Annotated in this window: 57 protein-coding genes and 4 tRNA genes (2 of these 61 running past the window's edge); 16 read left to right on the forward strand and 45 right to left on the reverse strand. The window is 61.9% G+C overall.

What is annotated here, in order from left to right:
• From rpsC to secE, 21 genes are all read right to left on the reverse strand, one after another.
• Nucleotides 1-727 carry the 5' portion of a 30S ribosomal protein S3 gene (gene rpsC / locus BGO80_RS01725; RefSeq protein WP_126151781.1) on the reverse strand. Its footprint begins 11 nt before the window's first position, so the window shows 727 of its 738 coding nt (coding positions 1-727); it begins with the start codon at nt 725-727; its stop codon lies off the left edge, out of view.
• Nucleotides 727-1107: a 50S ribosomal protein L22 gene (gene rplV / locus BGO80_RS01730; protein ID WP_126151782.1), complete on the reverse strand. Its 381-nt coding sequence runs from the start codon at nt 1105-1107 to the stop codon at nt 727-729. The genes rpsC and rplV overlap by 1 nt, the downstream gene beginning before the upstream one ends.
• Before the next feature lies 1 nt (nt 1108).
• A complete protein-coding gene (gene rpsS / locus BGO80_RS01735) occupies nt 1109-1387 on the reverse strand; it encodes a 30S ribosomal protein S19 (RefSeq protein WP_126151783.1) in 279 nt (92 codons plus the stop codon).
• Nucleotides 1388-1390: 3 nt separating this feature from the next.
• Nucleotides 1391-2230 carry a 50S ribosomal protein L2 gene (gene rplB / locus BGO80_RS01740; RefSeq protein ID WP_126151784.1) on the reverse strand — a complete coding sequence of 280 codons (840 nt, stop codon included), beginning with the start codon at nt 2228-2230 and terminating at the stop codon, nt 1391-1393.
• 18 nt (nt 2231-2248) lie between these two features.
• Nucleotides 2249-2542, reverse strand: a complete 294-nt coding sequence (locus BGO80_RS01745; protein WP_126151785.1) for a 50S ribosomal protein L23 — start codon at nt 2540-2542, stop codon at nt 2249-2251.
• Nucleotides 2539-3159 carry a 50S ribosomal protein L4 gene (rplD, locus tag BGO80_RS01750; protein ID WP_286718534.1) on the reverse strand — a complete coding sequence of 207 codons (621 nt, stop codon included), beginning with the start codon at nt 3157-3159 and terminating at the stop codon, nt 2539-2541. Before rplD ends, BGO80_RS01745 begins: the two co-directional genes overlap by 4 nt.
• A complete protein-coding gene (gene rplC, locus BGO80_RS01755) occupies nt 3160-3855 on the reverse strand; it encodes a 50S ribosomal protein L3 (RefSeq protein ID WP_126151809.1) in 696 nt (231 codons plus the stop codon). It lies immediately after the preceding gene.
• An 84-nt stretch (nt 3856-3939) separates the two neighbouring features.
• Nucleotides 3940-4248 carry a 30S ribosomal protein S10 gene (gene rpsJ / locus BGO80_RS01760; protein WP_035080820.1) on the reverse strand — a complete coding sequence of 103 codons (309 nt, stop codon included), beginning with the start codon at nt 4246-4248 and terminating at the stop codon, nt 3940-3942.
• 67 nt (nt 4249-4315) lie between these two features.
• Nucleotides 4316-5506, reverse strand: a complete 1191-nt coding sequence (tuf, locus tag BGO80_RS01765; RefSeq protein ID WP_126151787.1) for an elongation factor Tu — start codon at nt 5504-5506, stop codon at nt 4316-4318.
• A 66-nt stretch (nt 5507-5572) separates the two neighbouring features.
• Entirely contained in the window at nt 5573-7663 is a 2091-nt protein-coding gene (fusA, locus tag BGO80_RS01770) for an elongation factor G (protein WP_286718545.1), read from the reverse strand.
• 12 nt (nt 7664-7675) lie between these two features.
• The gene (gene rpsG, locus BGO80_RS01775; protein WP_126151789.1) at nt 7676-8146 is read right to left on the reverse strand and encodes a 30S ribosomal protein S7; all 471 of its coding nucleotides are present in this window, start codon (nt 8144-8146) and stop codon (nt 7676-7678) included.
• A 12-nt stretch (nt 8147-8158) separates the two neighbouring features.
• On the reverse strand, nt 8159-8530 hold the full coding sequence (rpsL, locus tag BGO80_RS01780) for a 30S ribosomal protein S12 (RefSeq protein WP_035080811.1): 372 nt from the start codon (nt 8528-8530) through the stop codon (nt 8159-8161).
• Between the two features lie 455 nt (nt 8531-8985).
• The gene (locus BGO80_RS01785) at nt 8986-9429 is read right to left on the reverse strand and encodes a YdeI/OmpD-associated family protein (RefSeq protein ID WP_126151790.1); all 444 of its coding nucleotides are present in this window, start codon (nt 9427-9429) and stop codon (nt 8986-8988) included.
• 108 nt (nt 9430-9537) lie between these two features.
• A complete protein-coding gene (rpoC, locus tag BGO80_RS01790; protein WP_126151791.1) occupies nt 9538-13722 on the reverse strand; it encodes a DNA-directed RNA polymerase subunit beta' in 4185 nt (1394 codons plus the stop codon).
• 82 nt (nt 13723-13804) lie between these two features.
• On the reverse strand, nt 13805-17944 hold the full coding sequence (gene rpoB, locus BGO80_RS01795) for a DNA-directed RNA polymerase subunit beta (RefSeq protein ID WP_286718561.1): 4140 nt from the start codon (nt 17942-17944) through the stop codon (nt 13805-13807).
• Between the two features lie 427 nt (nt 17945-18371).
• Entirely contained in the window at nt 18372-18743 is a 372-nt protein-coding gene (rplL, locus tag BGO80_RS01800) for a 50S ribosomal protein L7/L12 (RefSeq protein WP_126151793.1), read from the reverse strand.
• 57 nt (nt 18744-18800) lie between these two features.
• The gene (gene rplJ / locus BGO80_RS01805) at nt 18801-19319 is read right to left on the reverse strand and encodes a 50S ribosomal protein L10 (protein WP_126151794.1); all 519 of its coding nucleotides are present in this window, start codon (nt 19317-19319) and stop codon (nt 18801-18803) included.
• A 444-nt stretch (nt 19320-19763) separates the two neighbouring features.
• Nucleotides 19764-20456: a 50S ribosomal protein L1 gene (gene rplA / locus BGO80_RS01810; RefSeq protein WP_126151795.1), complete on the reverse strand. Its 693-nt coding sequence runs from the start codon at nt 20454-20456 to the stop codon at nt 19764-19766.
• Nucleotides 20457-20461: 5 nt separating this feature from the next.
• Nucleotides 20462-20890: a 50S ribosomal protein L11 gene (gene rplK, locus BGO80_RS01815; RefSeq protein WP_126151796.1), complete on the reverse strand. Its 429-nt coding sequence runs from the start codon at nt 20888-20890 to the stop codon at nt 20462-20464.
• 226 nt (nt 20891-21116) lie between these two features.
• Nucleotides 21117-21647 carry a transcription termination/antitermination protein NusG gene (nusG, locus tag BGO80_RS01820; RefSeq protein WP_126151797.1) on the reverse strand — a complete coding sequence of 177 codons (531 nt, stop codon included), beginning with the start codon at nt 21645-21647 and terminating at the stop codon, nt 21117-21119.
• A gap of 40 nt (nt 21648-21687) precedes the next feature.
• Nucleotides 21688-21882, reverse strand: coding sequence for a preprotein translocase subunit SecE (secE, locus tag BGO80_RS01825; RefSeq protein ID WP_126151798.1), 195 nt, complete (start codon nt 21880-21882; stop codon nt 21688-21690).
• 255 nt (nt 21883-22137) lie between these two features.
• On the opposite strand from secE, the gene BGO80_RS01830 reads away from it, so the two are divergent.
• On the forward strand, nt 22138-22404 hold the full coding sequence (locus BGO80_RS01830; RefSeq protein WP_286718571.1) for a hypothetical protein: 267 nt from the start codon (nt 22138-22140) through the stop codon (nt 22402-22404).
• Nucleotides 22405-22718: 314 nt separating this feature from the next.
• Here the strand turns inward: BGO80_RS01830 and BGO80_RS01835 are convergent, their stop codons facing one another.
• Complete coding sequence (locus BGO80_RS01835) at nt 22719-23468, reverse strand: bestrophin-like domain (protein WP_126151800.1); 750 nt, start codon at nt 23466-23468, stop codon at nt 22719-22721.
• Between the two features lie 132 nt (nt 23469-23600).
• Nucleotides 23601-23676: transfer RNA gene (locus BGO80_RS01840), tRNA-Trp, on the reverse strand.
• 198 nt (nt 23677-23874) lie between these two features.
• Between BGO80_RS01840 and BGO80_RS01845 the strand changes: the two genes are divergently transcribed.
• Together BGO80_RS01845 and BGO80_RS01850 are read left to right on the forward strand one after the other, a co-directional pair.
• Nucleotides 23875-24093, forward strand: coding sequence for a DUF6447 family protein (locus tag BGO80_RS01845; protein WP_286718574.1), 219 nt, complete (start codon nt 23875-23877; stop codon nt 24091-24093).
• A 138-nt stretch (nt 24094-24231) separates the two neighbouring features.
• The gene (locus tag BGO80_RS01850) at nt 24232-25179 is read left to right on the forward strand and encodes a hypothetical protein (RefSeq protein ID WP_286718577.1); all 948 of its coding nucleotides are present in this window, start codon (nt 24232-24234) and stop codon (nt 25177-25179) included.
• An 80-nt stretch (nt 25180-25259) separates the two neighbouring features.
• Here BGO80_RS01850 and BGO80_RS01855 read toward each other — a convergent pair whose 3' ends face one another.
• The 3 genes from BGO80_RS01855 to BGO80_RS01865 all read right to left on the reverse strand — a co-directional run bounded on the left by BGO80_RS01855 (nt 25260) and on the right by BGO80_RS01865 (nt 26529).
• Nucleotides 25260-25655, reverse strand: coding sequence for a hypothetical protein (locus BGO80_RS01855; RefSeq protein ID WP_286718580.1), 396 nt, complete (start codon nt 25653-25655; stop codon nt 25260-25262).
• Nucleotides 25652-26407: a 23S rRNA (guanosine(2251)-2'-O)-methyltransferase RlmB gene (gene rlmB, locus BGO80_RS01860; protein ID WP_286718583.1), complete on the reverse strand. Its 756-nt coding sequence runs from the start codon at nt 26405-26407 to the stop codon at nt 25652-25654. The genes BGO80_RS01855 and rlmB overlap by 4 nt, the downstream gene beginning before the upstream one ends.
• 37 nt (nt 26408-26444) lie before the next feature.
• A tRNA-Tyr gene (locus tag BGO80_RS01865) sits at nt 26445-26529 on the reverse strand.
• Between the two features lie 199 nt (nt 26530-26728).
• Between BGO80_RS01865 and BGO80_RS01870 the strand changes: the two genes are divergently transcribed.
• Together BGO80_RS01870 and BGO80_RS01875 are read left to right on the forward strand one after the other, a co-directional pair.
• Nucleotides 26729-26802 (forward strand) — tRNA-Gly (locus tag BGO80_RS01870).
• Nucleotides 26803-26976: 174 nt separating this feature from the next.
• Nucleotides 26977-27420, forward strand: coding sequence for a hypothetical protein (locus tag BGO80_RS01875; protein WP_286718587.1), 444 nt, complete (start codon nt 26977-26979; stop codon nt 27418-27420).
• Nucleotides 27421-27501: 81 nt separating this feature from the next.
• Here BGO80_RS01875 and BGO80_RS01880 read toward each other — a convergent pair whose 3' ends face one another.
• Nucleotides 27502-27717, reverse strand: a complete 216-nt coding sequence (locus tag BGO80_RS01880) for a cold-shock protein (RefSeq protein ID WP_126152192.1) — start codon at nt 27715-27717, stop codon at nt 27502-27504.
• Nucleotides 27718-28088: 371 nt separating this feature from the next.
• On the opposite strand from BGO80_RS01880, the gene BGO80_RS01885 reads away from it, so the two are divergent.
• On the forward strand, nt 28089-28316 hold the full coding sequence (locus tag BGO80_RS01885) for a hypothetical protein (protein WP_286718590.1): 228 nt from the start codon (nt 28089-28091) through the stop codon (nt 28314-28316).
• A 13-nt stretch (nt 28317-28329) separates the two neighbouring features.
• On the opposite strand, the gene BGO80_RS01890 is transcribed toward BGO80_RS01885, so the two are convergent.
• The 8 genes from BGO80_RS01890 to xylF form a co-directional block, all read right to left on the reverse strand.
• A complete protein-coding gene (locus tag BGO80_RS01890; protein WP_286718593.1) occupies nt 28330-29199 on the reverse strand; it encodes a polysaccharide deacetylase family protein in 870 nt (289 codons plus the stop codon).
• 80 nt (nt 29200-29279) lie between these two features.
• A complete protein-coding gene (locus BGO80_RS01895) occupies nt 29280-29774 on the reverse strand; it encodes a YaiI/YqxD family protein (protein ID WP_286718595.1) in 495 nt (164 codons plus the stop codon).
• Nucleotides 29737-29967 carry an HTH domain-containing protein gene (locus BGO80_RS19395; RefSeq protein ID WP_353744176.1) on the reverse strand — a complete coding sequence of 77 codons (231 nt, stop codon included), beginning with the start codon at nt 29965-29967 and terminating at the stop codon, nt 29737-29739. Before BGO80_RS19395 ends, BGO80_RS01895 begins: the two co-directional genes overlap by 38 nt.
• Nucleotides 29967-31094, reverse strand: a complete 1128-nt coding sequence (locus tag BGO80_RS01900; protein ID WP_286718597.1) for an S-(hydroxymethyl)glutathione dehydrogenase/class III alcohol dehydrogenase — start codon at nt 31092-31094, stop codon at nt 29967-29969. Before BGO80_RS01900 ends, BGO80_RS19395 begins: the two co-directional genes overlap by 1 nt.
• A 60-nt stretch (nt 31095-31154) precedes the next feature.
• Nucleotides 31155-31772, reverse strand: coding sequence for a DUF1345 domain-containing protein (locus BGO80_RS01905; RefSeq protein ID WP_286718600.1), 618 nt, complete (start codon nt 31770-31772; stop codon nt 31155-31157).
• Between the two features lie 91 nt (nt 31773-31863).
• Nucleotides 31864-32646, reverse strand: a complete 783-nt coding sequence (locus tag BGO80_RS01910; RefSeq protein WP_286718603.1) for an ATP-binding cassette domain-containing protein — start codon at nt 32644-32646, stop codon at nt 31864-31866.
• A gap of 11 nt (nt 32647-32657) precedes the next feature.
• Nucleotides 32658-33929 carry a sugar ABC transporter permease gene (locus BGO80_RS01915; RefSeq protein WP_502686537.1) on the reverse strand — a complete coding sequence of 424 codons (1272 nt, stop codon included), beginning with the start codon at nt 33927-33929 and terminating at the stop codon, nt 32658-32660.
• A 152-nt stretch (nt 33930-34081) separates the two neighbouring features.
• The gene (gene xylF, locus BGO80_RS01920) at nt 34082-35116 is read right to left on the reverse strand and encodes a D-xylose ABC transporter substrate-binding protein (RefSeq protein WP_286718608.1); all 1035 of its coding nucleotides are present in this window, start codon (nt 35114-35116) and stop codon (nt 34082-34084) included.
• 217 nt (nt 35117-35333) lie between these two features.
• Here xylF and BGO80_RS01925 point away from each other — a divergent pair, with 217 nt between their 5' ends.
• The gene (locus tag BGO80_RS01925; protein WP_286718611.1) at nt 35334-36575 is read left to right on the forward strand and encodes an ROK family transcriptional regulator; all 1242 of its coding nucleotides are present in this window, start codon (nt 35334-35336) and stop codon (nt 36573-36575) included.
• Between the two features lie 12 nt (nt 36576-36587).
• On the opposite strand, the gene cysN is transcribed toward BGO80_RS01925, so the two are convergent.
• Both cysN and cysD read right to left on the reverse strand, forming a co-directional pair.
• On the reverse strand, nt 36588-38474 hold the full coding sequence (gene cysN, locus BGO80_RS01930) for a sulfate adenylyltransferase subunit CysN (protein WP_286718612.1): 1887 nt from the start codon (nt 38472-38474) through the stop codon (nt 36588-36590).
• A gap of 1 nt (nt 38475) precedes the next feature.
• Nucleotides 38476-39384, reverse strand: coding sequence for a sulfate adenylyltransferase subunit CysD (gene cysD, locus BGO80_RS01935; protein ID WP_286718614.1), 909 nt, complete (start codon nt 39382-39384; stop codon nt 38476-38478).
• Between the two features lie 295 nt (nt 39385-39679).
• Here cysD and BGO80_RS01940 point away from each other — a divergent pair.
• A tRNA-Thr gene (locus BGO80_RS01940) sits at nt 39680-39755 on the forward strand.
• A gap of 99 nt (nt 39756-39854) precedes the next feature.
• Here the strand turns inward: BGO80_RS01940 and BGO80_RS01945 are convergent.
• From BGO80_RS01945 to BGO80_RS01955, 3 genes are all read right to left on the reverse strand, one after another.
• A complete protein-coding gene (locus BGO80_RS01945; protein WP_286718617.1) occupies nt 39855-40943 on the reverse strand; it encodes a helix-turn-helix domain-containing protein in 1089 nt (362 codons plus the stop codon).
• Nucleotides 40944-40945: 2 nt separating this feature from the next.
• Nucleotides 40946-41539, reverse strand: a complete 594-nt coding sequence (locus BGO80_RS01950; protein ID WP_286718620.1) for a hypothetical protein — start codon at nt 41537-41539, stop codon at nt 40946-40948.
• A gap of 408 nt (nt 41540-41947) precedes the next feature.
• On the reverse strand, nt 41948-42394 hold the full coding sequence (locus BGO80_RS01955; RefSeq protein ID WP_126150276.1) for an RrF2 family transcriptional regulator: 447 nt from the start codon (nt 42392-42394) through the stop codon (nt 41948-41950).
• Between the two features lie 363 nt (nt 42395-42757).
• On the opposite strand from BGO80_RS01955, the gene BGO80_RS01960 reads away from it, so the two are divergent.
• The 7 genes from BGO80_RS01960 (at nt 42758) to BGO80_RS01990 (ending at nt 50716) form a co-directional block, all read left to right on the forward strand.
• Nucleotides 42758-43768: an MsnO8 family LLM class oxidoreductase gene (locus BGO80_RS01960; protein WP_286718622.1), complete on the forward strand. Its 1011-nt coding sequence runs from the start codon at nt 42758-42760 to the stop codon at nt 43766-43768.
• Nucleotides 43769-43785: 17 nt separating this feature from the next.
• Nucleotides 43786-45123, forward strand: coding sequence for an NtaA/DmoA family FMN-dependent monooxygenase (locus BGO80_RS01965; RefSeq protein WP_286718624.1), 1338 nt, complete (start codon nt 43786-43788; stop codon nt 45121-45123).
• Nucleotides 45124-45190: 67 nt separating this feature from the next.
• Nucleotides 45191-45739 (forward strand): GNAT family N-acetyltransferase, encoded by a 549-nt coding sequence (locus tag BGO80_RS01970; RefSeq protein ID WP_286718627.1) that lies wholly within the window; start codon nt 45191-45193, stop codon nt 45737-45739.
• A 95-nt stretch (nt 45740-45834) separates the two neighbouring features.
• Nucleotides 45835-47607 carry an amino acid ABC transporter permease/ATP-binding protein gene (locus tag BGO80_RS01975; RefSeq protein WP_286718630.1) on the forward strand — a complete coding sequence of 591 codons (1773 nt, stop codon included), beginning with the start codon at nt 45835-45837 and terminating at the stop codon, nt 47605-47607.
• Between the two features lie 88 nt (nt 47608-47695).
• On the forward strand, nt 47696-48628 hold the full coding sequence (locus BGO80_RS01980) for an ABC transporter substrate-binding protein (protein WP_286718633.1): 933 nt from the start codon (nt 47696-47698) through the stop codon (nt 48626-48628).
• A 68-nt stretch (nt 48629-48696) separates the two neighbouring features.
• Complete coding sequence (locus BGO80_RS01985) at nt 48697-49728, forward strand: LLM class flavin-dependent oxidoreductase (protein WP_286718636.1); 1032 nt, start codon at nt 48697-48699, stop codon at nt 49726-49728.
• A 64-nt stretch (nt 49729-49792) separates the two neighbouring features.
• Complete coding sequence (locus BGO80_RS01990; RefSeq protein ID WP_126150141.1) at nt 49793-50716, forward strand: ABC transporter substrate-binding protein; 924 nt, start codon at nt 49793-49795, stop codon at nt 50714-50716.
• 379 nt (nt 50717-51095) lie between these two features.
• On the opposite strand, the gene BGO80_RS01995 is transcribed toward BGO80_RS01990, so the two are convergent.
• Nucleotides 51096-51647: a flavin reductase family protein gene (locus BGO80_RS01995; protein WP_286718641.1), complete on the reverse strand. Its 552-nt coding sequence runs from the start codon at nt 51645-51647 to the stop codon at nt 51096-51098.
• Between the two features lie 204 nt (nt 51648-51851).
• On the opposite strand from BGO80_RS01995, the gene BGO80_RS02000 reads away from it, so the two are divergent.
• Nucleotides 51852-52217: a DUF3088 domain-containing protein gene (locus BGO80_RS02000; RefSeq protein WP_286718644.1), complete on the forward strand. Its 366-nt coding sequence runs from the start codon at nt 51852-51854 to the stop codon at nt 52215-52217.
• A 15-nt stretch (nt 52218-52232) separates the two neighbouring features.
• On the opposite strand, the gene BGO80_RS02005 is transcribed toward BGO80_RS02000, so the two are convergent.
• The 4 genes in view from BGO80_RS02005 to BGO80_RS02020 are tightly spaced (at most 20 nt apart) and all read right to left on the reverse strand, a layout consistent with a single transcriptional unit that may run on beyond the window.
• The gene (locus BGO80_RS02005; protein ID WP_286718647.1) at nt 52233-52913 is read right to left on the reverse strand and encodes an ROK family protein; all 681 of its coding nucleotides are present in this window, start codon (nt 52911-52913) and stop codon (nt 52233-52235) included.
• On the reverse strand, nt 52903-54312 hold the full coding sequence (zwf, locus tag BGO80_RS02010) for a glucose-6-phosphate dehydrogenase (protein ID WP_286718650.1): 1410 nt from the start codon (nt 54310-54312) through the stop codon (nt 52903-52905). The genes BGO80_RS02005 and zwf overlap by 11 nt, the downstream gene beginning before the upstream one ends.
• A gap of 2 nt (nt 54313-54314) precedes the next feature.
• Nucleotides 54315-55313, reverse strand: a complete 999-nt coding sequence (gene gnd, locus BGO80_RS02015) for a phosphogluconate dehydrogenase (NAD(+)-dependent, decarboxylating) (protein ID WP_286718652.1) — start codon at nt 55311-55313, stop codon at nt 54315-54317.
• A gap of 20 nt (nt 55314-55333) precedes the next feature.
• Nucleotides 55334-56126 carry the 3' portion of a glucan 1,4-alpha-glucosidase gene (locus tag BGO80_RS02020; protein ID WP_286718655.1) on the reverse strand. Its footprint extends 1610 nt past the window's final position, so 793 of the gene's 2403 nt are visible here — the last part of the coding sequence; its start codon lies off the right edge, out of view; the stop codon is at nt 55334-55336.

The raw sequence follows: 56126 nt of genomic DNA on the forward strand, positions 1-56126 counted from the left end.
CGCGGTCGCGGTCGCCGCGTTCACGGCGCGGTTCGCGCTCGCTACGCTGACCACCTTCACTACCTTCGGTAGCGCGACGTTCATGGGCCGACGGATCATGCTCGAGGACTTCGCCCTTGAAGATCCAGACCTTGATACCGATGATGCCGTAAGTGGTTTCGGCTTCGGCGGTACCATAGTCGATGTCAGCACGCAGGGTGTGCAGCGGCACGCGGCCTTCGCGGTACCATTCGGTACGAGCGATGTCGGCACCACCGAGACGACCACCGACATTGACGCGGATACCACCGGCGCCCATGCGGATTGCGGTCTGCACGGCGCGCTTCATGGCGCGACGGAATGCCACACGACGTTCCAGCTGCTGGGCAATGCCCTGGGCAACCAGCGTCGCATCGGTTTCCGGCTTGCGCACTTCAACGATGTTGATGTGCACTTCGCTGTCGGTGAACTTCTTCACCTTGGCGCGGATCTTGTCGATGTCAGCGCCCTTCTTGCCGATCACGATGCCCGGACGGGCAGTGTGGATCGACACGCGGCACTTGCGGTGCGGACGCTCGATGACGATCTTGGAAACCGCAGCGGCCTTCAGGTCTTCCATCAGAGCCGTACGGATCTTCAGGTCTTCCTGCAGCAGCGTGCCGTATTCGCCCTTATTGGCGTACCAGCGGCTGTCCCAGGTGCGGTTGATGCCGAGGCGGAAGCCGATCGGATTGATTTTCTGGCCCATTATGCGGCCTCCTCAACTTGCCGGACGACGATCGTCAGATGCGAGAACGGCTTCTCGATACGTGCCGACTTGCCGCGACCGCGGGCGGTGAAACGCTTCATGACAAGCGAATTACCAACGAAGGCTTCGGCAACGACGAGAGCGTCGGTGTCCAGGCCATGGTTGTTCTCGGCGTTGGCGATGGCGCTTTCCAGCACCTTCTTCACCTGGCCGGAGATACGCTTGTGGCTGAATTCGAGATCGGCCAGAGCACGTTCGACCTTCTTGCCACGGATCAACTGCGCGACGAGGTTCAGCTTCTGAGGGCTGATGCGCAGCATGCGCAGCACAGCCTTGGCCTCGTTATCCTTGAGAGCGCGCTCAGTCTTTGGCTTGCCCATCTTACTTCCTCTTGGCCTTCTTGTCGGCCGCGTGCCCGTAATAGGTACGGGTCGGAGCGAACTCACCAAACTTGTGGCCGATCATGTCTTCGGTGACGTTCACCGGAACATGCTTCTGACCATTGTGCACGCCGAACGTGATGCCGACGAACTGCGGCAGGATGGTCGAACGACGGGACCAGATCTTGACCACATCGCTGCGGCCAGAGGACTGGGCCTTCTCGGCCTTCTTGAGCAGATAGCCGTCGACGAACGGCCCCTTCCAAATCGAACGGGTCATGTCTTACCTGCCCTTCTTCACGTGACGGCTGCGAACGATGAACTGGTCCGTTGCCTTGTTGCTGCGGGTACGCTTGCCCTTGGTCGGCTTGCCCCACGGGCTCACCGGGTGACGGCCACCCGAGGTACGGCCTTCACCACCACCATGCGGGTGGTCGACCGGGTTCATGGTCACGCCGCGGTTGACCGGCTTCTTGCCGAGCCAGCGGTTGCGACCGGCCTTGCCGAGCGAGGTGTTGGCATGGTCCTGGTTGGACACGGCACCAACGGTCGCCAGACACGTGCCATGCACGCGGCGCTGCTCACCGGAGTTGAGGCGCAGAATGGCCCAACCATGGTCGCGACCCACATACTGGGCATAGGCACCGGCAGAACGAGCCACCTGGCCACCCTTGCGGGGCTTGAGCTCGATGTTGTGCACGATGGTACCGACCGGCATGCGCTCGAGCGGCATCGCATTGCCCGGCTTCACGTCGACAGTGTTCATCGAGGAGATGACCTTGTCGCCGGCAGTCAGGCGCTGGGGCGCAACGATATAGGCGAGCTCGCCATCTTCGTACTTGATCAGCGCGATCCAGGCGGTGCGGTTCGGATCGTATTCGAGACGTTCTACGGTCCCGACTGCGTCGAACTTCACGCGCTTGAAGTCGATGGTGCGGTAGCTGCGCTTGTGACCACCACCACGGTGATAGGCAGTGATGCGGCCACGGTTGTTACGACCACCGGTCTTGTTGAGGCCTTCGGTCAAAGCCTTGACCGGGGCGCCCTTCCACAGTTCCGAACGGTCGGTCGTGATCAGGGTACGACGGCCTTCGGAGGTGGGATTGTAAGTCTTTAGAGCCATTTTGTTCTGTCTCTTCCCTTAGAGGCCGGTCGAAATATCGATCGACTGGCCGTCGACGAGGGTCACGATCGCCTTCTTGACGTCGTTGCGAACACCGACGCGACCACGGAAGCGCTTCACCTTGCCCTTGCGGACGAGGGTGTTCACCGCCTTGACCTTGACCGAAAACAGCTGCTCGACGGCGGCCTTGATGTCGGTCTTGTTGGCGTCGATGGCAACGTCGAAGACAACCTGGTTGGCTTCAGAAGCCATGGTCGACTTTTCCGTCACGACGGGGTTACGAATGATGTCGTATGCGTCAAGCTTGTTCATGCGAACCTCGCTTCGAGCGCTTCGAGCGCTGCCTTGGTGAGGACGAGCTTGTCGCGCTTCAGGATCGACACAACGTTGATCCCCTGGATCGGCAGCACGTCGATATTCGGGATGTTGCGGGCGGCCAGAGCAAAGTTCTGGTCGACATCAGCGCCGTCGATGATCAGCACGTTTGCCCAGTCGAGCTTGCCGAATGTCGTCCGCAGAGCTGCAGTCTTGGCTTCCTTCTGGGCGACGCTGTCGATGACGATCAGCGAGCCAGCCTGGGCCTTGGACGACAGAGCATGCTTCAGAGCCAGGACGCGAACCTTCTTGGGAAGGTCGATGGCGTGGCTGCGCGGGGTCGGACCGAATGCACGGCCACCACCACGGAACTGCGGAGCCTTGCGATCGCCGTGACGAGCGCCGCCAGAACCCTTCTGCTTCACGAACTTCTTGCCCGTGCGCACGCCTTCCGACCGGTTCTTCACGTCATGCGTGCCGGCCATGGCCTTGAGCTGCTGGTAGCGAACCATGCGGTGGAGGATATCCGGGCGGACTTCAAGGCCGAACACATCGTCCTTGAGATCGACCGTACCGGCGGCCTTGCCGTCGAGAGTGGTTACCTTGAGTTCCATTTACTTCGCTTCTCCCGCAGCTGCGGCCTCGAACGAACCCGGCAGGGCAGCGTTCGCGGGAGCCGGCTTCTTGACGGCGTCCTTGACCATAATCCACGCGCCCTTGGCGCCCGGAACCGAACCCTGGATCAGGATCAGGCCGCGCTCGACGTCGGTCTTGACGACCTTGACGTTCTGCGTGGTGATGCGACGATCGCCCATGTGGCCCGGCATCTTCTTGTTCTTGAAGGTCTTGCCCGGATCCTGACGCTGACCGGTCGAACCGATCGAGCGGTGGGAGACGGACACACCGTGCGAGGCGCGCAGACCACCGAAGTTCCAACGCTTCATACCGCCGGCAAAACCCTTACCGATGGATGTTCCGGTCACGTCGACCAGCTGACCTTCGGAGAAGTGGTCGGCCTTCAGAGTGGCGCCAACTTCGATCAGGTTCTCGGCATCGACGCGGAATTCTGCGACGTGACGCTTGGGTTCGACCTTGGCGACGGCATACTGCCCACGCTCGGCCTTGGAAACATTCTTGGCCTTTGCCTGGCCAGCGCCGAGCTGCAGCGCTGTATAACCGTCCTTGTCAACGGTCCGCTGGCCCACCACCTGGCAATTCTGCAGGCTAAGCACCGTCACGGGGACGTGCGAGCCGTCCTCGGCGAAGATGCGGGTCATACCCAGCTTCTGTGCGATCAATCCAGAACGCATCGGTTTTACCTTCTCTTTGGCGCTCTGCCGGGTCATGATTTCAGAGGACCCTTTTTGCGGCAGGCGCGGAAACTTTTGTTCGTCTTACAGCTTGATTTCGACGTCGACGCCGGCGGCGAGATCGAGCTTCATCAGCGCATCGACCGTTTGGGGAGTCGGGTCCACAATGTCAAGCAAACGCTTGTGGGTCCGAATCTCGAACTGCTCACGTGCCTTCTTATCGATATGCGGCGAGCGGTTCACGGTGAATTTGTCGATGCGGGTCGGCAGCGGGATAGGACCGCGAACCTGTGCACCCGTACGCTTGGCGGTATTGACGATCTCGCGGGTCGAGGTGTCGAGTACGCGATGGTCAAACGCCTTGAGGCGGATGCGGATATTCTGACCGTTCATCTTCACAATCCTGACATAAAAGGTTCGCGGCGCGCTCAATCGCGCGCCGCGAATATCTTTAGATTGATTACTTCAGGATCTTGGCGACGACGCCCGAACCCACGGTACGGCCGCCTTCACGGATAGCGAAGCGGAGCTTTTCTTCCATAGCGATCGGCACGATCAGCTGAACATTGATGTTCAGGTTGTCGCCCGGCATCACCATTTCGGTGCCTTCCGGCAGCGTCACGATACCGGTCACGTCGGTGGTGCGGAAGTAGAACTGCGGACGGTAGTTCGCAAAGAACGGGGTGTGACGGCCGCCTTCTTCCTTGGTGAGGATGTAAACCTCAGCCGTGAAGTCGGTGTGCGGGGTCACTGAACCGGGCTTGCAGAGAACCTGGCCGCGCTCCACCTGGGTACGGTCGATACCACGGATCAGAGCGCCGATGTTGTCGCCAGCCTCACCCGAGTCGAGCAGCTTGCGGAACATTTCCACGCCGGTGACGGTGGTCTTCTGGGTGGCCTTGATGCCGACGATTTCGACTTCTTCGCCGACCTTGACGATGCCGCGCTCAACGCGACCGGTCACCACGGTACCACGACCCGAGATCGAGAACACGTCTTCGATCGGCAGCAGGAAGGGCTGGTCGACCGGACGTTCCGGCTGCGGGATGTATTCATCGACATTGCGCATCAGCTCGAGAACGGCGTCGTGGCCGATCTTCGGATCGCGATCTTCGAGGGCGGCGAGAGCCGAACCCTTGACGACCGGGATGTCATCGCCAGGGAAGTCGTACGAGGACAGCAGTTCGCGAACTTCGAGTTCGACGAGCTCGAGCAGTTCCGGATCGTCGACCAGGTCGACCTTGTTCAGGAACACGACCAGAGCCGGCACGCCGACCTGACGGGCGAGCAGGATGTGCTCACGGGTCTGGGGCATCGGGCCGTCAGCAGCGGACACCACGAGGATACCGCCGTCCATCTGGGCAGCGCCGGTGATCATGTTCTTCACATAGTCGGCGTGGCCGGGGCAGTCCACGTGAGCGTAGTGACGGTTGGCCGTCTCGTACTCGACGTGGGCAGTGTTGATGGTGATGCCGCGGGCCTTCTCTTCCGGAGCAGCGTCGATCTGGTCATACGCCTTGAAGGTGGCGCCGCCGGTCTCAGCCAGAACCTTGGTGATCGCTGCGGTCAGCGAGGTCTTGCCATGGTCAACGTGACCGATGGTGCCGATGTTAACGTGCGGCTTGCTGCGGGAAAACTTTTCCTTCGCCATCGCTTTTCTCCAAATTCGTCAGCGCAATCGCCGACATTCAGTTGAGTTTAGTAGCTTGCGCTGTTGTTAGGCGTATTTGGCCTGGACTTCGTCGGCGACAGCCTGCGGAACCTGCTCGTAATGGTCGAACGTCATCGTGTACTGAGCACGACCCTGGCTCATGGAGCGCAGCGAGTTCACATAACCGAACATGTTTGCAAGCGGCACGAACGCATTAACGACCTGGACAACACCACGGCTTTCAGTGCCCTGGATCTGCCCACGACGCGAGTTGAGGTCGCCGATGACATCGCCCATGTAATCGTCTGGCGTGACAACTTCAACCTTCATGATCGGCTCGAGGATCTTCGGGCCAGCTTCACGAAGGGCTTCACGGAAACCTGCACGGCCCGCGATTTCGAAGGCGAGGACCGAGGAGTCGACGTCGTGGTAGGCGCCATCGATGAGCGTGACCTTAACGTCCACCACCGGGAAGCCGATCAGCGGGCCTGCGCCCATGACCGACTCGATGCCCTTGCTGACACCCGGCACGTATTCCTTCGGCACAGCGCCACCAACGATGGCGTTGACGAATTCCAGGCCCTTGCCGACTTCACCCGGCTCGACAACAATCTTGATACGGGCGAACTGACCGGAACCACCAGACTGCTTCTTGTGGGTGTAGTCTTTTTCGGTCTTGCGCGTGATGGTCTCGCGATAGGCAACCTGCGGCTGACCGATATTGGCTTCGACCTTGAACTCGCGACGCATGCGGTCGACGAGAATGTCGAGATGGAGTTCACCCATGCCCGAGATGATGGTCTGGCCGGATTCTTCGTCGGTCTTGACGCGGAAGGACGGATCTTCGGCAGCCAGGCGGTTGAGGGCAAGACCCATCTTTTCCTGATCGGCCTTGGACTTCGGCTCGACGGAGATGTCGATAACCGGATCCGGGAAAATCATGCGCTCAAGGATCACCTGCGAATTGGTCGGCGCCAGGGTGTCACCAGTGGTGGTGTCCTTGAGACCAACGATAGCCACGATGTCGCCAGCAAAGGCTTCCGTGATCTGCTCGCGGCTGTTCGAATGCATCTGGAACATGCGGCCAACGCGCTCGCGCTTGCCCTTCACGGTATTTTCCAGCTGGATACCCGCCTCGAGGTGACCCGAATAGATGCGGCAGAAGGTCAGCGTACCCATGTGCGGGTCGTTGGCAATCTTGAAGGCCAGCATCGAGAGCGGCTCGTTGTCGTCAGCGTGACGCTCGATCGGCTCTTCCGTCTTGGCATCAATACCCTTGATGGCGGGGATATCGATCGGCGACGGCAGGAAGTCGATAACGCCGTCCAGCAGAGGCTGCACGCCCTTGTTCTTGAAGGCCGAGCCGGCAAACATCAGGAAGAACTTGGTCTCGATGACGCCCTTGCGGAGCAGACGACGAATGGTGTCGTTGTTCGGCACTTCCCCGTTGAGGTAGGCCTCCATCGCATCGTCATCCATTTCCACGGCGGCTTCAATCATGCGCTCGCGGAACTGTTCGGCTTTTTCCTTGAGATCGGCCGGAACTTCGACGATGTCCCACTGTGCGCCGAGCTCTTCGTTGCGCCAGACAAGGCCCTTCATCTCGATCAGGTCGACGACGCCCTTGAACTCGGTCTCGGCGCCGATCGGCAGCTGAACCGGAACGCCCTTGGCGCCAAGACGCGAACCAACCATCTCCACGCAGCGGTAGAAGTCGGCACCGATCTTGTCCATCTTGTTGACAAAGATCAGACGTGGAACGTGGTACTTGTCAGCCTGGCGCCAGACAGTCTCCGTCTGCGGCTCTACGCCGGCATTGGCGTCGAGCAGAGCGACAGCACCGTCGAGCACACGAAGCGAACGTTCAACTTCAATAGTGAAGTCCACGTGGCCGGGCGTGTCGATGATGTTGAAGCGGTGCTGCACGCCATCACGAGACTTCCACGACGTGGTCGTCGCAGCCGAAGTGATGGTGATGCCGCGTTCCTGCTCCTGCTCCATCCAGTCCATGGTCGAAGCACCATCATGGGTTTCGCCCATTTTATGGTTCTTGCCTGTGTAATACAGGATGCGCTCGGTCGTGGTCGTCTTGCCAGCATCGATGTGCGCCATGATGCCGAAGTTACGATAGAGATTAATGGCGGTTTCGCGTGCCATGAGGTGCTCCTACTACCAGCGGTAGTGCGAGAAGGCACGGTTGGCGTCAGCCATACGGTGCGTGTCTTCGCGTTTCTTGACGGCCTGACCGCGACCATTCATCGCATCCATGAGCTCGCCGGAGAGGCGTTCACGCATGGTGTTCTCGCCGCGCTTGCGGGCGGAATCGATGAGCCAACGGATGGCAAGGGCCTGCTGACGGTCAGCACGGACTTCGACCGGAACCTGGTAGGTTGCACCACCAACGCGGCGCGAACGCACTTCGACGGCCGGACGGATATTGTCCAGGGCGCCGTGGAACACGGTGATCGGGTCCTGCTTGGTCTTGGCTTCGACGATGTCGAAAGCGCCATAGACGATACCTTCAGCGGCCGACTTCTTGCCGTCCTTCATCAGGGAATTCATGAACTTGGTGACAACCAGATCGCCGAACTTGGGATCAGGAATAACGTCGCGTTTTTCTGCGCGGTGACGACGGGACATATCTCGATCTCCTTACTTCGGACGCTTCGCGCCGTACTTCGAACGACGCTGCTTGCGATCCTTCACGCTCTGCGTGTCGAGGACGCCGCGGAGCACGTGATAGCGAACACCCGGCAGGTCGCGAACGCGGCCGCCGCGGATGAGCACAACGGAGTGCTCCTGAAGGTTGTGACCTTCGCCCGGGATGTACGAAATCACTTCGCGCTGGTTGGTCAGGCGAACCTTGGCCACCTTGCGCAGAGCCGAGTTCGGCTTCTTCGGGGTCGTCGTGTACACACGGGAGCAAACGCCGCGCTTCTGCGGATTGGCTTCCATGGCCGGAACTTTGTTCCGCTTTGGCTTGCTGGCGCGTGGCTTGCGGATCAGCTGATTAATGGTGGGCATTGCGCTCTTTCCATTGTCCAAAATTCGGAGCCGCTCGCTGGCGAGAAGCCCCAGTACTTCAATCTCACGCCCCAGGGAGCGCTACGGTGGTCTACACAAGCAAACCAAAGCGGCGCTCGCCCGCACCCGACAAGGATACGGCGGCGCCTCAGTTGCAGCGGACCACCCGCCTTTCGGCAGCAGTCATGCGCACAAGGATTTGCGTCGTCTAGTTACCCGACAGTGTGTTTGATCGTCCTGGATTCCCGCTCAAGATGGCAGGGACCCGGTGTGACAATCACGACCGACCGCTTAGGTAGGCGCTGTTTAGAACCGATGACTCGTTCCGTCAAGGATTCTTTCGTGGAAAAACCGAGGCACAGCCATGCGTTTTGGACGCTAAGGCCATTTTAGCGCCCCCGGCTGCAACTGGACGGAGTTTTGCAAATCCGTTCGGAAGCCCCCTGCCCTCGCAGCTACTTCTGCCGTGCCTTCATAGCATCCACCACCTTGGCGATGCGCCTGGCGCGGGTCTCCTCCGATTTCGCATCGGTCACCGAAAGCACATGCCTGTTTTGGTTGCTATAGGAGAGACTTTGGAAGAAGGCCAGCGCGCCCTCATCCATTGCCAGCTCGCGGGCAAGGTCTTCAGGCACCTGCACCTCGCGCGGCGCTGTATCGAGCGCGATCTCGACTTCGATGGTTTCACCACCGACGAGCCCAGCCTCGACTCGACGCGCCGCACTCAAAGGGATCAGAGCCCGACCACCCATTGACCCGACCGTCGACCGATAGGTGAGCGCACCCGCCGTCAGCACCACCGCCGGACGCTTGCCGCCCCCAAGCGCGTCAAGCACCTCGGATGGAACTTCGATGCCGGTATTATTGCCGTCCAGAACCACCATTGTTGTGAACTTCATGCTCCGCCTCCCACTGTTGTCGCCAGAGCGATGAATGAGTGAACGCAGAATCGACGCCAAAGAAAAGGGGCCCGGAGGCCCCTTTTCCAATCTCGATCAGTAGATCGCTTACTCGGCGGCCGGCGCCGGGATAGCGGCGGTCTCGGCCTGACGACGGCGCTCTTCCAGGATCAGGTCATCGCGCTTGGACGCGATCTGCTTGGCCTTGGTCTGGCCGGCACCGGTACCCGCCGGGATCAGGCGGCCGACGATGACGTTTTCCTTGAGGCCTTCGAGCAGGTCGGCCTTGCCGGAAACGGCAGCTTCGGTGAGCACGCGGGTGGTTTCCTGGAACGACGCGGCGGACACGAACGAGCGGGTCTGCAGCGACGCCTTGGTGATGCCGAGCAGCACCGGGTTGGCAGTCGCCGGCTTCTTGCCTTCGGCCACCAGAGCATCGTTGAGCTCGTCGAAGTCCAGCTTGTCGAGCTGCTCGTCCTTGAGCAGGCCAGACTCACCTGGATCCACGATCTCGACCTTCTGCAGCATCTGGCGAACGATCACCTCGATGTGCTTGTCGTTAATCAACACGCCCTGCAGGCGATAGACTTCCTGGATCTCGTTGACGAGGTAGCGCGCCAGTTCCTCAACGCCCTTGATGGCAAGGATGTCATGCGGAGCGGGATTGCCGTCCAGGATGTATTCGCCCTTCTCGATGGTGTCGCCTTCCTGGAGGTGGAACGGCTTGCCCTTCGGGATCAAGTACTCGACCGGATCGGCACCCTCTTCGGTCGGCTCGATGATGACACGGCGCTTGTTCTTGTAGTCGCGACCGAAGCGGATGGTGCCATCGATCTCGGCGATGATGGCGTGATCCTTCGGACGACGGGCTTCGAACAGCTCGGCCACACGCGGCAGACCGCCGGTGATGTCCTTGGTCTTGGCGCTTTCGAGCGGGATACGAGCGAGAATATCACCCGGAGCGACCTTCTCGCCCGGCTCGACGTTGATAACCGCGTCGACGGAGAGCAGGTAACGGGCATCGCCACCACGTTCGACCTTGGCAACCGCACCGCCGCGGGCAATGGCGAGTGCGGGCTTGAGGCCCTCACCACGCTGGTTGCCGCGCCAGTCGATGACCACGCGCTTTGTGAAGCCAGTGGCCTCGTCGGTGTTTTCCGCAACCGAAGCACCGTCGACCAGATCCTCGAACAGGACCTCGCCTTCGACTTCGGCCAGGATCGGACGGGTGTACGGATCCCATTCAGCCAGACGCTGGCCGCGACGAACGGTGTCGCCAGCCTTGACGAGGAGCTTGGAGCCGTAGGTCACCTTGTGGGTCGCACGTTCCTTGCCTTCGCCATCCAGGATGACGAGAGCAACGTTACGGGCCATGACGACCTGCTTGCCACCTTCGACATTGGCGAGGTTCGGGTTGCGAACTTCGATCGTGCCTTCAGCGCCAGCTTCGAGGAACGAGGAGTCGACCACCTGAGCGGTACCACCGATATGGAAGGTACGCATGGTGAGCTGGGTGCCGGGTTCACCGATGGACTGCGCGGCGATAACGCCGACAGCTTCACCGATATTGACCGGGGTACCACGAGCCAGGTCGCGACCATAGCAAGCCGCGCAGCAGCCCTGGCGGAGATCGCAGGTCAGCGGCGAGCGAATGCGGATCGACTGGATGCGAGCCTCTTCGATGACGTCGACATGCTTTTCTTCGAGCAGAGTGCCCTTCGGCGCGATCAGGTCACCCGTCAAGGGGTGGAACACGTCGTCGGCAGTCGTACGGCCGAGAACGCGCTGACCGAGCGAGGCCACGATCTGGCCTGCGTCCACGATCGGCTCCATGGTGAGGCCGCGTTCGGTACCGCAATCCACCTCGATGATGATGGCGTCCTGCGCCACGTCAACGAGACGGCGGGTCAGGTAACCCGAGTTTGCGGTCTTCAGAGCGGTATCGGCCAGACCCTTGCGGGCACCGTGGGTCGAGTTGAAGTACTCGAGAACGTTGAGGCCTTCCTTGAAGTTCGCGGTGATCGGCGTTTCGATGATCGAGCCGTCCGGCTTGGCCATGAGACCGCGCATGCCGGCGAGCTGCTTCATCTGTGCCGGTGAACCACGAGCACCGGAATGGCTCATCATATAGACCGAGTTGATCGGCTTCTGACGACCCGTTTCCTTGTCGAACTGAACGGCAGCGATGCCCTTCATCATTTCTTCGGCGATCTTGTCACCGCACTTGGCCCAGGCGTCGACGACCTTGTTGTACTTTTCGCCCTGGGTGATCAGGCCGTCATTGTACTGCTGCTCGAATTCCTCGACCAGCTTACGGGTGTCTTCGACAATGGTGTACTTGGACGCCGGGATAACCATGTCGTCCTTGCCGAACGAAATGCCGGCATCACAAGCATTCTTGAAACCGAGCTGCATGACGCGGTCGCAGAAGATCACGGTCTCCTTCTGACCGCAGCCACGGTAAACCGTGTCGATCATCTTGGAGATCATCTTCTTGGTCATCAGCTGGTTCGCCGTTGCGAACGGCACCGTCGGGCTCTTGGGCAGGATCTGCCCGATGAGCATACGGCCCGGGGTCGTTTCCACGATCTCGGTGATCTCGTTGCCGTCCTTGTCCCAGGCCGGCACGCGTGCCTTGATCTTGGTGTGCAGGGTCACGACCTTGTTGTCGAGCGCGTGCTCGAGCTCGGCATAGGACGCGAACGCCATGCCTTCACCCGGCTCACCTTCGCTCATCAACGACAGGTAGTAGAGACCCAGAACGATGTCCTGGCTGGGGACGATGATCGGCTGGCCGTTGGCCGGGTGCAGGATGTTGTTGGTCGACATCATCAGCACGCGGGCTTCCAGCTGCGCCTCGAGCGACAGCGGGACGTGGACAGCCATCTGATCACCGTCGAAGTCGGCATTGAAGGCCGAGCAGACGAGCGGGTGCAGGCGGATGGCCTTGCCTTCGATCAGGATCGGCTCGAACGCCTGGATGCCCAGACGGTGCAGCGTCGGGGCGCGGTTCAGCAGCACCGGGTGCTCGCGGATGACCTCGTCCAGGATATCCCAGACTTCCGGCTTTTCCTTTTCCACCAGCTTCTTGGCCTGCTTCACCGTTGAGGAGAAGCCCTTGGCCTCGAGGCGCGAGTAGATGAACGGCTTGAACAGCTCGAGCGCCATCTTCTTGGGCAGGCCGCACTGGTGCAGCTTGAGGTAGGGACCCACGGTGATGACCGAACGACCGGAATAGTCGACGCGCTTACCGAGCAGGTTCTGGCGGAAGCGGCCCTGCTTGCCCTTGAGCATGTCGGAGAGCGACTTCAGCGGACGCTTGTTGGCACCGGTGATGGTGCGGCCACGGCGGCCGTTGTCGAACAGAGCGTCAACGGCTTCCTGCAGCATGCGCTTTTCGTTGCGGATGATGATGTCCGGGGCGCGGAGCTCGATCAGGCGCTTCAGGCGGTTGTTGCGGTTGATGACGCGACGATAGAGGTCGTTGAGATCGGACGTGGCAAAGCGGCCACCATCCAGCGGCACCAGCGGGCGCAGCTCGGGCGGAATGACCGGAATGACGGTCATGATCATCCATTCGGGCTTGTTGCCCGATACGATGAACTGTTCGACGATCTTCAGGCGCTTGGCGAGCTTCTTGGGCTTAAGTTCAGTCGTGGCCTCGGCAATTTCGACGCGCAGATCGGCGGCGATCTTTTCGAGGTCGAGCCCGAGCAGGATGTCGCGAATGGCTTCAGCGCCGATCTTGGCGGTGAAGGTGTCGGCACCGTATTCGTCCTGGGCGTCCAGGAACTGCTCTTCGGTCAGGAGCTCGTTCTGTGTGAACGGGGTAAGACCTGGGTCAAGAACGACATAGTTTTCGAAGTAAAGGATACGCTCGATATCCTTGAGCGTCATGTCGAGCAGCAGGGCAATGCGGCTCGGCAAAGACTTCAGGAACCAGATGTGAGCAACCGGAGCGGCGAGCTCAATATGGCCCATGCGCTCACGACGAACGCGGCTCAGAGTGACTTCGACGCCGCACTTTTCGCAGATGACGCCCTTGAACTTCATGCGCTTGTACTTGCCGCACAAGCATTCGTAGTCCTTCACGGGGCCAAAGATGCGCGCGCAGAACAGACCATCGCGCTCAGGCTTGAACGTACGATAGTTGATGGTCTCGGGCTTCTTGATCTCGCCATAGGACCAGGAAAGGATCTTTTCCGGGCTGGCGATCGAGATCTTCATCTGATCGAAGGTCTGGACGGGGACGGCCGGGTTGAACGGGTCCATGACGTGGGAATGATGATTCATCAGTTCTCTCCTCTATCCGCCCAGAATGCGAGTGTGACCGCATTCTGAACGGAAGGTGAATGGGGTTGGAAGTGCCGGATTATTACGCCGCTTCCTGAGGAGGAGCGAGTTCGCCTTCGGCCTCGCTCTGCGGAGCATCGAGCTCCCGATTGTCCAGCTCGACATTGAGACCCAGCGAGCGGATTTCCTTGACGAGAACGTTGAAGCTCTCGGGGATACCCGCCTCGAAGGTGTCGTCGCCACGCACGATGGCTTCGTAGACCTTGGTACGGCCGGCCACGTCGTCTGACTTGATGGTGAGCATTTCCTGCAGCGTATAGGCGGCGCCATATGCTTCGAGGGCCCACACCTCCATCTCGCCGAAGCGCTGGCCACCGAACTGCGCCTTGCCGCCCAGCGGCTGCTGGGTAACGAGCGAGTAGGGACCGATGGAACGGGCGTGGATCTTGTTGTCCACCAGGTGGTCGAGCTTGAGCATGTAGATGTAGCCCACCGTCACCTGACGGTCGAACTGCTCACCGGTGCGGCCGTCGAAGACGGTCGACTGACCCGACGGCTTCAGCCCTGCCCGCTCGAGCATGACCACGATGTCAGCTTCCTTGGCACCATCGAACACCGGCGTCGCGATCGGCACACCCTTGGAGAGGTGCTCGCCCAGGCGCAGCATGCCGTCATCGTCGAGGTCGGTAATGGCCTCGTCATTGGCGAACAGCTCCTTGATCTCGGCGCGCAGCGGCTTGAGATCGCCCTTGGCGTGATAAGCGCGAACCATCTGGTCGATCTTCTTGCCCATGCCGGCGCAAGCCCAGCCCAGATGGGTCTCGAGAATCTGACCGACGTTCATGCGCGACGGCACGCCCAGCGGGTTGAGCACGATGTCAACCGACGTACCATCTTCCAGGTACGGCATGTCTTCCACCGGCACGATACGCGAAACCACGCCCTTGTTGCCGTGGCGGCCGGCCATCTTGTCGCCCGGCTGGATCTTGCGCTTGGTGGCGATGAAGACCTTGACCATCTTCATCACGCCCGGCGGAAGTTCGTCACCGCGCTGCAGCTTGTCGACCTTGTCGATGAAACGCTGTTCGAGCAGACGACGGCTCTCTTCATACTGAGCATGAAGGGCTTCCATCTCGGTCATGACCTTGTCGTCATCGACCGCGAACTGCCACCACTTCGACCGCGGCTGCGCTTCGAAGATGGAGTCATTGAGCTTGGTGCCGACGACATAGCCCTTCGGACCTGCGGTCGCGGCCTTGCCGAACAGCATTTCCTTGAGACGGGCATAGACGTTACGGTCGAGGATCGACTGTTCGTCGTCACGGTCCTTGGCGAGGCGTTCGATTTCCTCGCGCTCGATGGCCATGGCGCGCTCGTCCTTGTCGATGCCGTGGCGATTGAACACGCGCACTTCAACGACAGTACCAGCATCGCCCGGCGGCACGCGGAGCGAGGTGTCGCGAACGTCGGAAGCCTTTTCGCCGAAGATGGCGCGGAGGAGCTTTTCTTCCGGCGTCATCGGCGATTCACCCTTGGGGGTGATCTTGCCCACCAGGATATCGCCAGGCATGACCTCGGCACCGATATGGACGATACCGGCTTCGTCGAGGTTCTTCAGCGCTTCTTCCGAGACGTTCGGAATGTCGCGCGTGATTTCTTCCGGACCAAGCTTGGTGTCGCGGGCCATGACTTCATATTCCTCGATATGGATCGAGGTGAAGACGTCCTGCATGGCGATCTTCTCGGAAAGCAGGATGGAGTCTTCGAAGTTGTAGCCGTTCCAGGGCATGAAGGCGACGAGCACGTTGCGGCCCAGAGCGAGATCGCCCAGTTCCGTCGACGGGCCGTCGGCGATGATGTCGCCGGCATTGATGTGGTCACCCACCACAACCAGCGGACGCTGGTTGATACAGGTCGACTGGTTCGAACGCTGGAACTTCATCAGGTTGTAGATGTCGACGCCCGACTTCGATGCATCGGTTTCTTCCGTTGCACGAATAACGATACGGGTCGCGTCCACCTGGTCCACGATACCGGTACGCTTGGCCACGATCGCAGCGCCGGAGTCACGGGCCACGACGGGCTCCATGCCGGTGCCCACGAACGGAGCTTCGGCGCGCAGCAGCGGCACGGCCTGACGCTGCATGTTCGAGCCCATCAGAGCGCGGTTGGCGTCGTCGTTTTCAAGGAACGGGATCAGCGAGGCGGCAACCGACACCATCTGCTTGGGGGAAACGTCCATCAGGTCGACGTTTTCCTTGGGCGTCAGGCCGTTGTCGCCAGCATGGCGCGCCACGACCAGGTCGTCCTTCAGCGTGCCGTCAGCGTTGAACTGCACGTTGGCCTGGGCGACGTAGTGCTTGGCCTCTTCCATGGCGGAGAGATAGACCACGTCCTCGGTCAGCTTGCCGTCCACGATCTTGCGGTACGGAGTCTCGATGAAACCGTACTTGTTGACGCGGGCGAAGGTCGAGAGCGAGTTGATCAGGCCGATATTCGGGCCTTCCGGCGTCTCGATCGGGCAGATACGGCCGTAATGGGTCGGATGCACGTCGCGGACTTCAAAGCCCGCACGCTCACGGGTGAGACCACCAGGTCCAAGCGCCGAAAGACGACGCTTATGGGTGATTTCCGAAAGCGGATTGGTCTGGTCCATGAACTGCGACAGCTGCGAGGAGCCGAAGAACTCGCGCACGGCGGCAGCAGCCGGCTTGGCGTTGATCAGGTCCTGCGGCATCACCGTGTCGATTTCGACCGAGCTCATGCGCTCCTTGATGGCGCGCTCCATGCGGAGCAGACCAAGCCGATAGGAGTTTTCCATGAGTTCGCCGACCGAGCGAACGCGGCGGTTGCCGAGATTGTCAATGTCGTCGATTTCGCCACGGCCATCGCGCAGGTCGACCAGGGTACGGACGACTTCGACGATGTCTTCCTTGCGCAGCGTGCGCATGGTGTCCGGAGCGTCGAGCTCAAGGCGCATGTTCATCTTGACGCGGCCGACCGCAGACAGGTCATAGCGCTCGCTGTCGAAGAACAGCGACTGGAACATGGCTTCGGCAGTTTCGACGGTCGGCGGCTCACCCGGACGCATGACGCGGTAGATGTCGAACAGAGCGTCTTCGCGGCTCTCATTCTTGTCCACGGCCAGCGTGTTGCGGATATAGGCGCCAATGGTGATGTGGTCGATGTCGAGCAGCGGCAGCTCGTCAAAGCCCATATCGACCAGCTTGGTAAGCAGCTTCTCGTCGATCTCGTCGCCGGCTTCGGCGTAGATCTCACCGGTCTTGAGGTTGACCAGGTCTTCGGCCAGATACATGCCGAAGAGGTCGGCATCGACGGCCAAGAGGTGGGTCAGGCCGTTCTCGGCCAGCTTCTTGGCCTGGCGAGCGGAGAGCTTCTTGCCACCCTCATGCACAACGTCGCCAGTGGTGGCGTCGATCAGGTCGTGGGTCGGCTTAGCGCCCTTCCACTTCTCGGCGTCGTAGGGAACGCGCCAGCCCTTCTCGGTCTTTTCGTACTGCAGGGTGTTGTAATAGGTCGCGAGGATTTCCTCGGCGTCCATGCCAAGCGCCTTGAGCAGCGAGGTGACCGGAATCTTGCGGCGACGGTCGATACGCGCATAGACGATGTCCTTGGCGTCGAATTCGATATCGAGCCAGGAACCGCGATAGGGAATGATGCGGCCAGCGAACAGCAGCTTGCCCGAGGAATGGGTCTTGCCCTTGTCGTGGTCAAAGAACACGCCAGGCGAACGGTGCATCTGCGAAACGATGACGCGCTCGGTGCCGTTGACGATGAAGGTGCCATTCGACGTCATGAAGGGCATGTCGCCCATATAGACGTCCTGCTCCTTGATGTCCTTGACCGAACGGGCGCCGGTTTCCTCGTCCACTTCGAACACGATCAGCCGCAGCGTCACCTTGAGCGGGGCAGCAAACGTGATGTCGCGCGCACGGCACTCTTCGATGTCATATTTAGGCTGTTCGAATTCGTAACGCACGAATTCGAGGCTGGCAGTGTTCGAGAAGTCGGTGATGGGGAACACCGAGCGGAACACGGACTGCAGTCCCTCATCGGAACGACCGCCCTTGGGCTCGTTGACCATCAGAAACTGATCATAGGAAGCCTTTTGGACTTCGATCAGGTTGGGCATGTCCGTGACTTCGCGGATGGACCCGAAGGACTTGCGAACCTTGCGTCGGCCGTTGAACGTGGTAGCCATGAAAGCTCCTGCTTGAAATTGCTCGAACCACCCCTGCCCCGAACCTCACGGCTCGCAGCACAAGGATGGCCCAATACGCTTGTCTCGGAGGCAGATAACCAAAGACCCGACAATCAGCCGTCGGATATCGGGTTATATGCCCGGTCTATTCGTCGTCGGGCTCAATCCGATGGCACAAAAAAATCCCACCCCGAGCCCGGGGAGTGAGATCACAACGACGTGATCAGCAGCTAACTCCCCGCAGCAGGACAGTCCCACAGCGAGGCATCAGAGGCTTGCACGTGCCCGTGACATCAAAAATCGTCATATATTTCCGCAAATTGGCGTCAGACCCATCCAATCGGCCCGACGAATCGCTTCCGTAGAAACGAAGAAGCGAAATGGCACATAAAGCGCCATTTCGCATTTTTCAAGGCAAAAGACGAACTTACTTGAGTTCGACCTTGGCGCCAGCGTCTTCCAGCTTCTTCTTGATGTCTTCGGCTTCAGCCTTGGTGACACCTTCCTTGACAGCCTTCGGAGCGCCTTCAACCAGGGCCTTGGCTTCGCCGAGACCCAGGCCGGTGATGGCGCGGACTTCCTTGATGACGTTGATCTTGTTGTCGCCGAAGGAGGCGAGGATCACGTCAAATTCGGTCTTTTCTTCAGCGGCGGCAGCAGCCGGACCAGCAGCGGCAGCAACAGCAACCGGAGCAGCGGCGGAAACGCCCCACTTTTCTTCGAGCATCTTGGACAGTTCGGAAGCTTCCAGAACGGTCAGGGCAGAGAGGTCATCAACGAGCTTGGCGAGATCGGCCATTTTATACTCTTTTCAGATTTGAGTTCAGTTCGAACAGGGTTGTTTGGTCGGAACGGCTTATGCCGCTTCGCTCTTTTCGGCGTGAGCCTTGAGAACGCGAGCAATGCCCGCGCCCGGCTGCACGAGAATGGAAGCGATGTTGGTTGCCGGCTGCTTGACCAGACCTGCGAGCTTGGCGCGCAGTTCGTCGAGCGAGGGCAGAGTGGCCAGGGTCTTGACGCCAGCAGCGTCGAGAACCGTCGGACCCATTGCACCGCCGAGGATAACGAACTTTTGGTTCTTATCGGCGAATGCCGCTGCGATTTTCGGCGCAACGATCGGATCTTCTGCGTAGGCAATCACGGTCGGGCCGGTGAACAGGCCCGAGATGTCCGCGACATCGACTTCCTTAAGAGCGAGCTTGGCAAGGCGGTTCTTGGCGACTTTGACCTTGCCGCCTGCCTTCTTGACCTGCACGCGCAGATCAGTGAACGCAGCAACGGAAAGACCAACGTTCTGCGCGACGACGATCGATCCAGCGCCCGCGAGGGCTTCCTGGAGCGACGCTACGACTTCGCGCTTTTCCGCTTTTTCCATGCTAGTCTCCACTAGACTAGGCCCAGAATGCCCGAGAGCATGCAGGGACCATTGCCAATTGCTGCCCCCTGCCCTCATCGGACCGGGGAACAACGGTTAGGTGCCTGCCAACCGAGTGCCCCAGGGGGCAACTGGCTTAGGTTCGAACCGAAAGGGCCTTGCGGCCTGAGATCGGTGCTCACCCCGTCTATTGCTGGCTCCATCTGGAATTAACGGCATGACGCCGACCGGCAGTCTCGGACAGGACTTTTCAACTCTGGGCCGAAGCCCGCGGCTGAAACACCGGACGGCGAACCGCCCGGAATTTTGTGGTGCGTGAGATGATGTCACCCACCATGCGGCCCCGGATTGCATCCAAGGGCAAGTCTGAGCGCGGCACTTAGCCATGAATTGCCCCCGGGTCAAGCCCGAGGGCGGCTCATGCTGCGTTCAGAGCAATGCGGCTTAGATGGCCGTGCCGGGTTCGACATGGACGCCGGGGCCCATGGTCGAGGAAACGGCGACCTTCTTGACATAGGTGCCCTTGGCGCCAGCCGGCTTGGACTTCACGACGGCGTCGGTGAAGGCCTTGATGTTTTCCAGCAGTGCGTCTTCGGAGAACGAGACCTTGCCGATACCGGCATGGATGATACCAGCCTTCTCGACGCGGTACTCGACAGCGCCACCCTTGGCAGCACCGACAGCACCCTTGACGTCCATGGTCACGGTGCCGACCTTGGGGTTCGGCATCAGGTTGCGCGGGCCCAGGATCTTACCGAGACGGCCGACCAGCGGCATCATGTCCGGCGTGGCAATGCAGCGATCGAAATCGAGCTTGCCGCCCTGGATGGTCTCGAGCAGGTCTTCGGCGCCGACGATGTCAGCACCAGCGGCCTTGGCTTCGTCAGCCTTGGCGCCACGGGCGAACACGGCGACGCGGACGGTCTTGCCAGTGCCGTTGGGCAGGTTGACGACGCCACGGACCATCTGGTCGGCGTGACGCGGGTCGACACCCAGATTCATCGCGATCTCGACGGTCTCGTCGAACTTGGCGGAAGCCTTGGACTTCACCAGCTTGACGGCGTCCTGAAGCGAATAGAGCTTGGTGCGGTCGATGCCTTCACGGCCGGCGGCGACCTTCTTTGCGATCTTTGCCATTGTTATCAGCCCTCGACCTGGATGCCCATGGAACGGGCGGAACCGGCAATCATCGACACGGCGGCGTCGATATTGTCGGCATTGAGATCCTTCATCTTCTTCTCGGCAATGTCACGCAGCTGAGCCGTCGTGATGGTGCCGGCCGATTCCTTGCCCGGGTTCTTCGAACCGGACTTGAGGTTGACGGCCTTCTTGATGAAGTAGGTGACGGGCGGCTGCTTCATCTCGAACGTGAAGCTCTTGTCCGCATAGGCGGTGATCACCACCGGAATGGGCGAACCCTTTTCCATTTCCTGCGTAGCCGCGTTGAAGGCCTTGCAGAATTCCATGATGTTCAGACCGCGCTGACCCAGCGCGGGGCCGATCGGCGGGGACGGTGTGGCCGAACCGGCCGGCACCTGCAGCTTGACATAGCCAGTGATTTTCTTTGCCATTTTATCCTCTCAGTGGTCACAAGCGACCGATAAGGCCGTGGTTCGGAGTGCATAGACGGCTTGGCGACCGCCATCCCCTTCCACGGGTTTTGCCGGGCGAACCCGACAGTCTCCGGCTCACGCCGGAATTCTGTTGCGATTTCTGGCTAACGCCAAAAACGCTGGACCATTTTGGCTTGCACCAAAAGGCCGGGTGCGATTTTTGGCTGACGCCAAAACGCTGGGATCAGATCTTTTCGACCTGACCGTATTCGAGCTCCACCGGAGTGGGGCGACCGAAGATCGACACCTCGACCTTGAGGCGCGAACGCTCCTCGTCCACCTCTTCGACGACGCCGTTGAAGCTGGCGAAGGGGCCATCCGACACGCGGACATTCTCGCCGACCTCGAAGCTGACGGACGGCTTGGGGTGATCCACGCCTTCCTGCACCTGCTGCAGGATCGACATCGCCTCACGCTCGGAAATCGGCATGGGCTTGTTGTCGGCACCGAGGAAGCCGGTGACCTTGGGCGTGTTCTTGATCAGATGGAACGCCTCGTCGGTCATGTCCATCTTCACCAGCACATAGCCGGGAAAGAACTTGCGCTCCGTGTCGACCTTGCGGCCGCGACGGATCTCGACGACCTTTTCGGTCGGCACGATCACATCTTCAAACAGGTGGTCGAGCTTCTTCTGCGCAACCTTCTGACGGATGTCTTCCGCCACCTTGCGCTCGAAGTTCGAATACGCCTGAACGATATACCAGCGCTTGGCCATGAAAGGGTCGCCGCTCCCAAAAAACCTGAAAAAGACCCGACTAGCGGATCGACAGCATCAAAGACACAAGCCAGGAGATGATCTGGTCAGCCGCCAGGAAGAACAGGCTGGCAAAGGCAACCAGAACGAGAACCATGATCGTCGAGATCACGACTTCGCTGCGGCCCGGCCAGGTGACCTTGCTGACTTCCGAGCGAACCTGTTGAAGAAACTGGACTGGGTTCGGACGGGCCATGGGCAAATCAACTCTTGGGTGTTTTGGTGCAAAACCAAAGGCCGCGCAGGAATCCCGCACGGCTGGAGATTGGGGCGTATCTAGAGACTTTGACCGCACAATGCAACAGCCCTCGCCCAGATTCTGCGCGCCGCGCCGCGTGAGGCTTTTCCACCGCCCTTAACGATAAGTGCAAAAGTATGTGGAAAGTCCTTGCGTGTCGGACCGCGTTGCATTTGGATTGAAATGCGACGAAATCGTGGCACGGAGGACGCCATGTCGTTTGAGGTCATCGGCTGCCAGCTCATGCACTACGGCCCGGATGCGGCATTGCCGAACCGGGTGCGCGGCCTGGTTCGCGTGCGAATCCGCGAAACCTTCATGGGCAATCGCATGGAATACGCGCTCGATCTCAAGGTCAAGGCCGATTGCGGCCGTGTCACCTCCGACCAGGTGCGCACCGCCCTGCTCTCCCACGCCGCCCACCAGCTCAACAAGCTCAAGGCCCGCCACCAGGACAAGGTCCCGGTCGCAGCCGAATAGGCGGCTTCAACAGGCGCTGACTTAGGGAACCCTGCTCGATCATGAGCGGAGCGGCGCCCTGCCACGCCCGATATCGGCTCGATCAGTTCACGCTGTGGTTGATGCGGCTCCGTCGCGCCTCACCTTTGGTCCAGCGCGCGTGTGGGGGCCGCCAGTCAGCACACTGCCTCCCCCGCACCGTGCCGCCCTCGGGCTAGCCCCGAGGGCCATGCTCCATGCGCGCGAATACAGCGGTGGCTCGCCGACGGGCCCTCGGGTTGAGCCCGAGGGCGGAATGGGGATCGTGGCGCCTGTCGCGCCAAAACCTGAAAACCCTAGATCGGCGTCTCCCCGATGATGGAGGAGCTCAGCTGCAATTTGACCCCCAGGAACGGGTCGGAATGCAGACCCAATATGGCGAGGCTCACGAACACCACCACCGAGAACAGCATCAGCGCATTGCGCCCGGCCTTGGGCACTGCCGCATGAGTGAGCGCGATATTGATGGTCGCGAGGATGGTGAGGCTGATGACCAGATACCACTTGGTCTCGTCAACGACGCTTTGCCCGATGGCCAAGCGCTCATTGCGGGCGTCCTGCAATTCGTCGAAGTCCCGCACGATCTTGGCGATCAAGGCACTGTTGGCGCCGTCCCGCGTCATCTGGATGATGGCCAGGCGGATGGACTGCACTGCCTTGTCCACGGTTGGATTGGCGGCGCGGTTATGCCCATCGATCCATTCCAACTGCATCGCCGCGTGCGCATAGTCCTTCGCGGACTGATAAATCTCCGGCAGGTCCAGCGCCCCGGGTTCCGACACACCCATCAGCCTGGTGATCGCCGAGCGCTCTGACAGGGCCACATGGTCGGCGCGGGCATTGAGGGCCCAGATATCGGAGGCTGCAAAACCCAGCGATAGTGCCCATGCGGTGGAGACCATGCCCAGAAAGGCGGCGATAGGCACCTGCTCTGTGACGTTGGGCGAATAGGTGCGGATGCCGCGGATCACCAGCAGGCCAAGGCCTAGGCATATCAGCGCGAATGCAAACAAGACGGCCAGATAAGCCACGAATGGCAAAGACAATATGGCCTGCACCGGCGCCCTCCCCCTGATTCGACCCAGGGCATAAAGCTGGCAAGTTCAGCAGCGACTGTCCACGCCAAGTTCTGCGCAGATAGACGTCACATCAAGACCACAGATGTCTGGAAAATTGCCTGGCAGGGGCTGGGGGACTCGAACCCACGACCCTCGGTTTTGGAGACCGATGCTCTACCAACTGAGCTAAACCCCTTCAGGCGAGGCCGTGTCTACTGGCAAAGCCGGATTGATGCAAGAGGCTCCGTCAACCGATCTGCGCAAAACCGGTTGAAGATGAGCGGCCGCCGGCACGCGCGCCGTGTTTTCCTCAGCTTTCACCGGGCTTTGCATGGCCAAGGACCCAGCATCCCCCTAAGTTCGGCCCCAAAGCCCCAGCGAAAAGAAGAGGACCATGACTGAAACAATCACTATCGACGGCCGTAGCTACGCGCTTGCCGATCTGCCGGCTGCCGCACGCGAACAGATCAACAATGTGCAGGTGACCGACCAGGAAATCGCCCGACTGCAGATGCGCCTGGCCATTGCACAGACGGCGCGCGCCGCCTATGCCCGGGCCCTGCAGGACGCCATGGCACAAGAGACACCGACACAGGGCGACGTGACCAACTAAATGCTCTCTCCAGCACGTTCGGGCGCCGCGGCGGTCATGGATCGTCCAGCGCCGCGCCGTCCGCTTTATCCCAGCGAACCAAGACCGGTAACCTCACCCTTACAGATCGAGTTGTCGCAGCGCTTCCTGGAGCCGGCCTTGCCTGCCCTCGTAGCCTATTTCCTGGCTGTTCGCCTGTCTCTGGACCCGATCATGGAGGCGCGGCAACCGAGTAAGCTCGGCAAGCCCTACCCGCTCGGCCAATGCCTTGAAATCGCCCGCGCTGCCGAACACGCAGTGCGCGACAGAAGCCAGCCGCATTTCGACGGCCTGGCCGGCGAGGGCCGCCGCGCCTATGTGAACTATATGGCCGCCGGCGGCGTGTTCCGGCGTGTCTGGGGGGATCTGCGCGGCAAGTTCTTCCAGAACGCCTTTCAGCTCGGCACGCTCTATGTCGACGTTTCCAACGACACGGTGACCCCGACCAAGCCCAAGGTGGAAATCCTGCCCTTTGCGGAGGCCGGCCTCAACGCCATCCGCGATTTCGGCCATTTCCGGGAAATCGTGCAGCTCTATTGGGGTGGGAGGACCTATCCCAACCATCTGCTGCCCGAGCTCGCCCCCTATTGCCCGGTGATTCACATCAACGAGTTCGGCATAGCCTCGGTCCGCGAGCCCACCGACTACATGGTGGCCATGACCCGCGGCGACCGCTTCGCCTCGGCCCAAGCGATCCTGGCGGAGCCGGCCATGCCCGAACCGCTGTTCCGCTTGCTCGCCGCCGGGCTGGCGGCGCAGAACTGCGCGCCGGCGGCCAGCATCGAGGCCGGACGACGCGCGGGCATCGAGAAATGCCGCAAATACCGCGCCAAGCGCTGGTATGCCAACGAGACCATATCTCTCAAATGGATTGCCGAGGCCACGCGGCTGAAGCCGATCCAGACGGGAGCTCCGAAAGCGCAACCGCACGATGCCAGGGTCATGGAGCTCAAGGCATCGCTGCAGGCAACGGACCAGGAAATCGCCGAACTCGAGGCGCGGCTGGCTATCGCCCGGACGGCGCGGGCTGCCTATGCGCGGTCGGCTCTGGACCTGCTGGCCTCATAAAACTCAGGGCGCCAACGCGCCCTGACCAATACCATATTCGAGATGAGTCTCGGCAGCGGGCGAAACGGCCCGCGGCACGCTCAGGCGTCGTCTTCGTCGTCCTCGACATCGACCAGATAGACCGAGAACTCGATATCGACGCCGAGCGTGGCGATGGCGGCAGCAGCATGCGCCGGGAGGCGGGCAGACATGGATTCGCCTTCGCTGGGATAGTCGAAGGCGATATCGAGCACGGCGCGGCCGATGCGGCGATCCTCGAGCATGGCGGCCAGCGCCGGGCCGGAGCGATCGGCGAGCTCGAGAATGGCGCGGACAGGATTGTTCACCGGCACGTCGACCTGGGCATAGAAGCTGTTGTCGGCATCCTCGGGCTCATAGCGCACGCTCAATTGCTTGAGGGCGGTATCGAGCGCATGCTGGTCGACGGTAACGCCGGATAGGCGCAGGGCAATGGCGAAGGGCTCGAACTGGCTCATGAGACGCGTCCCGCTGTGGCGGCGAAGAGCGCAATGGCAGCCGCATTGGAAACATTGAGCGACTTGATCGGGCCCGGCATGTCGAGCCGCACCATTTCGTCGCACAGCTCACGCGTGCGCTGGCGCAGGCCTTTGCCCTCGGCACCCATCACCACCACCATCGGCCGGTCATCGGTGCGCGGACGCAACTGCTCGCTGGCCTCGGAATCAAAGCCCAGCACGGTCATGCCACGGGCCTTGAGGGTTTCGATCGCATTGCCCAGATTGCGCACCTCAATCATCGGCACGAGATCGAGAGCGCCGGAGGCGGCCTTGGCCATGACGCCGGTTTCGCGCGGCGAATGCCGGGCAGTGGTGATCACCGCATCGGCGCCGAAGGCACAGGCGGTGCGCAGGATGGCGCCGACATTGTGCGGATCGGTGAGCTGGTCGAGCACCACCACGAGCTTGGGCTGGGCGATATCGTCGAGGCCGAAGCGGCTGACCGGATCGACCTCCAGCGCCACGCCCTGATGCACGGCTTCGCCGCCGAGCAGGCGATCGAGCTCCTTGGGGGTGGTTTCGGTGACCTTGACCTTGCCGATCTCGCCGCCTTCCTTGAGGCGATTGAGCCCGTTGGGCGTGGCCAGCAGCGCCTTCTTGATGCGCAATGGATTATCCAGCGCGGCGCGCACCGTGTGCAGGCCATAGAGATAGACCGGCCCGGTATCGGGATCGTATTTCGGCTTTGGGGGGAACTTGTTGCGGCTCATGCCTTGGCGCCTTGTTTGACGCATGCCCCGGGGCGGGTGGTGGAGGGGACTGGATTCGAACCAGTGTAGCCTAAGGCGTCAGATTTACAGTCTGATGGATTTAACCACTCTCCCACCCCTCCACATTTCCGGGCAGGAAACGAAGCGCTGTGCGTTTCGTCGGGCGGTTTATGGTGGGCTGTCGCAAGAGTGTCAACACCCAAGAGCATGAACCCCAAAAGAAATTGTCATCTCCCCCAATTTGTCGCCTCGCCCCTGCCCCGCCCCTTGCCTTCGTCCCCCCGCCGCGCTAATCGGTGCGCACGGCATCGCGCCACCGGCGCGGGTATAGCTCAATGGTAGAGCAGCAGCCTTCCAAGCTGAATACGCGGGTTCGATTCCCGCTACCCGCTCCAAAAATTCCTGAAAATCCTAGTCAGAACAAGGCCTTGACTTAGGCTCTCACGCAGCCATGCTGTGTCCTGGCCATGGCCGGGACACCCGCAATCGCCTTACTGTGCGGGCGCGGCGGCGCTTTTGGGCCGTATTGGCGGTCCGAAAGCCGACATTTTTAAACGATCGAGGATTTCATGCAGACACACATCATCGTCGCCGCCTGCGTTTTGAGCGTCCTGGCCTCCACGCCGTCTGTTGGCAAAACCAAGGATGCAGATGCCGTCTTCGAACGCGAGGAGCCAGCAGCGGCGACGCTGGCCCTCACCCGCGAGGGCGATGAATGGCGGATTGCCTTGCGCGCCGGCGGCCTGCCCAATGGCGACGCGACGGCCGCGGACTGCGAACTCGAGGCGGTTGGACCGCAGGACGCCGATGACGTGATCGCGGCACGGATCGTGCCATTCGTGGGTGAATTGAACGAACTGACCGAAGCTGACATCGGCGCTGATGCGCCTGTCATCGAAGTGCGCGTCGGGCCGGAGGGGGCGTTCGTGAGCGACAGCAACGCGGCGGCGCGCTATTGCGGCCTGGGATCGGATATCGACGGCTTTTACCGGCGCACCGACACCGCTGGGTGAGACCGAGGAATCGCCTGGTGCCGCAGGAAACAAAAAAGGCCGCCCTTGGGCGGCCTTCAACACGTGGTCTCGGGAGAAAGATTACTTCTCGAGAACCAGATTGACAGCGGACTCGCGACCGTCACGGCCGGTTTCGACTTCGTACGAGATCTTGTCGTTCTCGTAGAGACCGTCGATGCCCGAACGCTGAACGGCAGAGATGTGGACGAAGTGGTCCTTGCCGCCATTGTCAGGGGTGACGAAACCGAAACCCTTGGTGGTGTTGAAGAACTTTACGGTGCCCTTGTGAGTGGCCATTTTCATATTCCTTGAAGCTCGGAGCCAGAGGCAGAACGAGCGGTGACCCTCCGCAACATGCAAGAGGGCATAACACGTTCGCAAGACAGACGAGTGAGCTAAGGACCGGGGGTACCGGCAACAGCGAGCCGACTTAGGCTGAAAACGTATGCCCCCTATATGGACTGTAACGGTGTCCGCAACAAGGCATTATCTGCGAACTCTTGCGCCGCTTGTAAAAAAATCTTGCCCATCCCGCCGGCGAGGCACTCTAAACAGGCCCGTTCACGGGCGTTTTTCGCCGCTTTTGCGCGCGTAAACCATTTGTTCACTCTAGCTTGGACGCGGCGGATACGAACGATTAAGGTTTCGCTAACCATAGCGAGGCCGGAATGCGCGTACCCTCTGTCGGAATGCCCCTGTTCGAACGCCGCATCGTGCGCGAGGCGCGGATGATGGCCGAGCGCATGCTGGCAGGCCATAGCGTCAACCGGCAGGGACTTTTGGTGCGCGATGGCGGGAACCGCGGATTGGACCGGTCGTTGCGGGCGCAGGTCGCAGCACTGGCCGCCGCAGGGCGCGCGGCGATCCAGGGCAATTTCGGCAACGGCTCGCGCTGAACCGCAGTCCGACTTACTGCATCATCTCGGCCGTAATGACGCTGCGACCGAAGACGCCACTGTTCTTGGGGACGAGGCGAACCACCGAATAGCCGCGCGCGTCCAGCTCCGCCAGGAAGGCCGGCAGCATATCGACGGTGCGCTGGTGAATGTCGTGAAACAGAATCACGCCGCTGCCACGAGCATCGAGCCGGGCAAGAGTGCGGGCCGCAACGGCCTCGGGCGTATCGCGAAAATAGTCCTTGCTGTCGATATCGACGTCCAGCACCACCATGTCGCCCTGCAGCAGGCTGGTGCGCAGGAAACCGGTCTGGGCCAGATAGGGGAAGCGGAAGAAGGGCGAAAGGCCCTTGCCGGCCCCACCGAGGGCTTCAGCAATTGCGGCTTCGCCCCGCACAATCTCGTCCAGCGCCGCCTGGCGGCTGAGCTTTGAGAGATCGACATGGCCATAGGTGTGGCTGCCCACGGTGTGGCCGCGCATCGCAACCTGGCGGGCGAGTTCCGGATGCGCCTTGGCGGAGGAGCCCAGCATCAGGAAGGTGGCCTTGACGCCCTTGGCATCGAGCGCGTCGAGAATGGCATTGGTTTTTCCCGGGCGCGGACCATCGTCGAAAGTCAGAACCACTTCGCCGGGACGCAGGATGATGTCTGCAGTGGTGCCGACCTCCAGCGTCCGCCCGGACAGCTTGCCGGTGGTAAAAATGCGCTCCGGCATAGGTTGCTCGACACGGGTCACGGCGGCCTTGAACGTGCTGTTGGTGACCAGCCGTTCCTGCGTCGCGACCGGACCGCCGGACAGCTCCTTCTGGCTCACCGGCTTGGCGCAAGCGCCCAGGGACGCGCCGAGCAGACCAATGACGAACAGCGCACGCAACACCCGCACAGCGACACCCACACAAGCAAATCAAGTGCGGACGACAATTTGCGATTATGGTTAATAATCCCCTCGCAAAAACTTAAGAACTACTTACCGGACAAGGATTTAGCCTTGCGGCCCAGAGTATCGAGAGCGCTGAGAAAGGCCGAGCGGTCGGCCGGACGGAAGCCTGGATTGTAGCCCTGGATTTCGCCAGTCTCGCGCAGATGCTGCTTGAGATCGCGCATGGCCAAAGCCATGCCGATCGAGGCCGGCGTGAAGGGTTTGCCAGTAAATCCCAGCACGTGACAGCCGCCATCGATGGCGCGGCTTGCGAGCGGGATATCGGCGGTGAGCACAATGTCGTTGGGCTTTGCGTGGTCGACGATCCAGTCATCGGCAGCATCGGCGCCGGCGGGCACCACGACCACCTGAACCATGGGGTCGCGGGAAGGACGAATGCCGCCATTGCTGACAAAGGTAATGACGAGACCCAGCCGCTCGGCGACCTTCTTCGCCTCGTCCTTGACGGGGCAGGCATCGGCGTCGACGAAAATGGTGGGGTTAGAGGCTAGCGACAAAATCGCGCTTCCATTGCTCATGGGCAATTCCCGACGGGCGCAGATCATCTGCCCACCAAAAACCACGCTGCCTATCGAGCCAAATAGGTTCACCTTGCCTGCGCAAGCGATCTATCGCACTTCGCGCCGCCTTGACGTCGAGAGCAAGGGCTTCAGCCAATTGTGCAGCTGAAATCGGCCCTCTCGACTTTATGATCTCAAGGGCCGACGTCATTAGTACACCACCACAGAGCGGATGCTTTCGCCCGAATGCATCATGTCAAAACCCTTGTTGATGTCGTCGAGGCGCAGGGTGTGGGTGATCATGGGGTCGATTTCGATCTTGCCGTCGAGATACCAGTCCACGATCTTCGGCACGTCGGTGCGGCCCTTGGCGCCGCCGAACGCGGTGCCCATCCAGGTGCGGCCAGTGACCAGCTGGAACGGGCGCGTAGAGATCTCCTGCCCTGCCCCGGCCACGCCGATGACAACCGATTTGCCCCAGCCACGATGGGCGCTCTCGAGCGCCTGACGCATAACCTTGGTGTTACCGGTGCAGTCGAATGTGTAATCGGCACCGCCGATGAGATCGCCACGACGCTTGGTGAGATTGACGAGGTACGGGACGACATCGCCGTCGATTTCGCTGGGATTGACGAAATGGGTCATGCCGAAGCGCTCGCCCCATTCCTTCTTGGCATTGTTGAGATCGACGCCGATGATCATGTCGGCGCCCGCCAGGCGCAGGCCCTGGATGACATTGAGGCCGATGCCGCCCAGGCCGAAGACCACGGCGGTAGAGCCGATCTCGACCTTGGCCGTGTTGATCACTGCGCCAATACCGGTGGTGACGCCGCAGCCCACATAGCAGACCTTGTCGAAGGCAGCGGCCGCGTCGATCTTGGCCACGGCGATTTCGGGCATGACAGTGTGGTTGGCGAAGGTCGAGCAGCCCATATAGTGGAAGATCGGCTTGCCCTCGAAGGAGAACCGTGAGGTGCCATCAGGCATCAGCCCCTGCCCCTGCGTCGCGCGGATGGCGGTGCAGAGATTGGTCTTGCCGGAGCGGCAGGAATAGCACTCGCGGCATTCGGGCGTGTAGAGCGGAATAACGTGATCGCCCCTCTTGAGGCTGGTCACCCCGGGGCCGACATCGACCACGACACCAGCGCCCTCATGGCCAAGGATCGATGGAAACAGGCCCTCGGGATCAGCGCCCGAAAGCGTAAAATCGTCGGTGTGGCAAATGCCGGTGGCCTTGATCTCAATGAGAACTTCGCCAGCCTTAGGGCCCTCCAGATCCACTTCGACGATTTCGAGCGGCTTACCGGCAGCAAAGGCGACGGCGGCGCGGGTCTTCATGGGATTCGGCTCCTTGTTCGTTTTGCCCAAGGTTTGCCATGGTGCGCGCCGAGCGGCAACTCACATGCCGCCCACCGATACCGCCACATTGACCGTCGCGGCCACGATCACCGTGTTGAAGAAGAAGGCGAAGACGGAGTGGATCAGCACCACCTTGCGCATTTCATTCTTGGTGATCGCCACATCGGCCACTTGCGCGGTCATGCCGATGACATAGGCGAAATAGAGAAAGGCCAGCCCATCCGGCTCAGCCTTGCCCGGGAAATCGAGCCCGCCGCCCTCAGCCTCGTAGAACTCATAGGCATAGTGATAGGTAGCCAGCATGTGGACGACGAACCAGCCCAAAACCACCGCAACAATGCTGAGTGCAAGCTGCAAAGCGCCGGCCTTGCCGCCCGAATTGATGACCTGAAACAGCGAGACGACGCAGACCCCGACGATCAGTGCGGTGATGAGGAAGATCGCGACGACAGGCGCATCTTCCTGATCGGCATGCTGCCGCAGGAAGCTCGCCGACATCTTGGGGAGGCGCCGAAAGGCCTGGACAAGGTAGGAGGCAAAGAAGGCGATCGCCGAAATCGTCACCGCCCAGCCAGGCACCAGCACCAGGCTGGCCACGGCGACCACGAGGCCTATGGCGATCGAGACATAGAAGGCGTGAAAGCGGCGGCGGACCATATCGGCATCCCGGAAGCACTGGGCGCAAGAGAGCAGGACCATAGGCCGCCTGTCCAGCCCCGGCGGCATCGGGGTGTGCAGCACCCCAAGCCTAGATGGCGATGGCGCCAGGGCCGGGTTTGGCGCCGGGCGGCACCTTGCCCATGATGATCATGCCCAAAACCTCGTCCTTGGTGACATCGGAGGTTTTCGCTTCGCCCACGACCTTGCCGTTCTTCATCACCACGACGCGATCGGCCAGGTCGAAGACGTCGTGGATGTCGTGGCTGATGAGGAAGATGCCGATGCCATCGAATTTGAGCTGCTTGATCAGCTCGCCCACTTGCGCGGTTTCCTGCGGACCGAGAGACGCGGTGGGTTCGTCCATGATCAGAATACGGGCATCGAACAGGATGGCGCGGGCGATGGCGACGGACTGACGCTGGCCGCCGGAAAGCGCCTTTACCGGTTCCTTGAAGCGGCGGAAATTGGGATTGAGCCGCCCCATGACCTCGCGGGCCCGCGATTCCATGGCCGCGTCGTCGAGCGTGCCGAGCGGGGTGATCATCTCGCGCCCGAGGAACAGATTGGCGGCGGCATCGACATTGTCGGCCACGGCCAGCTGCTGATAGACGGTCTCGATGCCATAGGCCTTGGCGTCGCGGGGATTGTTGATCGCGGCGGCCTCGCCATTGATGCGGATATCGCCGCTGTCGCGCTTATAGGCGCCCGAGAGAATCTTGATCAGCGTCGACTTGCCGGCGCCATTGTGGCCGAGCAGGCCGACGACCTCGCCGCGATGCAGCGAGATGGAGGCATGATCGACCGCCCGAATGCCCCCGAAGGAGATCGAGATGTCGGTCATTTCGACGAGGGGCGTAGTGGTGTCCAGCATGGTTCGGACTCCTAATGCTTATTCCGGCGGTAGAGCGTGTCGAGCCACACCGCGAAGACCAGAACGATACCGACAACAATCGACTGCAGCGGGCTGTCCATGCCCATCAGCACCATCCCCGATTGCAGCGATTGCATGACCAACGCGCCAAGAAGCGCCCCGGCAATGGTGCCGACACCGCCGGCCAGCGAGGTGCCGCCGATGACGGCCGCGGCGATGACATAGAGTTCGTCGAGCGTGCCCAAGGCATTGGTCGCGGCGTTGAGACGGGCGGTGGAAATGGCAGCGGCAATGGCGCACAGACCGCCCATCAGCATGAAAATCTTGACCGTGACCCAGCGGGTATTGATGCCGGCCAGCTCCGCCGCTTCGGGATTGCCGCCCATGGCATAGACATAGCGGCCGAAGCGGGTGCGGGTGGCGAGGAAGGTCATGGCGACGCCGACGCCCAACGCGATCAGCACCGGCACGGCAATGCCGTGGGCGATGAACAATCCGGAATCGGGAATGGCGAGATTGTTCGCCCGGGCATAAGTTTCGGCGATGCGCACCGGCCAGGGATAGGCATTGGCCACCCAGACCGCGGCGATGGTGATGCCGCAGCCGATGACGGCCAGCACGGCCTCGGCCCAGACCGGACGCTGCGGGAAGTTAAAGCGTTCGCGCTGGCGGCGGCCGAAATAGAGGCCGGCGACAATGGCGGCGCAGGCGATGACTGCGACGACCCAGCTCCAGAAGGCCCCGATCGAACCGGCCGGGCCACCACCCATCAGCTGGAAGGTGGAATCCATCGGCGCCACGGTGCGGCCGGCGGTGAACCACCAAGCGACACCGCGCCAGACGAGATAACCGCCCAGTGTCACGATGAAGGAGGGGATGCGCAGAAAGGCGATGATGCTGCCCTGCAGCGCGCCGATGCCCACGCCCACCACCAGACCCGCGGCTAGCGAGAGCACCCAGATCAGCGGGTGGCCGAGGCCAAGGCCCAGGTGAACGGGCAGTATCTCGGTTTGCATGATCCCCATAACCATGCCCACCAGCCCCAGGATCGAACCGACGGAAAGGTCGATATTGCGGGTGACGATAATCAGCACCATGCCGGTGACGAGCACGGCGACGGACGCGGTCTGGACCGACAGGTTCCACAGATTGCGCGGGGTGAGGAAAAGCCCGTCCGAGAAAATGTTGAAGGCGATCCAGATGATGGCGAGCGCCCCGATCATGCCGAGCTGACGGGTATCCAGCTCCGTCGAGCCGAGAAAGCGCTGCAACGGATTGCGCATGAGGGCGCTGGGATGCGCCGGGCTGGTTTGGGCTGAATGTTCTGCCATGACTTTACCCCGGGGGATGACACTCCGGAGACCCGGGGCCCGTAGCCCTTACACCGGTCCGACGGCGCAGGCTACGTGTTGCCGCGATCACCTGGTCGAAACGATCAGTTGCAGGCGGCAACGGTTCCGGCCGGCACGCCAAGACAGACGACCTCCTTCGAGACCCAGCCGGCATCGATAACCAGGTTGAGATTGTCGCGCGTAATGGCGACCGGCTCGATGAAGAAGGCGTTCATTTCCACCCCCTTGGGGCCATCGGCAAAGGGCACAGTCCCTTCGATTTCGTCCATGCGCTTGCCGCCTGCAAGCTCGATGGCGACGAGCGCGGCCTTCTTGCCCAGTTCGCGCGCATCCTTCCACACCGACACGGTCTGCGTGCCGAGGGCGATGCGGTTGAGGGCGGCGTGATCGCCATCCTGTCCGGAAACCGGCACCGCACCAGCCAGACCCTGCGCCGCCAGCGCGGCGATGGCGCCACCGGCAGTGCCGTCATTGGAGGCAACGACGGCATCGACCTCGTTATTGTTGGCGGTCAGGAACTGCTCCATGGTCGACTGGGCGACTTCGGGGTTCCAGTTGTCGGTATAGGCCTCGCCCACATTGTGGATTCGCCCATCGGCAATGGCGCCCTCAAGCACCTCCATCTGCCCCTGGAACAGGAAGTCGGCATTGGGGTCGCCGGAATTGCCCTTGATGAAGACGTAATTGCCCTCGGGCTGCAGCGCCATGACGCCAGCCGCCTGCAGACGCCCCACTTCGCGGTTGTCGAAGGAGAGATAGAAGGCGTCGGGATTTTCGATCAGGCGATCATAGCCGATGACGGGAATGCCTTCGGCAACAGCGGCCGCAACCGCGGGTCCGACGGCATCATTATCCTGAGCCAGGACAATGATCACGTCCGCCCCTTGGCTGATGAGGCTTTCGATATCGGTAAGCTGCTTGGCGGCGGAGGACTGCGCGTCGGACGATATGTAGCGGGCGCCGTTGGCTTCGAGCATGCCTTTTATCGCGGCTTCATCGGTCTTCCAGCGTTCTTCCTGGAAATTGTTCCAGCTGATCCCCACAATCACCTGGTCCTGCGCGATCACAGTACCGGACAAGACCGGCGCCGCCAGAAGGGCCGCAGCAAACTTGTTCATACCTCTTCTCCCCATTGGCAAATCCCTACCCGAATTGCCGCGAGGTGAGAACCTCCCACTGCCCTTTGCCTTAAAAACCACGGTCAATTTCCGCTGCGTTTAAGGCGCCGTCACCGCCAGGCAGTGTCAACACCATTTGCGGGGCGCAATGCACTAAGTCATTGCTTTGCTTTCGGCCCTTGGCCAAGGTGGCACGTTCAATCAAGGAGTGACCTGCTTGACGCGCACGGTCAGCGACAGCGACAGCGTCCGGCGGCAAAACCGAGGACTGGTTCTGGGCGCCCTCAGGGTGAACGGCACCCAGTCGCGCACCGCGCTCGCCAGCCTCACTGGCCTCAGCCACGCCAGCATCACCGCCATTACCCAGGACCTGATGGCCCAGGGCCTGATGCGCGAACTGCCGGCGGAAAAGCCTGACGGGCGCAGCCGTGGCCGACCCGCCGTGCTCGTCGATTTCGTGCGCACGGCCGCCTATGCGGCGCTGTTCGAAATTGACGTCAATCGCCTGCGCCTGTCGCTGGTGGATTATGGCGGCGTGCTGGTGGACCGGGTGGAATCCGATATCGGACCCACGACATTCGCGGCCACCTCCCCGACGCAATTGCTGACCGAGAGGCTGGCGGTGCTGGCTAGCCGCAATCCCGCCAGTGCGCCACGGCTGCGCCGCATCGCCATTTCGGTGCAGGGCATTCTCGATCGCGAGGGATGCCGGCTCAAGTGGTCGCCCATTGCAAGGCTGGCCGACACGCCTTTCGCAGCCGAGCTGGCGGAAGAAACCGGCATCCCGGTGACCCTGCACAAGCGCGGGCGGCTTCTGGCGGAGGGCGTGCGCTGGCTTGATCCGGACCTGCACGAGGCCAGCGTCGCCACGGTATTCGTGGGCTCGACCGTGGGCATGGGGGTGACGTTCAAAGGGCAAATCCTGGGCCGCGACGATGGCGGTGCCACCGAGTTCGGTCACATGAACCACGCGCCCAATGGGGCGCTCTGCCGCTGCGGCATGCGGGGGTGCATCGAAGCCTATGCCGCCGATTATGGCGTGCTGCGCACGGCTTATTCCGTGCCCGAAAGTGCGGCCCCTGCCCCGGCGGTGCCGGCCGAGCAATATCGCGCGCTGATGCAGAGGGCCGAGGCCGGCGACCGGGCCGCGGCGCATGCCTTCAATCTGGCCGGGCGCGCCATCGGCTATGGGCTGAGCCGCATGCTGGCCATCTACGACCCTTCGCACATCCTGATCGTCGGTCCCGGCGCACAGGCGCTGGAGCTGATGCGCAGCGAAATCAACCAGGCGCTGGGCAATTCGCTGGTCGGCAAGATCAATGGCAATCCCAGCATCGTCGCGCATCGCGACGAGCGCGAACCCGTCTTTCGCGGCCTGATGATGAAGACGCTCGACAATATCGACCAGTCCGAATTTGCGCGCCTGGCCAGCGGCGAACGCGCCGGCAAGGCAGCGTGACTGGATCTTGCGCTAGTATTTCAGCCAGGCGTGCAGCTCATCGGCCAGCTCCGCCGGTTCGTGATCGGCGCCGTGCAGGACCAGTTCGGGATTGTCCGGCGCCTCGAAGGGTGAGTCGATGCCGGTGAAATTCTTGATCTCGCCGGCGCGGGCGCGCTTGTAGAGCCCCTTGGGATCGCGAGCCTCACAGACCGCCAGCGGGGTATCGACATAGACCTCGACGAAGTCGATATCGCCGGCGATCTCGCGCGCCAGCCGGCGCTCGTTCTCGAATGGGGAGATAAAGGAAACCAGCACGATCAGCCCGGCATCGGCCATCAGCTTGGCCACTTCGGCGACACGACGAATGTTTTCGACGCGCGCCGCCTCGGTAAAGCCGAGATCGCGGTTGAGGCCATGGCGAACATTGTCGCCATCGAGAATATAGGCGTGTTTGCCTTCGGCGGTGAGCCGTTTTTCGAGCAGATTGGCGATGGACGACTTACCGGACCCCGACAGACCGGTGAACCAGACGATGCGTGGCGTCTGGCCTTTCATCTGGGCGCGCACCTGCCGGTTCACGTCGAAGGACTGATAGGTGAGATTCTGCGCCCGGCGCAGGCCGAACTCGATGGTCCCTGCCCCCAGCGTCGCATTCGACAGCCGATCGATCAGGATAAAGCCACCAGTCCCTGCATTCTCGCCATAGGGATCGAAAGCAATGGGCCGATCCGTGGCAATGGTCACCGTGCCGACCTCGTTGAGATCGAGCTTGTTGGCAGCCGCCTGCTCCAAAGTGTTGACATTGGTGCGGAATTTGATGTCGGTGATCGAGGCCGGAACGGTCTGAGTGCCGAGCTTGAGGAGGTAGGAGCGGCCCTGAAAGGCCGGCTCGTCATGCATCCAGACCAGGCGGGCCTGAAACTGGTTGGAAAATTCCGGCGTCTGGCCGGGATGGGCCAGCACATCGCCGCGCGACACGTCCACTTCCCGATCCAGCACCAGCGTCACCGCCTCGCCGGCAATGGCGCGATCCAGGTCGCCGTCCAGGGTGACGATGCGCGCGATCTGCGCTGGTTTGCGCGAGGCGGCAATCAGCACCTCATCGCCGACGCGCACGCTGCCCGAAGCGACGGTGCCAGAAAAACCCCGAAAATCGAGATCGGGGCGATTGACCCATTGCACCGGGAAACGGAACGGTTTGGCAACGCGATCCTCGCCCACGGCGATGGTTTCGAGATAGGGCACCAGCGCAGAGCCGGTGAACCAGGGCGTACGGGCGCTGGGCTTGAGGATATTGTCGCCGCGCAGGGCCGACACCGGAATGGCGGCGAGTGTCTTGAATCCCAGCGGCGCGGCAAAAGCCTGGTATTCGGCGACGATGCGATCGAACACCGCCTGATCGTAATCGACGAGATCGATCTTGTTGACCACCAGCACCACATGCTTCACCCCGATCAGCGACAGGATGAAGGAGTGCCGCCGCGTCTGCGTCAGCACGCCCTTGCGCGCGTCGATCAGCACCAGTGCCAGATCGGCATTGGAAGCGCCGGTGGCCATATTGCGGGTATATTGCTCGTGACCGGGCGTATCGGCGACGATGAACTTGCGCTTGTCGGTGGAGAAGAAGCGATAGGCCACGTCGATGGTGATGCCCTGCTCCCGCTCGGCTGAAAGTCCATCGACCAGCAGCGAGAAATCGATGCCTTCGTCGCCGACGATACGGTTGTGGCTTTCCTTCTTCAGGCTGGCCAGCTGGTCATCGAGCACCATTTGGCTGTCATAGAGCAGCCGGCCGATGAGGGTGGACTTGCCGTCATCGACGCTGCCGCAGGTGAGAAAGCGCAGCAGCGACTTTTCGGTCTGCTGCGCCAGCCAGAGATCGAGATCGGTATCGGGGGTGGCCATGGCGAGGGACATCTCAGAAATAGCCTTCCTGTTTCTTCTTTTCCATCGAGCCGACGGAATCGCTGTCGATCAGACGCCCTTCGCGTTCGGAGGTGCGGCTGGCCTGCATTTCCATGATGATCGAGGGCAGATCGGCGGCACTAGAGCGGATGGCGCCGGTCAGCGGATAACAGCCCAGCGTCCGGAAGCGCACCATTTCCTGGCGCGGGGTCTCGCCCGGCTGCAGCGGCAGCCGATCATCGTCGACCATGATCAGGGTGCCGGACCGTTCCACCACCGGCCGGGACTGGGCGAAGTAGAGCGGCACGATGGGGATGTTCTGCGAATAGATATAGGTCCAGACGTCGAGCTCGGTCCAATTGGAGATCGGGAAGACGCGCATGCTCTCGCCCGGATTGAGCCGCGTGTTGAAGGTGCGCCAGAGTTCGGGCCGCTGGTTCTTCGGGTCCCAGGCATGGCTGGCATTGCGGTGGGAAAAGATGCGCTCCTTGGCGCGGGACTTTTCCTCGTCGCGACGGGCGCCACCAATGGCCGCATCATAGCGGCCGGCATTGAGGGCCTGGCGCAGGGCCGCCGTCTTCATGATGTCGGTATAGCGCGAGGAGCCGTGATCGAACGGGTTGATGCCGTCGCGCCGGCCCTCCTCATTGGTATGCCTGATAAGCTCGAAGCCGTATTCCTCGGCCATGCGATCGCGGAAGGCGATCATTTCCCGGAACTTCCAGGTCGTGTCGACATGCAGCAGCGGGAACGGAATCTTGCTGGGAAAGAACGCCTTGCGCGCCAGATGCAGCAGCACGCTCGAATCCTTGCCGACCGAATACATCATCACCGGGCGCTCGAAACTGGCCGCCACCTCGCGGAAGATTTCGATGCTTTCGGCCTCGAGGGCCTCTAAATGGGTCAGCCGGTTCTTGTCCAAGATTTCCACATCCCATAAGGCGCCAAAGTCTGGCGAAACAGGCCTGTTGGGTACGGCGAAGCGCTGGCGGCTTCAAGCCGAAAAGTGCCGGAAACGCTGGGGTTACAAGGGCTTGAAGCAAAATTGTGCGGCAGCCTCGCCCTTCGCACCAAAGGGCTCCACAGCCCGAGGGAAGCAGGCACCGGGCGATGCGCGAAGCGGCACAATGGCGCAAAAAAAGTTCCGCGCCGGTTCCCGAACTTCCCTGCACCTGCCCATTGCCCCCACCGCCACACAATGATAAACGCCCCCTGCTGCCGGTATAGCTCAGTTGGTAGAGCACCTGATTTGTAATCAGGGGGTCGCGGGTTCGAACCCTGCTGCCGGCACCACGGAACACCTCGGGAAACCGGGGGTGCTTTTCAGGGACTGCGGCGACCTCGCGCTCGCTCCTTTTCCCGAATCGTGGACAAACCCAACGTTCTTTTGAATTATTTGACGATGCGGAGACCAGCCGGCCGGCTTGGCTTCGGACCAAGGATGCTGGTCAGGTCGTAAAAATCTGGAAGCTCGTCAACGCTCATCGCTAGTACGCTCGCCAAATCAGCAATGCCATATCCAAGGTTCTCTATGTGGAGCTTCAACAGGCTCGAGATAACTGTCGGCTGCTCGCGTGGGAAGTCCAGCTCGGGCGGCTCGCTTGTCCTGATCTTTGCGATGGAGAACTGCTGCCAGATGTAGTTCTTCTGCGCCGTCGTCAGTTTTCCCACTCGATCCGCTGCGAACACCAGGCTCGCCATCGACATCTTCCAGACTGGCTTAAGCGCAGCGAGCTTCCTGAGATCGACCCGACCTGTGCCGAAATGAGGACGGATGTCTGCGGCCGGCGCCAAGAAGCAGCCAGCGAAATGATCCGCCTCCTTTTCCATGTTCGGCGACGGGAACTGGTGCATAACGATATGCCCGAGCTCGTGACAAAGTGTATGCCGCATGCGATCGCCCGGTTGATCGCTGTTCACTACGATTAGCGGCGGCATGCCTGGTACGCGGAAGGTCACACCGCTAATAGATGAGCCGCCCATGTTCGAGTGCGCGACGACAATGCCGGCCTCTTCCAATATCTGAGTCACGTTCGGCACTGGCCCTCGCGGCATCATCCAGTGAGCACGTAGCAACGCAGCGATCCGCTCTGGGTCACCGTATTCCTCGATGTCAAATTTCGGAATGGTACGGACGGGGTTCAGGTCCGTGGCCTGCAGCAAGCGACGTAGATGCATGACACGGATGTTGAGCTCGGCGATGACAGCATCGAGTTCGGCACCGCTGACGTCGGCCTTCTTACGCCACATCGGGTGCACGGACACAGGCGCCCCGTAAATCCGGTCGGCGAGATCGAAAAAATTCGCAGGCACGTTGAAGACCTTCGATGCTGCCTCGAGCAGCGCTAAGCTTGGCTCCTTGGCGTCATTCTCGATACGCGACAGATCGCTCGGCGAAACGCCGAGCTTCACTGCTGCTTCGTTCTGACGGATGCCTCGGCGCTGTCGCGCCAACTTCAGCATTGCTCCTGCAGATGCCATGTCTACTTATCGTCCTTATTCTCGCCAGTCTTGTCGACTGGCTTGAGCGTCACCAATGGCACAGCAGGTGTGACCGGCTGGATCGGAAACGGTGTGGGCAGCATGCCGATATCTGGTTCTTCGCCCAATGCGTAGCCCCAGAGACGCGATTTACCATCACGGGCGGCCACTTCAACCTTGTCGATTTTGGTCATGAGCTTGTTCGGGTACCAAAGCACCTCGACCTTCATGATATCCGGGAGATTGAGAAGGTCGACGTCAGCGTCGATAAAATCGTAGTTCGCTTTCGTGTCGATATTGCTGCCGAGCCCGTCTCGATTCCCCTTTTTGAACCGGAATAGGACTCGGTCATCCACCAGATATCGCACGCTTTTATCGTGGCTAATCTTATGAACCCCCGACATACCGTCGAGCACTAACGCCGCTTCCTGCACGACGAAATCGTGCATCATCTTCGAACCCGTGCTGACAAATGCCAGTGTTGGCCACTCGGGATTTGAGACCAGTCGCCCCCACGCATTGAGGTGAACGTCTATCAGAACGTCATCAAGCGGCTTCAGGACGTCACGAACAAGGTCTTCATCGGGATAGCTCACGGAGGTCGACTCGCACTGGTTTCATTAGCGAGACTGTGCTCTGGCATTTTCGTAAAATCAACATTTTTATTTCAGAGTTATTGCAATGGATAGTCCTGATCGGGCACCTTGCCGAACTGCTAAAGCACTTCAGATTCTCCGAACTTCCTCTCTTCAGGCCGTGCCCGTCGCTTCCATGCGATCACCCCGCATAGCTCGTGCTCGTCAGCTTTGCCCTAGCCACGACCGCGTGCTCTGAGGCATCTGCTGCGCCTAGAACGCCGGCCGCAGTTCGCCCTCTTCGTTCCGCCCGAACGCGGCGAAGACCAACAACGTCGTGCTTTGCCCAACTTCCCCGCCGGGAACAGAGGTCCGGTTTTGATGGCCGCCGCTGCCAGCCCGCCTTCAGGGCCTTTCGCCAATCACCCTTCAGGCGGTTGTGGCGGCGTCGAGGGCGAGGACGCCGGCGGCGGATTGCATGGCGCTGAGGCTGGTATTGTCGAGCACTTCGGCAATGGCATTGCGCACATCCAGCATCAGGTGGCGCACCCGGCAGGTTTCGATGTCGCAATCATCGCAGGGCTGATAGCGGGTCTTGCTGGCGCACTGGATCGGAGCCAGCGGACCATCGAGCACGCGCACCACATGGCCGATCATGATCTCGTGCGGCGGCCGGGCCAGATAATAGCCGCCATACTTGCCCTTGCGGGAATAGACGAAGCCGGCATTGCGCAGCTCGGCAAGGATGGCGTCGAGAAACTTCTTGGGGATGTTGTTGGTGGTGGCGATATCGCCAACCATGGCGAGCTCGCCCGGCTGCAGGGACGACAGATGCCCCAGCGCCTTCAAGCCATATTTCCCCTTGTTCGTCAGCATCGGCAGTAACCCCGTGGGCGCGGCAATGATGCCGAGCGCGTACATAATGTCCATGAAATCGCTTAACAAGAGACTGTTTTGCTCCCCTGCCCGGCTTGGCCATGCGGGTTTTTCGCGTGAACGGGCTATCGGAGAATAAGCACAACAGCGCAGTGGCGTCAGAATGACCGTCGGGGGCGATGCTCATTAACGGCGCGGCAGAGGCACAATCTTTCCCCGGCCCGGCGCGCGACAAAATCGGACCAATGCTCGCTGGCAGCGATGGGAAAAAGCCTTGCCAATTGCAGGGCAGACTAGCCTAGACCCATTTATCTATAAAAATAGTAGACTTAATGTGAGGCCCTGTTTTGACGGGAGCTTTCCATGCCGTTCGACCTCAGCCTGCTCGACAAGAGCCCCATCGCCAAGGGCGAAACCGCCAGCGTCGCGCTGCGCCGCACCATTGCCTATGCACAGCGCGCCGAAGCGCTTGGCTACAAGCGGTTCTGGGTCGCCGAGCACCACAATACCCACGAGCTGGCCAGCGCGTCGCCGGAGATTCTCATCGCCAGCCTGGCGGCATCGACGCGGTCCATTCGGGTGGGTTCCGGCGGGGTGATGCTGCAGCATTACAGCCCATACAAGGTGGCCGAAAACTTCAACCTGCTCGAAAGCCTGGCGCCCGGACGGATCGATATCGGCATTGGCAAGGCGCCCGGCGGCCTGCCGCTCTCGACCCGCGCCTTGCAGTCCGGTTATGACCAGGCCAGGCGTGGCGATTTCGCCAGCCAATTGCGTGAATTCGATGCCTATCTCGGCGCCAGCAACGATCAGCGCCAGGAGGGGCTGGCGGCAACGCCGACACCGACGACATCGAGCGAAAAATTCCTGCTGGGGGCCAGTGTCGAAAGCGCGGCGCTGGCGGCAGAGCTTGGTTGGCAGTTCGTTTTCGCCCGCCACCTCAATGGCGACGATGTCGCCCTGGCTTCGGCGGTGTCCACCTATCGCGATCTCGCACAGAAGACGCCGATCGTGGCCCTCGCCGTCATCGCGGACCGCGACGGCAACAAGGCGCGGGAAACCGCTGCCGGCTTTACCCCGATCCGCGTCACCATCGCCAATGGCCAGAGCGTGACGGTCGGCAGCGAGGAACAGGCGGCCGAATTTGCCCGCCAGGCCGGCGTCGCCGACTACACCACCGAAAAACGCCAGGCCAATGTGCTGGCCGGCAATGGCGGCGACATCGTCGCCGAGATCGAGGTGCTGGCCGATCGCTTCGGCATCGACGAGTTCATTCTTGACCTCTTCAACCAGGGCGACAGCCGCCTCGACGCCATCGCGCTGATCGCCGATGCCCGCGACGCCGCCCACACCCCGCGTGCCCTTTCAGCCTGATTTTCCGGAGACCCCAGATGAGCAAGAATCGCATTCCCTTCGGCCTGATGCTGCATGGTCCGGGCGGCCATATGAACGCCTGGAAGCATCCCGCGGGCCCCGCAGATGCATCGGTCAATTTCCAGTTCCTGCTGGAGCAGACCCTGAAAGCGGAGGCCGCCGGCATCGCCGCCTTCGCCTTCGTGGCCGATGGGCTCTATATCAACGAGCAGTCCATTCCCCATTTCCTCAACCGCTTCGAGCCGATTGCCCTGCTGTCGGCGTTGGCGGCGACGACGAGCACAATTGGTCTCGTCGGCACGCTTTCGACCTCCTATAGCGACCCCTTCACCGTCGCGCGCCAGTTCGGCTCCATCGACCTGATCAGCAATGGCCGTGCCGGCTGGAATGCTGTGACCTCGCCCCTCGAAGGCTCGGCCCGCAACTATGGCCGGGTGCAGCATCCCGATCACGCCCTGCGCTACGAGATCGCCGGCGAGCATATCGAGATCGTCAAGGGCCTCTGGGACAGCTGGGACGACGATGCCTTCCTGCGCGATCGCAATACCGGGCGCTTCGCCGACTTCGCCAAGCTGCATCGCCTCAATTTCAAGGGCAAGTTCCACTCGGCCGAAGGGCCGCTCAACATCCAACGCTCGCCACAGGGGCAGACCGTGCTGTTCCAGGCCGGTGGCTCGGTGGCAGGCATTGATCTGGCGGGCCTGCACGCCGACGCCGTGTTTGCCGCCTCCGGCTCCATCGAGGAAAACCGGGTGCTGACGCAAAAGCTCAAGCAGAGCGCGGTGGCCCATGGTCGTGGTGCCGATGCGCTCAAGGTCTTCCCGGGTATCGGCGTTATCGTGGGCTCGACCGAGGAAGAGGCGGAGCGAAAGTATCAGGAGATCGCCGGCCTCGTGAATATCAACGAGGCGCTGGCCTATCTCGGGCGCTATTTCGACCACCACGATTTCAGCCAGTACGAGCTGGACGCCCCCTTCCCCGAACTCGGCACTATCGGCCGCGAGAATTTCCAGTCCGGCACCGACAAGATCAAGGCGCGGGCCAAGGAGCTGGGCCAGAGCCTGCGCGACGTTGCGCTGGAACAGACCACGCCGCGCAGCGAGTTCCACGGCACACCCCAACATATCGCCGACCGGATCGAGGCCTGGGTGGATAGCGGCGCGGCCGATGGCTTCGTGCTGGGCTTCCCGGTCTCGGCGGCGGGCTGGGCGGATTTCGAGGAGCACGTCCTGCCGGTCCTCGAACAGCGCGGTCGTCATGTCCGCGAACAGGTCGGCACCACGCTGCGGGACCATCTCGGCCTGCCCTTCCGCGAAAGCCGCTACGCCCTGCCTGCCGAAAAGGCGGCAGGCTGACCACCGCAGCGGCGGCGGCCCGAGGGTCTGCCGCCGCGTCTCCCTGACCCGATGCCGAGGCTCCGCCATGACCGAGCGCTTTATCCATACCAGTCCCGCCGACCCCATCGCACTGCCCCTCGTCGAGCAGCTCACCCACGAATATCAGAGCCGCTATGGCGATTATTTCGAGGAAGGCGGGGCGGCGGTGGAGATGAACCGCTATCCGCCCGAGCGCTTCGGCGCGCCTGACGGGGCTTTCGTGCTGTTGCTGCGCAACGACACCCCGATCGCCGGCGGGGCGTTCATGCGCTATGACGACACCACCGCCGAGCTCAAGCGCGTCTGGACCGATCGCGACCACCGCCGCCAGGGCCTGGCGCGAAAAGTGCTGGTGGAGCTCGAAGAACAGGCGATCCGGCTCGGCTATACCCGCCTTTATCTCACCACCGGCTTCCGCCAGCCCGAAGCCCGCGCCCTCTATCTGCGCAGCGGTTACCGGGCGCTGTTCGATCTCGAGGCCGAGCCGGAAACCATCCAGATCCTGGCATTTGAAAAGCAGCTGCTGCCCGTGACGGCCGGGCTTCTTCCCGGTGGAAATGGCAATGCGCTTCAGCCTCTTGCGGCGGGCAATTAGTTTCCGCCAACCCTAAAACTCAGAATGGCGTCACTTCCCGACGGCGCCGGTGACGACATAATATCTACTAAATCTGTAGACTAAAGGTGCAAATCATGGCCTCCATCACCGACACTGGCATTGAAGCGCATGAGCGGTCGGCGCCGCGCGACCTGCAACGGCTCAAGATCGTGCCCGCCCGTCATCCCTGGCGCGTCGCCGGCACGATCTTTGCGGCTGTGGTCATCGCCATCACGCTGCATTCCATCTTCACCAATGAGCGCTGGGGCTGGGCGGTCTTCGCCCAGTATTTCTTCTCCGAACCGGTGCTCGCTGGGCTCGGCCGCACGCTGCTGCTCACCGGCATCTCGGCAGTGATCGGCTTCCTGCTCGGTGGCTTGCTGGCCTTCGCGCGGGTATCGAAATCGCCGCTGCTGTCCGGGCTGTCATGGGGCTATATCTGGCTGCTGCGTTCGGTGCCGCTGATCGTGCTGCTGCTGGTGCTCAACAATCTGGGCTACCTCTATGCCAGCATCAATATCGGCGTGCCGTTTACCGATATTCTCTGGGCGCAGTTCGACACGGTGCAGACACTGAGCCCGTTCTGGGTCGCCATTATAGGCCTCAGCCTCAACCAGGCGGCGTTTTCGTCGGAGATCATCCGTGGCGGCATTCTCTCGGTCGACCAGGGCCAGCATGAGGCGGCTGCAGCTCTGGGACTCAGCCGCTGGCGCCAGGCGAGCCACATCGTGCTGCCCCAGGCCATGCGCGCCATCCTGCCCTCGGGTTTCAACGAAATCATCGGCCTGGCCAAGGCCACCTCCATTGTCTACGTCCTGGCCCTGCCCGAACTGTTCTACACCGTGCAGGTGATCTACCGGCGCAATCTCGAAGTCATCCCGCTGCTGATGGTCGCCACTGTCTGGTATCTGGTCATCATGGTGGTGCTGTCGGGCTTCCAGTATCTGATCGAGCAGTATTATTCGCGCGGCGCCAATCGCGAGTCCCTGCCCCCGCTGGTGGACCGACTGTTCCGCGCCATTGCCCGCAGAGATCGAGACGTCGCGCCCGTCGCCGCCCCCCTCTCCGCCAATGCACAACGCCAGTCCGGCTTTGCCACCGATCGGGTCGGCGGCGAGATTGCCATCCACGCAGTCAACAAGTTCTTCGGCACCAATAAGGTGCTGGACGGCGTCGATCTCACGGTTGGCTCGGGTGAAGTGGTCGCCATTATCGGCCCCTCCGGCGCCGGCAAGTCGACGCTGTTGCGCACGATCAATCACCTGGAGCGCGTCGATACCGGTATCGTCGCCATCGACGGGGAACTGATCGGTTACGAGCGCCGCGGCGATGCGCTGCACGAACTCAAGGAGCCGGCGATCCGCCGCCGCCGCGCCGGTGTCGGCATGGTGTTCCAGAATTTCAATCTCTTCCCGCATCTGACCGCCCTTGAAAACGTCATCGAAGCGCCGGTTTCGGTGGCAGGCGTGCCGCGCGACGAGGCGATTGCCCAGGCGCGCGACCTGCTGGCCCGCGTCGGCTTGGCCGACAAGGCAGATGCCTATCCGCGCCATCTCTCGGGTGGCCAGCAACAGCGTGTCGCCATCGCCCGGGCGCTGGCCCTCCGCCCCAAGGTGCTGCTGTTCGATGAGCCGACCTCCGCGCTCGATCCCGAACTGGTGGGCGAAGTACTCGACGTGATCAAGGAACTGGCCAAGTCCGGCACCACCCTTGTCATCGTCACCCACGAAATCGGCTTTGCCCGCGAAGTCGCCGACCGCATCGTCTTCATGGAAGGCGGGCGGGTGATCGAAATCGCGCCACCCGAACGGCTGTTCAACGCGCCGACCCAAACACGCACGCGCGAGTTCCTGGCCAAGGTCCTCTAGCAAAACCGCAATCCCCGCCATCCCCAACCTAGTGCCGGTGAGCGGCAGGATGGCGCACGTCCCCAAAACCCCATCAAAGGTATAGAAAATGCTTCCCAGACGATCCTTCCTTGCGCTCGCCAGCGCCGCCCTGTTGCTCACCGCCGCCCCTGTCGCGGTCTTCGCCCAGGCCTTCGACCTCAGCCCGGATCCTGCCAACCGCCTGCACGCCGAAAAGGTCGATGCGATCGCCGCGCAGCTGCCGGCGGATTTCAAATATGCCAAGGACGGCGTGCTCAGCATCGCCATCGCCGCCGGTGCGCCGCCGATCTCCACCTATGCCACCGATGGCGCCACCGTAGTCGGCTTCGACCCGGATCTGGGCCGGCTGGTGGGCGAAGTTTTGGGCCTGCCGGTCGAAATCGTACCGATTGCCTGGATCGACTGGCCGCTGGGCCTCACCGCCGGCAAATATGACGCCGTCATTTCCAATGTCGGGGTGACCGAGGAGCGCAAGGAGAAGTACGACTTCTCCACCTATCGCAAGGGCGTACACGGCTTCTACGTCAAGGCCGACAGCCCGATCACCGCAATCGCCGAGCCCAAGGACATTGCCGGGCTGCGCGTGATTACTGCCTCTGGCACCAACCAGGAGCGCATCACGCTCGAATGGGATCGGCTGAACCGGGAAGCCGGCCTGGCCCCCGTGGAAATCCAGTACTACGACGATGACGCCGCCGCCTCGCTGGCTATCGCGTCGGGGCGCGCCGATGTCGAGCTCAACCCCAACGCGCCACAAGCCTACAAGGCCGCGATTACCGGTGAGACCAAACTGGTCGGCACCATCAGCTCCGGCTGGCCCAACCCGGCCGAGGTCGGCGTCACCACACGCAAGGATAGCGGGCTGGCTGAGCCGGTAACGGCCGCCATCAACCATCTGATCGATACCGGCCTCTACGCCCAATTGCTGGAGCAGTGGAACCTCACGCCCGAAGGCGTCGAGCAGTCGCAGACCAATCCGCCGGGGCTGCCAAAGCCCTGAGCGTATGGCGCGAGCGGTTCTCTTCCCTGGCCGCTCGCGCCCCACTCCTTCCAGCATTGCGAGGAAAAATGACCCAGGCCATCACCAGGATCGGGTTTCTGACACCCGGCAATTTCGACAATGCCAACCCCTATCCCGGCATCGAGGGCACGCTGGAGCTGATTGGTTTCGGCGAGCGGCTGGGCTTTGACAGCGCCTGGGTGCGCCAGCGCCATCTCGAACCCGGCATCGGCTCGGCCGCAGTATTTCTCGCCGCCGCCAGCCAGCGTACCAGCCGCATCGAACTGGGTTCAGCAGTGATCCAGATCGGCTATGAAAGTCCGTTCCGGCTGGCCGAAGACCTATCCATGGTCGATGTGCTGTCGCGCGGCCGGCTCAATGTCGGCCTCAGCGCCGGCGTGCCGCCGCACAGCCAGCTCATCGGCCATCTCGTCCATGACGGCGACTGGACCCAGCACGATCTCAGTCACCAGCGCATCGCTCGTTTCCGCAACCATCTCGATGGCGCCTATCTCGGCGACGACGACACTTTCGTGCAGACGCCATTCGGCCCGCAGCGGCCGCGACTGCAGCCGCATGCTGCGGGGCTGGCGGATCGGCTCTGGTATGGCGCGGGCTCGCAGCGTTCGGCACGCTGGGCCGGCGAAAACGGCTTCAACCTGTTGACCGGAAACGTCATCTCGGGCGAAGGCACCGACGATTTCCATGCGGCCCAGATCAACCTCATCTCCACCTGGCGTGCGGCGCTTGGCGACAAGGCTGGGCGCGTGGCGCTGGGCCGGGTAATCGTCCCCACCGATTCAGCGCCCGCTTCCCGCATTGCGAAATACCAGGCCTATGCGGCCGGCCGCCTCGAGCGGACGCTCAAGCCACAGGGCGAACGCCGAACGCTGTTCCCGCGCGATCTCGTCGGGCCGGCCGAACAGATCGTTGAATGGCTGCGCGATGACCCGGTCCTGCCGCTGGTGGACGAATTGCGGCTCGAGCTGCCGTATGAATTCGCGCTCTCGGAATATGAGCAGATCCTTACCGACACGATCACCCGCATTGCGCCTGCTCTCGGCTGGTCCGCGCAAGCGTCCGCCATCGCCGCCGAATAATTCCGGCCCGGTGCGGGCGCGGCACCGGGTTCGTTCCCTCCCTCACGCGCAAGGACATGACAGAATGAAACACCACGTCAGAGGCTTGCTCACTGGTATCGCCCTCCTCACCTTGACGAGCGCCGGGCATGCCGCCGAATTCGATATCAGCCCGGAACAGCCCGGACGTCTCAAGGCCGAGCCGAATGCCGAAGCCATCGCGGCCATCCCGGCCGACTTCAAGTTTGCCGCAGACGGCAAGTTCACCGTCGCGGTGTCGCCCTGGGATCCGCCGATCGCCACCTATGCCACCGACGGCGCCACTGTCGTCGGTGTCGATCCGGACCTGGCTTCGCTGATCGCGGATTCGCTGGGGCTCGAGCTCAACCTCGTCGCCACCGCCTGGGCCGATTGGCCGCTGGGCGTCACCTCCGGCAAGTATGACGCCGTGATTTCCAACGTCACCGTCACCGAGGAACGCAAGGAGAAGTTCGATTTCTCCAGCTATCGCCAGGACGTGCTGGGCTTTTACGTCCGCACCGACAGCCCGATCCAGGAGATCAAGGAGCCCAAGGACATTGCCGGCCTCAAGGTGATCACGGGCGCGGGCACAAATCAGGAGAAGATCATCCTGGAATGGGATCGCCAGAACGTCGCAGCCGGTCTGGCGCCCATCGAGGTGCAGTATTACGACGATAGCGCTGCCAGCACCCTGGCGCTGCAGTCGGGCCGCGCCGATGTCGAATTCAACCCCAATCCGACATTGTCCTATTCCTCTGCCGTCTCCGGCGACACCCGCCTTGTCGGCGTGCAGAGCGGCGGCTGGCCGGTCAAGGCCGAAATCGCCGCCACCACTCGCAAGGGCTCGGGCCTGGCCGACGCCATCACTATCGCCATCAACGGGCTGATCGAGAACGGTCTCTACGCCCAGACGCTGGAACGCTGGAACGTCAGCGCCGAAGCGGTCGAGGCCTCGCAGACCAACCCGCCCGGCCTGCCCAAGAGCTGACCGGCATTTCGGCGACCGGCACCGCGCCCGGTCGCCGCTTCCCTTCCCAACTTTGAGGCACTGAAATGAACTTGACCGTCCGTACGCTGACGGCAGGGCTGTTTCCGATCTGACCGCCGCCGCGGACGCCGAGAATAACGTCGTCAGCACCACACTGCTTAACCGAATCTATCAAATTCTGATCTGGGCGTGGCGAAGCCGGCGCTCTGGTGCCCCGGCTGGCGATGAATGGTTCGCCAAGGATGGCGATCCAACACCTGGATGTTCAAGATCGGCGAGACTGTGGCCTATTCCGACGGCGCTGCCCTTCGCGCTAAGTGACAAGAGCCCGCGCGCCTCCGGGGAAGACGCGGGCTTTGGGGTGGAAGTATCGATTGCGCTAGGCGCTGAACGGGTCGCGATTGGGGAGCAATTGCTGGTATTGCCCGTTCCAGTAGAGCAAGGGCGACTGGCGGTCGGCGACATCGGCACTGCGCACACGCCCGAACACCAGAGCGTGCGAATGGCGCTCGATGATTTCGTCGACGTCGCAATCGAGCACTGCCAGCGCGGCGCTGAGTCCCAAAACGCCGCTGTCCAGCTGGTCCCAGTCCCAGCCGACATAGCGGTCATTGCCCTTGATGCCCCCGCGACCGGCGAAACGGTCTGCCACGCCACTTTGCGCCTCGGTCAGGATGTTGACCGCAAAAGAAGTGGTTTCCCGCAAAACCTGCCAGGACGACGACGCCTTGTTGAGGCTCACCAGAATGACGGGGGGATCGACGGAAAAGGATGACACCGATGTGGCGGTGAACCCGGTCCGCTGCGGACCATTGCCGACGGTGATGACGCTGACGGCACCGGCCAGATTGCGCATGGCCAGCTTGAAGGCGCTGACATCAACCGCCGGTTTGTTGGCCGGCAGGAAGTTTGCGATATCGACGATCGACACGAGACCTCTCCAAAACTGCGCGCCATGATTGGCGTTTGGAAAGAGTAGCGGCCCCTTCCCGGAGCCGCGAGATCGGCGCGGAGCACAGTTTGTTACCGGAGGGCAGAGGCGGAAAATATATATCTACTAAATCTATAGACTTATAATCATCGCACTTTACTCTGGCCCTACACCCGTTTCGCACACCCCTCTTTGGTGACCGCCTTGGCTGACGACATTCTCTATCTCATCGCCCCCGATTTCCATGTTCCCGGCCGCGACGACGGGCCGTTCGTGTGCCCGTTCTGCAACCAGATCGAGGGGCTTCTGGCCAGCTTTCCGCAGCTGGCGCTCGATATCGAGGTGGTTCGCGTGCCCTTCCCCCGCCCGCGCGCCGCCGTAGTGGCCCTGGTGGGCGAAGAGAACCAGGCGCTGCCGCTGCTGATCCTGGGCGAGGACCCGCCGGCCGACGCGCGCCAGCACGGCGATATCCGCTTTATCGCCGACACCGACCGCATTCTCGACCTGCTTGCCACTCGGCACGGCTTCCCGCGCCTCCTCCGCCCACTGCCGCAACCGGTGGAGGCCTAGAAGGCCGGCGCGTGATTACACCATCAGCGTCTTGTCGAGCCAGAGGGCGAAGCCGCCCTTGAAGGCATTGGCATTGTCGCCGCGCCGGGCCTTGGGTGGCAGCGCATCAAGTCTCGTGACATTGCCGCCGCCGATGACCACATAGTCCGGCTCGAGCGCGGTGGTCAGCTGTTCCACGACAGCAAAGACGTGCTTCTGCCATTTGTCATGGCCGCGCTGTTCGAGGCTGGCTTCGCCCAGATAATCCTCGAAGGTGCGACCCTTACGGTAGGGCAGATGGGCCAGTTCCATGGGCTGAGCGACGTTGTCGACGATCATGGCGGCGCCCAGGCCCGTACCCAGACCGAGAAACAGCATACGGCCGCCCTCATAGCTGCCGATGGCCTGCATCAGCGCATCATTGACGATGCGGACCGGCTTGCCGAAACGCTTGGCGAAGTCGAACCCGACCCAGCCCGGGGCCAGATTATGCGGGTCGCTCAGGATCTTGTTGTGGACCACCGGGCCCGGATAGCCGATGGCCAGGACGTCGAAGTCGAGGCCCACGGCAAGCTTTTCGACGGCGTCGGCCATGCCGGCGGCATTCATTTTCGGTCCGGAGACAGCCTTGCGCTCCTCACTTCCCGCGCTGGTGCGGATTTTGACATGCGAGCCGCCGATATCGATGGCGAGGACGGTGAGGTTGTCAGTGTCCATGGACGATCACCCCTTCCTTGCCGGGGTCGACCCAGCCGCCAGGCGGTTCGAACCCGGCCATGGCCTCGACCGGCCCCCAGCTGCCAGGCTTATAGGGCGCCGGATCGGTCCGCCGCGCCAGGACGGGATCGACAATGCGCCAGGCGAGTTCGGAGGCATCCTGGCGGGTGAAGAGCTGGCGCTTGCCGTCCATGGCGTCGCCGATCAACCGCTCATAGGGCATCATGTCGTCGGTGGTGTCATCGACCGCGTCGAGTTCGACCGGCTCGCCGACCATGTCGCTGCCCGGTGCCTTGCGGCGGGCGCCAATGCCGATCATCACCTGGGGGCCGACGCGGAAGCGAACATAATTGGCCTGTGACTCGGCCACATCGTCGAACAGGGCCACCGGTGGCTTGCGGAAGCGCACCACCACCTCGGTGGCGCGGACCGGCAATTGCTTGCCGGCGCGGATGTAGAAGGGCACATCCTTCCAGCGCCAGGTATCGACGAAAAGGCGAACGGCAGCGAAGGTCTCGGCCCTGGAATCGGGGGCGACGCCCGGCTCGTCCAGATAGCCCTCGAACTGGCCGCGCACCACATCGGCCTCGGTCAACGGCCGCATGGCCTTGAGAATCTGCACCTTTTCGTCACTGAGATCGTCGGAAGCACTGGTGACCGGCGGCTCCATGGCCAGGAGCAGCAGCACATTGACCAGATGGTTCTGGATCACGTCGCGAATACAGCCGACCTCGTCGTAGAACTTGCCGCGCCCAGCAATGCCGAAATCCTCGGCCATGGTGATCTGTACGCTCTCGACATAGGTGCGGTTCCACACCGGCTCAAGAAAGCCATTGGCGAAGCGGAAATAGAGCAGGTTCTGCACCGCTTCCTTGCCGAGGAAATGGTCGATGCGGAACACCGCCTCTTCGGGAAAGGCACGATGCAGGACGGCGTTCAGCGCCTGGGCAGATGCAAGGTCATGGCCGAAGGGTTTTTCCACCATCAGCCGGGACTTCTTGGCGATACCGGCTGATTTGAGGGCGTCGATGACGGTGCCAAAAAGCGAGGGCGGGATGGCGAGGTAGTAGAGCGGATGCGTGGCGCCACCCAGCGCCGTGCGCAGTTTCTCGAAGGTCTCCGCATTCTTGTAGTCGCCGCTGACATAGCGCAACTGCGCCTTGAAGCGGGCGAACACGGCTTCATCGACGCTGCCGAACTGCTTGATGATGCCGCTGCGGGCGCGCTCGGCCAGCTTGTCGATATCCCAGTCGTCAAAGGCGACGCCAACAATGGGTTCGTTGAGATGGCCGCGCCGCACCATCTGGTAGAGCGAGGGCAGGATCATCTTGTGAGCGAGATCACCGGTGACGCCGAACACCACCAGCGCGTCGGAGCGATCGAGAAATGGCTTGGACATGCTCATTTCTCCTGATGGCCGCCGAAGGAATAGCGCATGGCCGACAATAGCTTGTTGGCGAACTCGTCATTGTCGCGCGAGGCAAAGCGGTTGAACAGAGCCGAGGAGAGCACAGGCGCGGGCACACCCGTTTCGATGGCGGCCTGCAGGGTCCATCGGCCTTCACCGGAATCGGAGACCTTGCCGCCGAACCGCGACAGCGTGGCGTCGTCCTTGAGCACCTGCGCGGTCAGGTCGAGCAGCCAGGAGCCGATGACGCTGCCATGGCGCCACACTTCGGTGACGGCGGCAAGATCGATGTCGAAGCGGTAATATTCGGGATTGTGCAGCGGCGCGGTTTCGGCGTCAGCATCGCGCTTTTCCTTGCCCGCATCAGCTGCCTTGAGAATGTTGAGGCCTTCGGCATAGGCGGCCATGATGCCGTATTCGATGCCGTTATGGACCATCTTGACGAAGTGCCCGGCGCCGGCCGGACCGCAATGCAGATAGCCCTGCACCGCTGTATCGGTTGTCCCAGGCGTGCCGCCGGAGCCATCGGAGCCAGGCGCCAGCGAAGCGAGAATGGGATCGAGCGTTTTGACCGCCTCAGTGCTGCCGCCGATCATCAGGCTATAGCCGCGCTCCAGCCCCCAGACCCCGCCACTGGTGCCGACATCGACATAGGCGACGCCCTTGGGCGCCAGCTCGATGGCGAGGTCCACGGCATCGCGATAGTTGGAATTACCGCCATCGATCAGGATATCGCCCGGCGCCATCTGGGCGGCGATCTCGCGGGCAATGCGCCCGGTGATCGCGGCAGGCAGCATCATCCAGACGGCACGCGGGCCATTGAGCTTGCTCAGCAGATCGCCCATATCGGCGGCGCCGATAGCGCCCTCGGCGACCAGGGCGGCAATATTGGCCGGATTGACATCATAGACCACGCATTGGTGTCCCGCCCGCATCAGGCGCCGCACCATATTGGCACCCATACGGCCCAAACCGATCATTCCCAGCTGCATAGAAAGCTCCTGTTTGACGCTTATTCGCTGACGAGCTGAACCGTGAAGCGGTTGTCGTCCCAGCGATTGTCCTGCTGCCAGAGGAAGGTGAACACCACCGCCCTGCCCGGCCCGAGATTGGATATGTCGAGATCGGCGACATGGGTTCCAAGGCCGCTCTCGCGCGTTTTCGTGTCCGTAGGCTGCTGCCAGTCATCCAGCCCCCAATGAACCAGCGCCGGCGCCGGCAGTTCGAGCCGCAGGCTTTTGCCTGCCGGCACATGAGTGATGGCATTGTTTAGCCTCCAGATGCGCAGGTTTGATGGCGCCTTGCCGGCGACATAACGCGCATGGGTCTGCGGCGGCATGTCGAACACCGCGCCATCAGCCAGCGAGCGCAATAGCTTGATGTGCTCGGAATGGGCCCAGACCAGCGGCATGGCGCTGCCGGAGGGGCGACCGCGAAACAGCTCGCGCCGGGGCACATCGTCGGCGTCCCAACTCTGCTCGGGCAACAAACCCTCGACACTGGCGGAGGCTTCGAGCGTTCGGAGGAGGCTTTGCGCATTTTCGACGCGGCCGCCAGCAAGCTCGTAATGCGCGCGTTCGCCGGCCAGCAGCGGCCAGGCCCGGCCCTGCCCGGTGCCATCAAAGGCTTCGCCGCTTTCGTGTTCGCCATAGCCATCGCCGGTATAGCGATACCAGAGCGGTCCTTGCGGCAGCTCCACTTTGAGGGTGGCGTCGAGCATCGTCACCGTGTCGATGATACGCGGATCATCGGCTCCGCGCAGGCCGAAGCGCACCAGCGCCAGAGCATCCGGGCTCAGCACCTGG

The organism is Devosia sp. 63-57 (assembly GCF_001899045.1).
Taxonomy (GTDB): domain Bacteria; phylum Pseudomonadota; class Alphaproteobacteria; order Rhizobiales; family Devosiaceae; genus Devosia; species Devosia equisanguinis.

Bases quoted from the DNA above. Each gene is read 5' to 3' on its own strand.
- BGO80_RS01970 (WP_286718627.1), top strand. From the start codon at position 45,191: ATGACCGAGCGCTTTATCCATACCAGTCCCGCCGACCCCATCGCACTG.
- BGO80_RS01830 (WP_286718571.1), top strand. From the start codon at position 22,138: ATGTCGTTTGAGGTCATCGGCTGCCAGCTCATGCACTACGGCCCGGAT.
- xylF (WP_286718608.1), bottom strand. From the start codon at position 35,116: ATGAACAAGTTTGCTGCGGCCCTTCTGGCGGCGCCGGTCTTGTCCGGT.
- BGO80_RS01885 (WP_286718590.1), top strand. From the start codon at position 28,089: ATGCGCGTACCCTCTGTCGGAATGCCCCTGTTCGAACGCCGCATCGTG.
- tuf (WP_126151787.1), bottom strand. From the start codon at position 5,506: ATGGCGAAGGAAAAGTTTTCCCGCAGCAAGCCGCACGTTAACATCGGC.
- BGO80_RS02005 (WP_286718647.1), bottom strand. From the start codon at position 52,913: ATGGACACTGACAACCTCACCGTCCTCGCCATCGATATCGGCGGCTCG.
- nusG (WP_126151797.1), bottom strand. From the start codon at position 21,647: ATGGCCAAGCGCTGGTATATCGTTCAGGCGTATTCGAACTTCGAGCGC.
- BGO80_RS01845 (WP_286718574.1), top strand. From the start codon at position 23,875: ATGACTGAAACAATCACTATCGACGGCCGTAGCTACGCGCTTGCCGAT.
- BGO80_RS01965 (WP_286718624.1), top strand. From the start codon at position 43,786: ATGAGCAAGAATCGCATTCCCTTCGGCCTGATGCTGCATGGTCCGGGC.
- rplC (WP_126151809.1), bottom strand. From the start codon at position 3,855: ATGCGTTCTGGATTGATCGCACAGAAGCTGGGTATGACCCGCATCTTC.
- BGO80_RS01880 (WP_126152192.1), bottom strand. From the start codon at position 27,717: ATGGCCACTCACAAGGGCACCGTAAAGTTCTTCAACACCACCAAGGGT.
- BGO80_RS01945 (WP_286718617.1), bottom strand. From the start codon at position 40,943: ATGGCATCTGCAGGAGCAATGCTGAAGTTGGCGCGACAGCGCCGAGGC.
- cysN (WP_286718612.1), bottom strand. From the start codon at position 38,474: ATGTCCCTCGCCATGGCCACCCCCGATACCGATCTCGATCTCTGGCTG.
- BGO80_RS01900 (WP_286718597.1), bottom strand. From the start codon at position 31,094: ATGAAGACCCGCGCCGCCGTCGCCTTTGCTGCCGGTAAGCCGCTCGAA.
- BGO80_RS01905 (WP_286718600.1), bottom strand. From the start codon at position 31,772: ATGGTCCGCCGCCGCTTTCACGCCTTCTATGTCTCGATCGCCATAGGC.
- rpoC (WP_126151791.1), bottom strand. From the start codon at position 13,722: ATGAATCATCATTCCCACGTCATGGACCCGTTCAACCCGGCCGTCCCC.
- rlmB (WP_286718583.1), bottom strand. From the start codon at position 26,407: ATGAGCCGCAACAAGTTCCCCCCAAAGCCGAAATACGATCCCGATACC.
- zwf (WP_286718650.1), bottom strand. From the start codon at position 54,312: ATGTCCAAGCCATTTCTCGATCGCTCCGACGCGCTGGTGGTGTTCGGC.
- rplJ (WP_126151794.1), bottom strand. From the start codon at position 19,319: ATGGAAAAAGCGGAAAAGCGCGAAGTCGTAGCGTCGCTCCAGGAAGCC.
- BGO80_RS01875 (WP_286718587.1), top strand. From the start codon at position 26,977: ATGCAGACACACATCATCGTCGCCGCCTGCGTTTTGAGCGTCCTGGCC.
- BGO80_RS01915 (WP_502686537.1), bottom strand. From the start codon at position 33,929: ATGCGCAATCCGTTGCAGCGCTTTCTCGGCTCGACGGAGCTGGATACC.
- BGO80_RS01985 (WP_286718636.1), top strand. From the start codon at position 48,697: ATGACCCAGGCCATCACCAGGATCGGGTTTCTGACACCCGGCAATTTC.
- BGO80_RS01895 (WP_286718595.1), bottom strand. From the start codon at position 29,774: ATGAGCAATGGAAGCGCGATTTTGTCGCTAGCCTCTAACCCCACCATT.
- BGO80_RS19395 (WP_353744176.1), bottom strand. From the start codon at position 29,967: ATGACGTCGGCCCTTGAGATCATAAAGTCGAGAGGGCCGATTTCAGCT.
- BGO80_RS01855 (WP_286718580.1), bottom strand. From the start codon at position 25,655: ATGAGCCAGTTCGAGCCCTTCGCCATTGCCCTGCGCCTATCCGGCGTT.
- rplK (WP_126151796.1), bottom strand. From the start codon at position 20,890: ATGGCAAAGAAAATCACTGGCTATGTCAAGCTGCAGGTGCCGGCCGGT.
- rpsJ (WP_035080820.1), bottom strand. From the start codon at position 4,248: ATGAACGGTCAGAATATCCGCATCCGCCTCAAGGCGTTTGACCATCGC.
- rpoB (WP_286718561.1), bottom strand. From the start codon at position 17,944: ATGGCTACCACGTTCAACGGCCGACGCAAGGTTCGCAAGTCCTTCGGG.
- BGO80_RS01785 (WP_126151790.1), bottom strand. From the start codon at position 9,429: ATGAAGTTCACAACAATGGTGGTTCTGGACGGCAATAATACCGGCATC.
- BGO80_RS01910 (WP_286718603.1), bottom strand. From the start codon at position 32,646: ATGCTGGACACCACTACGCCCCTCGTCGAAATGACCGACATCTCGATC.
- BGO80_RS01960 (WP_286718622.1), top strand. From the start codon at position 42,758: ATGCCGTTCGACCTCAGCCTGCTCGACAAGAGCCCCATCGCCAAGGGC.
- rplD (WP_286718534.1), bottom strand. From the start codon at position 3,159: ATGGAACTCAAGGTAACCACTCTCGACGGCAAGGCCGCCGGTACGGTC.
- BGO80_RS01990 (WP_126150141.1), top strand. From the start codon at position 49,793: ATGAAACACCACGTCAGAGGCTTGCTCACTGGTATCGCCCTCCTCACC.
- fusA (WP_286718545.1), bottom strand. From the start codon at position 7,663: ATGGCACGCGAAACCGCCATTAATCTCTATCGTAACTTCGGCATCATG.
- secE (WP_126151798.1), bottom strand. From the start codon at position 21,882: ATGGCCCGTCCGAACCCAGTCCAGTTTCTTCAACAGGTTCGCTCGGAA.
- rplL (WP_126151793.1), bottom strand. From the start codon at position 18,743: ATGGCCGATCTCGCCAAGCTCGTTGATGACCTCTCTGCCCTGACCGTT.
- BGO80_RS01980 (WP_286718633.1), top strand. From the start codon at position 47,696: ATGCTTCCCAGACGATCCTTCCTTGCGCTCGCCAGCGCCGCCCTGTTG.
- rpsL (WP_035080811.1), bottom strand. From the start codon at position 8,530: ATGCCCACCATTAATCAGCTGATCCGCAAGCCACGCGCCAGCAAGCCA.
- rplA (WP_126151795.1), bottom strand. From the start codon at position 20,456: ATGGCAAAGATCGCAAAGAAGGTCGCCGCCGGCCGTGAAGGCATCGAC.
- gnd (WP_286718652.1), bottom strand. From the start codon at position 55,313: ATGCAGCTGGGAATGATCGGTTTGGGCCGTATGGGTGCCAATATGGTG.
- rpsG (WP_126151789.1), bottom strand. From the start codon at position 8,146: ATGTCCCGTCGTCACCGCGCAGAAAAACGCGACGTTATTCCTGATCCC.
- BGO80_RS01955 (WP_126150276.1), bottom strand. From the start codon at position 42,394: ATGCTGACGAACAAGGGGAAATATGGCTTGAAGGCGCTGGGGCATCTG.
- BGO80_RS01745 (WP_126151785.1), bottom strand. From the start codon at position 2,542: ATGAACAAGCTTGACGCATACGACATCATTCGTAACCCCGTCGTGACG.
- rpsS (WP_126151783.1), bottom strand. From the start codon at position 1,387: ATGACCCGTTCGATTTGGAAGGGGCCGTTCGTCGACGGCTATCTGCTC.
- rplB (WP_126151784.1), bottom strand. From the start codon at position 2,230: ATGGCTCTAAAGACTTACAATCCCACCTCCGAAGGCCGTCGTACCCTG.
- rplV (WP_126151782.1), bottom strand. From the start codon at position 1,107: ATGGGCAAGCCAAAGACTGAGCGCGCTCTCAAGGATAACGAGGCCAAG.
- BGO80_RS01975 (WP_286718630.1), top strand. From the start codon at position 45,835: ATGGCCTCCATCACCGACACTGGCATTGAAGCGCATGAGCGGTCGGCG.